This is a genomic window from Halocatena halophila (assembly GCA_027563145.1).
GTDB lineage: Archaea > Halobacteriota > Halobacteria > Halobacteriales > Haloarculaceae > Halocatena > Halocatena halophila.
In genome coordinates, this window is sequence record CP071306.1 from 1,469,217 (window position 1) to 1,524,938 (window position 55,722).

The window sequence follows — 55,722 nt, forward strand, 5'->3', positions numbered from 1 at the left end:
CAATTGATGTGCCCGATGGCGCACCCACAGCAACGTTTGACGTGGACAAACGAGCAGCGGTCGCCACCGCACTCTGGCGGACGATCACGAAGACAGGACTCGGTTATGCCAGTACCGTTTCTGTGAGTTGGTTCTGCTGGACAGTCTTTATTGTCGGTGAAATTCCACCCCGAAATATTTTGCTTATGAGTGTCATTGTTGCGGTAACGCTGTTCGGCGTGCTGTTCTGTGGTAATTTGATCGAGCGCGTGCTTGCAACCGGCTGGATGCGATATCAGCGTCTTGAGGACCGAATCGTTGCGATCGATCGACTGACAGGCGAGCCACAGTGGTGCGCCTCGATTGAGACGCTCCGGAACGCTGCGGCCGATAACTCCGCACTGGCGGATCGGCTGTTGGGAACACGAACGATCGACGTAACCGTGGGCTGGGACGATGAGAGCGAGCGGACGATCGGCCCGATCAATCAGCCGGAAGCCTTCGTTCGGGCATTTGACTTCTCCGACGACGTGACCGAACTCCAGGAGCTTAATCGCTGGATTGTCGGCGCGACGACCGTTTCGGTTATCGGTATTCTTGTGGCCATCGCCGGTGGAGTACGGATGGTGGAGTCACTTCGAGGCGTTGGATATCTAGCGTTTGGCGGACCAATGCTCTTTATCGTACCGAAGATTCTCTGGTATTTCGCTCATCGGTAGTTGAACTCACCCTGCGTTCTATTTGCAATCTCGGTGTCGTCATTCTAGAGCGGAGCAACAAAACCGCGTCTTCAGCAGCCATAGCTGAAAATATCACACCGTATCCGTTGCCAGCGTCTCGACGGTTCCCTGTGAGAGTCGGCGACCCCAGAGCACCACCACAGCTCCCACGAGGACTCCGAGCCCACCAGCGAGCGAAAACGTCGTGGCGTAGCCGAGCCGCTCGATCAGCGGTTGGCTCACCAGCGGCGTGCTGAACTGCCCCAGATACAGCGTCATTGTGACGCCACTCATTGCCCGTCCGCGAATTCGTTCGGGAGCCAGCCGGGCGATCCAGAGATTGGCCGTCGGGAGCATCAGCCCCCATCCAAGGCCGGCAACGACCAGTCCGGTGAGAATAACGGCGATGCTGGAGGACTCCCCGATGATGAGATAGCCAGTACCCATCAGTCCGAACACCGAGACAAATAATCCAGTCGGACCAACCCGGCGTTTGATCCAGCTCACCCTGAGCGCGACGACCATAGCGACGAGGTTGTACGATCCAATGAGGAGTCCCGACCCGGTGGCCGTCATCGCGCCAGCGCCCTGGAGATAGAACGGTAACTGCACCGTGAGCAAATAGAAAACGGTTGCACAGAGATACGTGAGCAGATACACCCCACTCAGCAGCCCCACCGGTGTGGACTCTAGCAGATCAAATGAGAGTGCATCCGAACTCGATGTCGTCTCCGGTTCGTCGATGATGACGAACACGAGTGGAACGAGCACGATAGCGGCCCCATACACCAAAAACGGAACCCGCCAGCCCAGCGCCGCAAGCGAGCCCCCACCCGCGAGCGAGAGAAAGCCGGTGATGTTGAACGTCGCTCCCTGCCAGCCGAGCACCGTATCGCGCCGGTCACCGCTGAAGTAATCCGCGATGAGCGTCGTCGTTGCCACCGTCAGCGCTCCAACACCGACGCCCTGAATCGCCCGAACAACCAGAAGATGCCACAGTTCCGTTCCCAGATAGCCAGCCGTTCCCCCAGCGGCGTACACCACGATTGCGCCACAGAGCACCGACCGCCGGCCAAGCCGATCGACCAGGGTTCCAGCAATCGGTGCAGAGACGACGATCAGCGCGGCCGGCAACGTCAGCACCAACCGCGACAACGTCGCCACGTTTGGCGTCGCATGAAACGTCGATTCGATCGCCGGCAACGCTGGCGACAGCAGCGTCGAACTGAGGACCGTGAGCGAACTGGCGAGCAACAACGACATCGTCACCCGACGAGTGGGCTGGTGGCTCATGCGTGGATCGCTCCCCCAATGTGTGACCGTAAGTGATAGTCCATACCAAACTGTCTTGCTGGAGAGCAGTATATAACAGCGTGTAGATGATTACACGTTTATCATATGGTGGAAATAGCGCTGCAGAATGGCACTAGCGAACAGCCGAGGATAAGCTAGTTGTGGCAGTGTCCTCGAAGAGGACCAATGGCTCGTGTGGAAATTCGTATCGACGGGCGTCCAGTCGAGGACTGGCTTGCCGGTCTCTCCGAGTCGATGGCGAACGCCCAGTTCACGCTGCTTGCCAGCCAGGATTCCGGCGATACGCTCAGGGAGATCATCGACGTTCGAACCGAGTCGCCGGCGACGATCGTCGAGCGACTCTGTGCAGATGCACACGTCACGTCGCATGATGTCCTTCACCGGGAGCGACGGCGGTTGCTAGTGCAGTTTCAGATTCCAATCTCGGAGACGTACGCCGTTCTCAGACGGGCCGGCATCCCACCACATTATCCAGTCCATCTTGAGGCCGGCTGGTACACCCACGAGTTCAGTGCTGACCAGGACCGGATCGACGAGTATGTAGCTGGCCTCAGGGAGGCGAACATTCCGTTTGAGGTGCTCTCGGTCAGGGATTCACCTGAACAGGCGACGGTGCTCACCGATCGACAGCAGGAGTTTCTCGCAGTAGCGATCGAGCACGGATTCTACGAAACGCCACGGGAGTGTACGCTCACTGAGCTCGCCGAGGCGTTGGAGATCAACGCCTCCGCGCTGAGTCGGCTGCGCCATCGGACCGAAAGCCGGCTCGTTCACGCGTTCATGGCGTCCGGTGGCGGCTCCTGAGCGAATCTAACTCGCGTGATTTATGCCTCTTCGATTTCGTCGTATCTCAGCGTCGCCGTCAGTTGCATTGTGTGGGTTCCATACACCAGCTTTGGAACCGGAACTTCGGCCGTAACATCGAGGAGCGGCGTTCGGGCGGTCACATCCGCTGGTCGTTCGAACGTGGTCGCGAAGGTGTAGGAGGTCGTGCTTTTCTGGCCAGACCGCAGACGCACACGCCAGAAGCTGGTCGTCTCCGTGTGGTCTTCATTCAACAGCGCCGTGTGGGAGTCTCTCTCGTCGGTGGGAACGACCGTCGAGCGCCGCGTTGGATTCGGTGGAACGCGATCCAGTTCGCCCAGCAGGGTGTGTTTCAGATCGACCCCTGCGTGTCCCTTTCCAGACGAACAGCCAGAACGACCGGTGATCACCCGCACTTCTGTGGTGCACGCCAGTAATCGTTGGTCGCCACGGTCATACTCCTGGACACGAGTTTCGACTCCCAGATTTCCGTAGGGACAGTCCTCGGACGATCGTCTGACGAATGCAGCCGTGGGCGCAACGCTTGCGGGCAGACGCTGGATGGAGCCTCCAAAATTCGCTGGCGTTCCAGCGCCGTTGCTCGTGAGTGCGCTCCCAACGAGTCCCCCAGCCGCGAAGCAGCCGAGCTGTAACACACGGCGACGCGTTGGCATACTCGTTCGGTGTGCTATCTCCTGAAGTGTTTTTTGGATATTAGCTTGGAAGCTGGTGGATCACCGCAGCGATAATCTGTAATCTGAACAGTCTTTCACAATTATTCCTACATAACTTTATAAGCAATCGGGAAGGCAATGCAACACGAGGGTACAGCTGCGCCACGGGGCGTTGCGCGTTCGTGTTGAATGTGCCGGGTGGTTAGGTCACCCGACGCTGGGCTCTCACGAGATGCGATTGCCCATGCCATGGGAGAACACACGCGACCGTAATTGTACCGACTCGATGAACGTCTATAGCCACAGCTGTGTCGTCTGTCGCCGCCAGCTTCGTGGCCACCGTGATCATCATCTTGGCTGTCCGCTGTGGGGGCGACGATGACGCTTCCCCTATTTTTGTTCAGAGACGAGGATCGTAACTGCGTGAACCCCTCGACGGTCGATTCACGATCTGAGCTCTCGGAGGCCGAGCTCTATCACGTGGTGGACATCGGCACCAGAACCTGGTGTCGGCCCTGTCAATCGACGGGCTGTCCACACGCCACCAGAATCGAACAGATCCTCACAATGGCCGATCTCGCAAGCGAGCGGACTAGCTACGAGCACTGCCCGGAATCGAGCGAATCACGCGCTATCACGCCACCGGCGAGATTCATCAGCTCACCTTCCCCACTGAAGATCCAAAATCACCACTCGAACGGATCGACCGGCCGGGCTGTGCGAGTGCGGCTGATGGACTGATCGAGCTTCTCGATTCCTATGGGCGCTATCGCAGCCTTGGTTGCCCAACCGGGCTCGAGGATCAACATCCCGCCGTTGGGCGGATTACGACCGACAACTAGGACGGAAAGACCGACAGCAGCCTACGGACGATACATAACCGTCCCCTCCCAGCGACCGTAGAGATCGTCCGATTTCTTGTCCGGATCGAACAGCAACACGGTCACCGCCAGCTGGCCGGATTCGAACTGCTTGAGCGCCCCGGTTGGAATGTCGATATTGTAGGTGACGTCTGGGATGTCATCGAGTTCTCTGGTACGAGCGACGAGCACGCCATCGAGCTTCACCGCGAACGTTGGCTCACCCGGCTCGTCCGGCGAGGGATCGACATCCTCCATTACAGTGTTTCCATGCACGCGAATGTCGAAATCTGCGTAGCCGTCGCCGTTCTCGACCGTGTTGATGAACTCCACATCATCGATCCGGTCGTCGTATTTCGGATCGGGATTGTTGATCGGCTCTGGCGCTTCCCACGATTCGTCCGGTACAGATGGTCCATCAGATTGTGTCGACGACGGCATGTCCGTGGCCGTGTCAGTTGCCGTCGCATCTTCGGGCGTCGTCACATCTGCAGGCGTCGTTGAGTCTGCAGGCGTCGATGTCGGCGTCGGTTTCTCGCCACCACCGGATGAACCACCACTGTCTGAATCACCATCACCCGAGCCGCCACCACCTGACGACTGTCCACCACCGCTCGAACCGTCATCACCGGAGTGTTGACCACCACTCCCACCAGTATCGCTCGATGCACCGATCTCCCGATAGAGATCCGTACATCCCGCAAATACGCTCACTACACCTGCTGAAACCACACCAAGCAACGTCCGTCGAGAACAATATTGGTCTGTCATACACTGATCGCTCAATCGCGAAAATCGAACGGAGCGATTCCCGTTCGTTACCAGTTACATGTGATACTGATAGTATTATAATCCGATCGCTTTCGATCCCCGCAGGCAGTGCTCCAGGAGAGACTCCAGGTATTGCGTATTCAGCGGTTTGTTTGATAAAAACGTTGGGCGCTCAGGGCTGATAGGTGACGGTTCCAGTCCATCTGCCGAACAGATCGTCACGCGATTTATCCGCCTCTAGCAGTAGGATTTTGACCTCTAGCTCGCCAGCATCAAACTGCTCAAGCGCCCCCGTGGGGATGTCGAGTTCCCAGGAGCCCTGTTTTCGATAGGCCACAGTGTCCGACCGCGTCACGAGAACGTCATTGATCTTCACGGCGAAATACGGCTCGCCCGGTTCATCCGGTTCGGGATCAACATCCTTCATCCAGCTGTTGGCACCAACCTGTACGTCGAAATCTGCGTAGCCATCGCCATTTTCGATCGTGTTGATGATGTCAACGTCGTTAATCCGATCGTCGAAATCACCCTCATCGATCGGACCGTTGATCGGTTCGGGCTCTTCCCATGGCTCATCCGGTACCGATGGGTCTGAGCCGCCATTGCCACCATCATTGGAGCCATCACCACCGCCGTTGTTGGAACCACCACCATCATTTCCACCGGAACCACCATTGTCACCCTGGCCCTCCCCTCCTGAGGAAGCGTCGTCCGAGTCGCCCGTGCTTGCACCGATATCGCGGTAGATGTCCGTGCAGCCGGCAAGCGAACTCCCGATTCCAATGGACGCAATACCAACAACCGCCCGTCGTGTGTATTGTTTGTCAGTCATAGAACGTTCGGTGTGTCGATGTATCGAACGAGTAGTGCGACACGCTCGTCCGTTAGGAAAACATCTCCGGAGATAAGTTATACGAAATCAAGGAGAAGACCTGCCCCTTCGCCAGAAATGCTTTGCATTTCTGGCTGATCAGCAGAACTTCGTTCAGCCACTTCGCCAGAAACGCTTCGTGTTTCTGGTTAGTAGCCAGACGTAGTCTGGCGACACAGTCCAGAGTTTACCTTCATGACTTGTTCTGTGGATTCTCACCGAGGGAACAAGTGGTAGACTGCAAACCCTAATATCCCAACGCTGAGCAAACCGAAGGTTTGCGAGGTTCACAAATCCTCAATTCGCTTGACTCGAGTTTCCCGCACCAGAATGCGCAGGGTAATATCAACACACCCATCATATTCATTTCTCCAAAGAGACATAACGTTCTATTGGTAGCCACTCGAGTCACAGTTTGTATCGTGTACGGCTACTTTCGTGGGCCCTCATTCCATCTGTATCTATCCCAGTAATATTTATTTTTTAATATATTGTACTAATTTTAGCCTTGGTAATCGATATTAATTAGTCGTGGATTTTAGTACAATAATGCAGGTGTTGGGACTATCGAGTCGATCGAGTCGGCGATCGTTTATGAAAGCAATCAGTACAGGCGTTATCGGGCTCTGTACCGCTGGGAAGGGAGCTGCTACGCGGACAAAGCCTAGCGTGGTGCTCCGAAAAGGAACAAAACAGGCGACACCAATTTTTCAAAACTCCGCGAGGGAACCAGGACCGACCGCGTTGATCATCGGTGGTGTCCACGGCAATGAACGCGCCGGGTATCTCGCAGCCGAACGACTCGCTCGCTGGAAGCCGACTCGGGGCGAGACGATCGTTGTCCCCCGAGCTAACACAGTTGCGGTCGCAAACGAGACACGAGAGGCAAACGGCGATCTGAACCGCCAATTTCCAATCGGCGAACGCCCGACAACGCCGTTAGCACGAGCACTCTGGGGGCTCATCGAGCGATCACAGCCCGACGTGATCATCGATCTCCACGAATCGTCCGGACGCTATATCGACGGCAAGCTCGGCCAGTCGATCGCATATCCGCCATTCGAAGGGGTTCGATCGAGAGTCAGTCAACTCGTCAGTCGCCAGAACCGATCGATCGATCGGGCCGAAAATCGGTTCCATCCACGGTCACTCCCCAGACCGAGCGAGCGCCCATCCGGTGTGCTTGTAAAACGGGCCGCCTTCGAGCAGCGGATTCCCGCGTTTCTCATCGAAACGTACAGCGAACTCGAGCTCACAGACCGGCAGCGATACCACGAATCGCTCACGAAAGGGGTGATTCAGGAACTGTCCACCAGACGAGGGCCACACGATGGCATCCCCACGAACAACGGGTGGTCGCCGTACGATAGCCGACGGATGAGCACGCTGATCGACCAGCTCCCCTAATCCATCGGCGGAAAAACAGCGCAACCACCTTGTACGAGCACCGTGAGATCCGACTATGAGCGATCGGAACGCAGCAATTTCGCGGTCTACTTCAGAAACCGAGATCGACCTGACGCTCGATCTCGACGGGAACGGTGATGCGACCGTCGATACGGGAATCGGATTTTTCGATCACATGCTCGCGTCGTTCGCCAAACACGGACTGTTCGATCTCACTGTCCGTGTAGAGGGCGATCTGGAGGTCGACGACCACCACACGATCGAGGATGTTGGAATCGCCCTTGGTTCGGCTATCGATACGGCGCTCGACGACCGACGTGGAATCAACCGGTTTGCAGACCGACGAATTCCCCTGGACGAAGCCGTCGCATCGGTCGTGGTCGATCTGAGCGGGCGTCCACTGTGTGCGTTCGAGGGAACGTTCTCCCAGGAGCAGGTTGGTGAGATGACGAGCCAGCTGGCTGCCCACTGGCTGCGGTCGGTCGCAATGAATGGCGGGTTCACGGTCCACGCAGACGTTACAGGCGAGAACGCCCACCACGAGATCGAAGCGCTGTTCAAGTGCGTTGCCCGCACGCTCGACGACGCCACGCGGATCGATGACCGTCGGTCTGATACGCCATCGACGAAGGGAGCGCTCTGAGATGTTCGACGAGATCATGCAGAAATTCGAGAACAGTCCGAGCCAGCAGGCCGTCGTGCGGCTGTTGCTCGAACGAGGATTTTCTGTCAACGACGACGGGCGTGTTGTTTCGGGCGGAATCGAAATCCCAAACACCGGGATCGCCCGTGAAATCGACGTTGACCGGCGGGTTGTCGATGCAACAACCGACGAGCTGTTGGATGATGAAACGCTGCGACGGATTTTTCAGAACATCTCTGCCGTGCCGTCGCTCAAAGATCTCGCACCCGTGCTGGATCTGACGGTCCTCACTGTCTACGTCGATGATGCCAGCGAGTCGGGGATCGCAGCTGACATGATCGACCACATTGCGAGCCACGACATCTCGATCAGACAGCTGTTTACCGAAGATCCGGAGTTTGCCGACATGCCCTCGTTGACCGTAATCATCGACACGCAGCTGCCAGGAGAGCTGCTCAACGAGTTACAGTCGCTCGAATTCGTCCGTCGAATCGAGATCGAGTAGCTCAATCGAGATCCATCCCTTCGACGATTTCGAACTCTTCGTCGCCGTCGAACCGCGTCGGTGAAAACGGTCCAGACGGTGTGCCATCACAGATGGCCTCGGCGAGACGTTCACCCATCGCTGGCGCGCGCATAAAGCCATGTCCCTGCCAGCCAGCGCCAACGTAGACAGTGTCGGTGAGCGCACCAACGAGCGGATCGCCGTCAGGGGTGGCCGTACACAGCCCAGCCCATGACCGTTCTACAGGGAGCGTTCGATCGATCGCCGTTTCGAGATACCCATCGACGGCCGACAAAAACCAGTCGTCGGCCGCTCGGTCGTACGTCTCCGGATCGCGCTCGATCGGTTCGGTGCCATCACCAACGAATAACCCATCGCCGTTTGGACGGAGATAGTAGCCACCCGTTGCATCGAACAGCATCGGAACGTCGCCGTCGATTGCGTCGGTGGTGAGCGCCTGGACGCGGTAGGGCTTGATCGGAACTGGCAGGCCGGCATCAGCCAGTAGCGAGGGCGTGTGTGCACCGGCCGTTACCAGTACCACATCGAATGATTCTCGGCCGGCCGGCGTGCTGACCGTCCCGTTGGGATCGATACCCACAGGCGTCTTCTCGAAAATCGTCGCACCACGGTCGGCCGCCAGCGACCCCATCGCACGCGTGTATGCACCCGGATCGGTGTAGCCGGCGTTTTCCACCCAGGCTGTGAGTGCAACGTCCTCAACGGCCAGCGTGTCAAAGCGCTCGCCCAGTGTTTCACCGTCGATCGTTGATACGGCCAGCCCGTTCGAACGCATCCGATCGACGCCATCACGAAGGGCATCACGCCCCTCGGTATCTCCCGCACGGACGAGCCAGACATACGGACAGTCGGTGAATTCGATTCTGCCAGCTCCGTCGAGCTCTCGAAACCGCTCCATCGACCGGCTACCGAGACGGGCATCGAGCGGGTCAGTGTAGGCGTCATAACAGAGCCCAGCTGCCCGACCGCTGCTTGCAGCGTCGTCTCCGATCTCGGTCCGGTCGTACAGCGTCACTGAAACGCCGCGGTCGGCGAGTGCTGCAGCCGTGGTCGTGCCTACCGCACCGGCACCAACGATTGCAACTCTCACGGTCGTTTTCTCGAAAGTTCGCTCCCACAGATGGGACAGCGACCGGGGTTCTCATCGAACTCACGCCCACAGCCGACACACATGAACTGCCAGTCGCGCTCTTCGGTAATTCCCTCCTGGTCGATCCCATCGATGGCGATCGAGAGCCGTTCTGCGACGTTTTGCATGGCGTAATCGTCGGTAACAAGGGTACCATCAAGCTCGACAGCAGCGGCCAACAGCCGAATGTCGGTCTCCGAAAGCGTGCCGAAATCACCCGTCTGGCGCGCCGTCCGCTCGACGTGCTCAATAGCAGCCTGTTCGGGCACGTGGACGTGCATCCCGCTGCCCTCCAGGGCATCGAACCGATAGCCGTTTTCGTCGGTAAGCTCTTCACGGACACGTGGAACAGTCGCTGTCCTGTCAGTCGTGTCGTACCCTTTAATGAACGCAGAAGCGTCGAGAACGTGCATTTCGTTATCGTCGGACGATGACATGATCTTTCACAGCAGTGACGCGATCGACCGGAATGAGATAGTGGCCGTAATCGTTCGTCGCGAAGTTCTCATTCCCCCCGTCTTTTGGATCGACGATGAGGTTCTCGAGTTTCCCATTATCGACGTTCATCGTGATGTTGTGCAGAATGCCGATGTACGTGCCGTCAGAACCCGTAATTGCCTTCTCCGAAAGGTTCTCGGCGAGGATCGTGGGCATATATTCGACATACCAGAGGGTAGTATATAAAGGCGGGGGAACGTCCGGAGGAACCACGTAGACGCTGGTGTCTTAAGACTTAACCCGGCAGGCGGCTACTGGCCTGTAAGGAGTTTCTCTCCGGGTGAGTTATGTCTGATACGGATACCAATACCGACGCCCAGGGTGGCGACCTCCGCACGCCAATCGTCGCCGTTCTGGGACACGTCGATCACGGAAAAACGAGTTTGTTAGACGAAATACGTGGGTCTGCGGTGACACAGGGTGAATCCGGTGCGATCACCCAGCACATCGGTGCGACGGCGGTGCCCCTTGACATCATCTCCGACATCGCCGGTCAGCTCGTCAATCCGGACGATTTCGATCTCCCAGGCCTATTGTTCATCGACACGCCGGGGCATCACTCGTTTTCGACACTACGCTCTCGTGGTGGTGCACTGGCCGATATCGCAATTCTCGTCGTCGACGTAAACGACGGCTTTCAACCACAGACGATCGAGGCGCTCGACATTCTAAAGCGCACACAGACGCCCTTCGTCGTCGCAGCCAACAAGATCGACACCACACCTGGCTGGAACACACAGGAGCCCGGCCCCGTACAGGAGAGTCTCGAGGCCCAGTCCGACCGAACGAGCCAGCGGCTCAACGAATCGCTCTATGAGTTGATCGGCGAGCTCAGCGATCACGACATCTCGGCCGACATGTACTGGCAGGTCAGGGATTTCCAGCAGAACGCAGGACTCGTTCCCCTGAGCGCGCTCACTGGCGAAGGGATTCCGGATCTGCTCACGGTGTTGATGGGACTCTCCCAGCGCTATATGAAAAACGAGATGGCGATAGACACCACCGGACCGGGATCGGGAACCGTCCTTGAGGTGACCGACGAACGCGGCTTTGGCACGACGCTCGATGTGGTCCTCTACGACGGAACGATCCGGACCGATGATACGATCGTCGTTGGGGGATCACACAAACCGATCGTCACCGACGTTCGAGCGCTGTTGCAACCGCGCGAGCTCAGCGAAATCCGGACGGAAAAGCAATTTGAGAAAACTGATGAAGTCACGGCCGCCGCGGGTGTGAAGATCGCTGCCCCAGACCTTGGGGACGCGATTGCAGGTGCACCGGTGCGTGTCGTTCGCGATCAGTCACAGGCGGCCGTCCTTGAGGCAGTCGAAGCCGAACTCGCCGAGTTTGCCGTTTCGACAGACGAAAGCGGTGTCGTCGTCAAAGCCGACACACTCGGTAGTCTCGAGGCAATAGCCAACACGCTCCAGGAGGTGGAGATTCCCATCGTTCGCGCGGAGGTCGGCGACGTGGCTTCACGCGACGTAGCCGTCGCATCAACCGCCGAAGAGCCCACCAATCGGGCAATTCTGGCGTTCAACGTCGACATCCTCGACGATGCGCTGGACCGCGCCGACGAACAGGAGATCCGTCTGTTTTCTGACGACGTGATCTACCAGCTCGTCGAGGAGTATGAGGAGTTCGTCGATGAGATCGAGCGGGCACAACAAGACACCGTTCTCGAGAACATTTTGCATCCCTGTACGTTCCGAATCCTCGACGATCACACGTTCAGACAATCCGATCCGGCCGTCGTTGGCGTCGAAATCATGTCTGGTACGCTCTATCGAAACTCACCTGTCGTTCGCTTCGATGGCAATGAGCCCACCCGGGTTGGCATTCTCAAAGGGATTCAATCACAGGGCGAAGACATCGACTCCGCACGCGCTGGAGAACGCGTCAGCGTCTCCATCGATGGCCCGACTGTCGGCAGGCAGATCGAAGAGGGCGACGATCTGTGGACGGAGATTCCGGAGAAACACGCCAAAATCCTCGAACAGGAGCTCAAAGACGAGATTCCAGCCGACGAACGCGAGGCACTCGGGCGCTATCTCGACAACCGGCGGACCGTCGACCCGTTCTGGGGGAAGTGAACTCGCGGACCACAACAGTTTGAGGTAATAACTATTAATTAGGTGGGTGCCGTCGTTTCATCCAGATGATCAGCGCCTTCGTGAGTTCCTACGATGTGGTGCTTGCCGCGATGGCGTTGCCAGTGGTGATAGGACTACTGATAAGTGCGATAACAGGTGTATCAGCGACGGTAGGGCTCGTAATTGGTGGGATTCCGTCATTGCTGGTGCTGGGATACGCGTTGTTCGTCGCGCCGCCGCCGAAAGGATAGGTCAGACTAACAGGCTGTCGGCTCGACATCCGAGAGCGCGCGTTTGACCTGGAGTGCAGCACCGGCCGCAAGTTCGTGTGCGAGCGTGTCGTGTTCCTGTTCGCTGGCGTCGATCGGAATTCCCGTGGAGATTGCCTGTCCAACGGGAGGCTGGACGCTCACAGCCCCGTGCGTACCGTCGGGATTCGCTCTGAGTTCCGAGCCGACGACGAACTCATCGGGCAACAGCGCGCGCGTCCGTTCGCTTACCGTTGCCACATCTTCGCGCAGTGTGGTGATCTGCTCCGAAGAAAGTTCCTCCTCGTCGGCAAAATCTGCATAGGGTGCATTGCCGTGCATTCGACCGGTAAATGGGAACGAGACATATAAATGATGCTGATTCGCCAGGTTGTCAACCACGTTTCAATAGTTCAGAGAATCGGTCGAGCGTTGCCATAGACCGCACAAACGACGGTAGTGGTGTAGGTGTCACCCGGTTGTGCTGGTGCGCCAACGATTTTCTGTCCGGTATCGGAAAAATCCCAGTCCCGGAGTTCGCGACCGGCCGCTATGCCATCGGCAAGTTTCGTGGTGACGGCATCTGGATCAGTGCCGCTCGCTTCATAGAAGATACCGCGGCCGTTGCCTTCGGTCGCCCAGCTGAGACCGGCGACCGCATCACCAGTTGTGACGGTTTCACGCGCCTGCACGACGGTGAGCTGTGTTCCGGTTGGGCCAAGATCGGGTGCAGCGCCGACAACTTCGAGTGTGCCACTCCGTGGGATGACCGATGATAGCTGAACGAGATTGTAGTTGTGGATATTCGCCTCCGCAAGCGCCCCATCGTAGGAGGCCTTTTCTGTCGGGGCCGTCGCTGTTCCCCAGACGATTCTAATCAGACCCATTGACTGAACAGAGGTGATCAGCCCGCTAAGGGGTTTGGTTTTGCCGAGAGAGCAGAACGTGGAAAAACTTCGACAGCAGATGGACACGCATGGACAGCTTCTGGTCGCTTGAATACACACACGACAGCGAGCTTCCGGTGGACGAATACGATCTCCGGACGCCACACGAGCTGGCTCGTCGCGCCCTCGATCGGTGGAGTGAGCCGGGAGATCGCGTGCTCGATCCGTTCGCTGGCTATGGCACGACGCTGTCGGTAGCCGAATCGATGGATCGCGTACCCTTCGGTGTCGAGTACGAGCCCAAACGGGTGGCCTACGCCCGTAACCATCTCGACGATCCGACACGGATCCGACAGGGTGATCTCCGAACGATTGATCCGAGCTCGCTCGGACGAATTGATTGTTGTTTCACATCGCCGCCATTTATGGAGAAAACAGACAGTCGGAACCCGTTCGAGAACTATGGAGGTACGAGCAGTTATGCTTCGTATCTCGACGACATCGAGAACATCTTCGAACGGCTTCGATCAGTGTTCGTTCCCGGAGCACGGGTGATTCTCGACATCGTGAATATGAAACACGAAGGGCGGGTGACGACGCTCGCCTGGGACGTGGCTGATCGGTTGTCGAATCAGTACTCGTTCGATGGCGAGCAGGTGATCGTCTGGGAAGACACCGAGGACGCGACCGATGGACGGTACGGCTATGGGTTTGATCACTCCTACTGTCTGGTGTTTTCCGTTCCGGAGTGAGCAGTCCGTTCGAGAATCACACCGATTGAGCCGCCATGAATCGACACGATCAGTCCACTGCCAACGGGCCCAACCAGTGGAACGCTCAACAGTAGGTGGTGGCACAATCCAAGAACGATAAAAATGGCCAGAATCGTCCGGCCATATCCTCGTGTTCGACGCCAGCTCTTCTGAATCGCTTCCACAATCGTCGCTCCATCCACGATCAATCCAGAAACGAGAAACAGCCGAACGAACACGAACATCCCGATAACAAACAGAGGGATTACGATCCACACACTCCTGATTTCGAACAGCACGGACAGCAACGACACAAGGAAGGCAAACACCACGTAGCGACCGGCAGTTCGATTCGTGAGTGGCCGCGCTCGAACCCTGGACAGTACAAACAGGCCAGCACCAACGCTGGCGAGAAAGCCAGCGAGCTGGAGAACGAACAGCCACGCAACCCACTGCGCTCGCAAGCCACCGACCGCATTCAGCTGTGTCGTCGTGGTTCCGGTGATGGTCACCGGAACATCAAGTGAAATCGCAAATCGGAGCTCCCGAACGCCGACGTAGTCGGTCACCGGGATCGGATCGCCACGCCTGAGATGATCGACAGCGGCGACGACCGCCCCAGCAGCCATCGGAACGAGGACTGCCATTTTGTCGTCCCTGAGTCCGTGAATGGCCTGCATGAGTACTCGAAGAAAGCCGATTCGTGATCGTTCGGCGGACTGCTCGCTCATGAAACCTCCAGGACGTAGAAATGGCCGTTTCAAGCGGTGAACAGCGTCGAACCGGCGATTGCGACGGCGGAGAATGACCCCAATCCCGTTCGAGGTGAGAACGACCACCGGCGCGTCCCTGTTTGGGCGTCAAGTGCCACAATGCCACGGTGGAGCGTGTCGCTCTCAGACACCGGAACATAAACAGTGTCGTTCGCAACAGCTGGCTGGGAAAGTGCGCTTCCCATCGGATTCGTCACGACAGCCGTAAGCAGTCCACCGACACCAGCACAGAAATCGAGAAACTGCCGTCGAGTCGAACGATCAGACACAATTGTCTGTTGTTGGACTGATAGATGATAAGCGTGCCCCTGCCAACAGATCCGACCGAACAGTATCCATGACCGAACTGTTTATTCCGCCACCCAGCCACTACCGGACGGCGACCGACTACTACACGAAGAACAAATAGTCTAGTATAAACAAATTAGACTGTCATATCTGCAGTGTAATCGTATTCAACTCCAACGCAACGGTCTTCTGGCTTTATCTGTTCAGTTGCTGTCAAAAGAGGATATGGCAGAGACAGTCATGCGACGGCGGGCCGTACTACGAGCAATCGCAGGGACGGGCCTTGGAGCGGTCTCTGTCAGCGCTTCACACCCTGCAAGGGCACACACTCCCGGGCAGATGGCAACGCGGGAGTTGTCCGTTCCGGGCTCAGAGTACACGCTAGAAGTGATGACGACCGAAGCTAGGACGAGTGGGCTGACAGCGCTGGTTGTTGGGGGAGTCCACGGTGACGAGATCGCTGGCTATCAAGCGGCAGAATCGTTCGTCAACTGGACGCCAGAAGCCGGAAAGCTGGTGTTGCTTCCGCGGGCGAATCCGGGCGCAATCGCAGACGACAGTCGGTCGACGGACACTGGCGACCTGAATCGGAAATTCGTTCCAGACGACACACCAACGACGCCACTCGCACGAACGATCTGGAATTTCGTCCAGAGGATCGATCCAGACGCCCTGGTGAGTTTACACGAATCGCGTGGCATCTACGGTGGAGAGCCATCTGGTGTGGGCCAGACCGTGTTTTGTTCGCCACGAAAAGAAGGGTACGATGCAGCACGAATGGCGGTACGGCGTGCGAATAGATTGGTATCCCAGCCCAAACTTGCATTTAAAAGCGGGACGATCGGTCCACCCGATGATGAACCAATCGGCCTCCTGACGGAAAAGGCGACATACGACGCGAACATTCCGTCGTTCATCGTCGAGACGTACTGGAACAATCCCCTCGAGAAGCGAATCGACTGGCATCAGGCTACGGTGCGTGGGGTACTCGATTACTTCGATCTCATCGACTGAGTCGTCGTGAAAAAGGCGATCCAACGATCGCATTCGCGAGATCAGTGGACTGGTTCGGACGTGAGAACCGCGAACGTATCGAACCGTGTTAGCAATACGAACGCCCCAGTGAGCACCACAACTGTAGCGAACACGAATGGAACGGTTTCGCCGTACGTCTGGCCAAGCAAGCCTGCCGTGATCGGCGCGAACGCACCACCGATGAATCGCAAGCTGTTGAACGCGCCTGACCCAACGGATCGGCCGTGGTCGGAAACGCCCATCGCGAGCGTCGTGAGATTTGCGTTTAGCATCCCACAGAGAAGACCACCAAGGACGACAAGCACCGAGAGGGCCATACTGTTGGTCGAAGCCCCCATGAGCGCCAACAGGGCACCAAACAGCACGAGCGAGAAGCTGGTGACCTTCGTAATTCCGTACCGCGGATTAAGTCTCGGTGAGACGGTGGTCGAGCCGACAACCAACAGCAGACCCCACAAGAAGAACACAAGACCGATTTTGACCGTTCCAATTCCCAGAATCAGTGGGGTGTAGGCAAACAGCGTGAAATATCCGAACGTGTACAGCATTCCAACGATTGCGGCCGTGCGCACGCCGGGATGGCGGTAGGTCACAACGACATCACGAATGCCCTGTTTCCGTTCTGTGGCTGGCTCGCGAACAGTCATCCCCACGAAAGCGATTGCGAGGATCATGATGACACTGGCACCGACAAACGGGAGTCGCCACGAGTTTGCACCCAGAACCCCACCGAGCAGTGGCCCACAGGCAATGCCAAACCCGAGCGACGCTTCGTAGAATCCAATTGCCCGCTCTGTGTTTTTGCCGGCCACACCAACGATGATCGAAAGCGCCGTTGTCGTGAACAACGCGTTGCCGAGCCCCCAGAACCCTCGAAGCACGGTCAGCGACTCGACCGTCGAAACGAGTGCACACGCACCAGAAAACACGGCAACGATGGCGAGTCCGAGTATCAATGTCTGTTTGTTACCAATCCGCGTGGCAAGCGCGCCCGCCACCAGATTAGCAAGTCCCATAATCAGCAGATAGCTCGTGAACAAGAACATCACCATGAAATGTGACGCGCCCAGCTCGCGGGCAATACTTGGCAAAATCGGATCGACAATTCCGATACCGAGAAAGGAACCAAACGTTGCAACCGCCGTTGCCAAAACCGCTGGGTGAGTCCCCCTAATTCTCATACAGTAACAAATTCTGAGTCGCTCAAATATGTGTTGATTATGAGACAGTATGTCGAAGTGATACCATGGTATATAATTCACAACCAATGCAAAATTCGTTCGCACTCAGTCATTTTCGGCGCTCGAACCAACCGAATGAGATCATTATATAATAATTCAAACAATTATGATCGAATGTGAACATGCCAAAAGATAGCTGTTTTGAGACATAAAATGTTGAACAGTATTGAGAAACCGTTCAGAGGTCGATATTGAAGTCACCACTGCCGATCGAGAGCGCATCCTCCATCGATTCGGTAAACCTGTCGAGACCCCTGATCGTGAACTCGTTCGTGATGGCAGATTCACCACCAACCACCGATTTGGCGGCGTCCAGAAGACTCTCACCGCTCGTTCGCGTGTCGATCGTCACAGCGGTGAGTGATGTCGAACTGCATGCATTGTTGATGTCGTGACTCTGGCCATACCCATTTCCCAAATTGCCTCTGATGGTTCCATAGCAACAATTGCTTGCCCGCTTCGAAGCACACCCAAACACCCTTGCCATCACCCGATCGATCACATACAGAGAGTGACACCATCGATCTTCGATCCAGGCCTGACTGCGACGGCAATCGCAGAGACGAGCTGTAGCGATATCGACGCCGACGGCGGGACGTTCCACGTTCGGGGCTATCCGATCGAAGCGATCGCTACAAAAGCCAGCTACGAGGAGGCCACGTGGCTACTCCGCAACGGTCGGCTCCCAACGACCGACGCACTCGAATCGTTTCGGACAGAGCTAGCGAATCGGCGGTCGATTTCTGAGCCAGTGCACTCAGTGCTCGAAACGGCTGCTCAAGAGAACCGGTCGGTGATGGAGGCACTCCGAATGGGACTCGCCACAGCGACCGTGAACAGTGACGATACGCTGATCGCAACCAGCCGCGTCGTTGCGATCTGTCCGACGATCGTTACAGCGTACTGGCAATATCGCGAGGGAGGCACACCCATTCAACCACACGCTGCGTTCTCACACACCGCAAATATCTGGTATATGCTCACCGGGATGGAACCGGATGACGCTACCGTCGCCGGCCTTGAGACGTATCTAACGACGATCATCGAGCACGGCGTTACACCCTCGACATTCGCCGCTCGAATCGTTGGATCGACGGGCGCAGATCCGTTCTCCGCGGCGACCGCGGCGGTCGGTGCGCTCACGGGACCACGCCACGGTGGCGCACTCACGCGAATTCACGCGATGTTCCAGCACGTGGGTGCTGTGGAATCTCCGACAACGTTCGTCGAACGGCGACTAACAGCTGGTGAGTCGATCCCCGGCTTCGGACACAGCGTCTACACCGGTTGCGATCAACGGACGGAGATACTGAAACAATGCGCCAAAACGGTACTCGAGGGACACAGCGACACGTCGCTTCTCGAAGCCGCCACAGCACTCGAAACGGCCGTTCACAACCAGGTGGGTGCGGGAGCCGAGCATCCGCGGACTCCCAACGTGGATTTCTACGCCGTCGTCTTGCTCGATGCGCTTGCGGTGTCACCACCGCTGTTTCCAGCCATGTTCGCAATCGGACGGACGGCCGGCTGGATGGCACACTATCTCGAACAGCTCGAAAGCGAGACCCTGCTCAGGCCACGGTCGCAATACGATGGTCCTAAACCCCGATCCTGGGTGTCTCGAGCCGATCGTGATGCTGCCATTTCGGATGAGGAGCTCAATCCCGACACGCTCGCCGAGCTTGCAAACGCCTTCGAACTGCTTTCCGAACCCAGCCGTCTCGAACTGCTCGCAATTCTCGATCAGGCAAGCAAACCGCTCTCGTATTCGGCGTTTCGCGAACGGAGCTCAATCCAGGACAAGGGGCGGTTCAACTACCATCTCAGACGGCTTCGGGGAACGCTCATCGCAAACGTTGGGGCAACGTACACCTTGCGGGCTCCTGGCCAACGGATCGTCGAACGATTGCTGGATGGCGATATCACATCGTCAGTCGGGCAGACGACCGACTGTGATGGGGAAGCGTGATTCTCCTCACGTTGTGAGCGTTTCGAGAAGATTACCACCGAGAGGAGCCCTCTGAACTGATTTCACGATGTAGCCTCAAAGCGTGCAATGTGCCTAGAGAATCTACGTTCTCCAAACCATTATTTCTCGCCTCCCCGTCCGCCAAATAGATATAGATGGTTGACAACTCACTGCATCGTGGAGTCGAAGACATTGCGGTCACAGAGACTGAGTTGAGCGATATCGATGGTGAGAACGGGTCGCTCATCATCAGGGGCATTCCGATCAAGGTGCTGGCGAACAATGCGACCTTCGAAGAGTGCTGTTATCTGCTGTTCAACGATCGCCTGCCGACTGAAACCCAGCTTGCGACGTTTCAGAAGAGGCTTTCCGAGCATCGACAACTTCCGGACCGAGTATCGACATTGCTGTCTCGGGCAGCCGCCGAGGCGGTCCATCCGATGGATGCCGTCCGTATGGGCGTGGCCGCACTCGATCTTGATGGCAAACCACCAGCCGAACAGGCCGTTCGACTGGTGGCGGTGTTACCGACGATCGTCGCAGCGTACTGGCGATATCGAGCGGGAGAGGCTCCTGTCGAGCCGCGGACGGAGCTTCGCCACGCCGAGAACTATCTATACATGCACACCGGAACGGAACCCGAACCGGCGGTCGTCGACGCGCTTGAGGCGTATCTGATCGCAGTGATCGACCACGGGCTCAACGCCTCAACCTTTGTCGCCAGGTCGATCGTCTCGACGGAGTCGGATCTGGTGTCGGCGATAACGGGGGCCGTTGGCGCGCTCAAAGGACCGCGTCACGGTGGTGCGCCTGGTCCAGTCCTTGAAACCCTACGGACGGTGGCAACAACAGGGTCGCCCACAGCGTCTGTCGAGTCCGTCCTCGAGTCTGGAAATCGGCTGATGGGCTTTGGCCACCGGGTGTATCGAACCCGCGATCCGCGTGCGGCCGTGCTCGCCAGCGTGGCAGAACGGCTGGATACACACACCGACGGCTCGACGCTGTTCGAAACCGCCAGTTCGTTCGAGGCGGTCGCCCGCGAGAAACTTGCCGCACACCATCCGGATCGGCGACTGGAAACGAACGTGGAGTTTTACACGGCGGTCGTGCTGGACGGGATCGACATTCCGCCGGCGCTGTTTACCCCCACGTTCGCTGTCTCCCGCGTTGTCGGCTGGACGACACACTGTCTGGAGGAACTCGAAGATCCAAAGCTCGTCCGTCCCACTGCACGGTACACTGGAAAACGAGATCGAGGGTGGACCCCACGATCGGATCGATAGCGAGCGCCTCTGGACCCAGTGACGGCGACAGACCGGCGGGTTCCGAACTAGCGTCGTGATCGACGACGAGAGAATCGGTAGCGTCGAACTGCTACGGTACCCGTATAGCGTGGCTTTCGCCTCTGATTTGAGTAATAACTGTTGGGACGCGTTCAGTCCTGATGGCCAAACCGAGATAGGAGAGCAATCCCATCAACTGGTAACACGGAATCGAAGATGGGTTGCCGAGGCTGATTCGGTCACGTCGAGGAGATCCATATCGATCCGCTCACCATCCAGATTCTCAAACAACGGCGTTCCACCACCCAACAGCACCGGCGCGAGATGGATCATAATCTCATCGATCAGCCAGCAGCGAGAAATTGCTGGCAGATACTCGCGCCGCCCATCACACTGACCGTCTCCGCACCCGCGGTTGCCGTTGCCTGATCGAGCGCGCTTTCGATGCCATCGGTTACGAACGTGTACACGCCATCAGCAGGCGGATCCGACGGTTGTTCGTGCGTGACGACGAACACCGGACAGCGGGCAGGACCAGTCGGGCCATCTGCCCCCCACCACGGGAGCGAACTATCGTACGTCGTGCGGCCAGCGATGGCCGCTCCCAGGTTGGCTGTCGCCTCCGCAAGGAGTTGGCTGCCAATTTCATCGTCTATCCAGTCGTGTAGTTGAGCGCCACCTTCCCCGAGGGGTTGCTCCGGGCTCTGGGTATCCGCGGTGATGTATCCGTCCAGAGAGATGCTGATATCGAGGACCACCGTACTCATGGGGATGACCCTTTGGTATTCGTTGGCTGGTATGTGAGAATCACGGCGTCTGCACTCGTTCTCTCCACATCGATCAGCTCCAGCTGCGTCGGCTCGATCGTATCGGTGAACAGCTGCGTCCCACTCCCGTGAATAATTGGATGCAGCCAGATCCGATACTCATCCACGAGCTGGTGCGCTATGAGCGTCTCCAACAGCTCGCCACTTCCAACCAGCAGGATGTCCCCACCGGACTGCGCTTTCAACTCGGTGACTGCCTCGACGACGTTTCCCGAAAGCAACTGCGCGTTCCACGAGAGGTCGTCTTCGGAAAGAGTGGTTGAGACGACATGCTTTGGAACGTCGTTGATCCAGTCGGCGAATCCGATGTCATCCGTCGATTGAGGCCAGACCGCAGAGAGCCCTTGGTAGGTTACCCGACCCAGCAACAGCGCATCGAACTCGTCGATGTACCCTTTCGCCTGCCGCGACAGGTCGTCTGGGTCGTCCCAACAATCCATGAGCCACTCCGCCTGGTTGTCGAAAACGCCATCGAGCGTGATCTTGTTGTCAACAATGAGTTTCCTCATGGTGAAGTTACTCGACGATCCGTGCGAGGTTATCGAGGGAATCGTTCCACCCTTCGGCGGCGTCTTCGGGCGGAATTGCTTCGGGAATCCCGGCCTGCGTCACGACGAGCTCGGTTCCACCGGAAACCGCCTCGAAGGTGATCGTCGTCGTCATCTCGCCAGCCATCCCGGTTTCATCGCCTTCGAACTGTTCGGTGTAGACGATTCGCTCACCCGGAATCAACTCCTCGAACGTTCCGTAGAACGTGCTGGCGTACGGTTCTAATTCCTCGCTTTCGGCGTTGAACGTCATCCGGAAGGTCCCGCCTTCGGTGGCGTCGAACTCGTGGATCTCACCAGAGAATCCCTCTGGCGGGAGCCACGCAGCGTATTCGTCGGGATCGACGAACGCCTCATACACTCGCTCGGGGGAGGCCTCGATCACGCGGTTAATCGTCACGCTTCGGTCAGCACTGCTCTGTGCGTCGTTCGCTGGTGTGTCGTCAGCAGGGTCGTTGTCGGTCATGTTGTATCTTCCTCCAGATGGTCTTCCAGCGCGTCGAGTCGATCCTCCCAGAAGACGCGGTAGCGAGTGAGCCAGCCGAATGCCTCGCTCAGCGGCGCAGCCGCCAGGTGACACCGACGGACACGGCCATCCTGCTCCACTTCGAGCAGGCCCGCGTCCTCTAAGACTCGCAGGTGTTTCGAAACCGCAGCCAGGGAAACGTCGTGGGGCGCAGCCAACTCGCTGACGCTCTTTGGACCGTCGGCTACCTGTTCTAAGGCTGCCCGGCGGATCGGGTGGGCCAATGCCTGGAAGATGGCATCGAGGTCCAGATCGTCCGACTGATGTTCAACCATCCAGTTAAACATACAGCAGCAGGTATATTAAACACTTTGGTTAAATGAACTGCTGATTCCACCGGTGGAGAAATTGTCGACCGATGACCATTGCGTCAGCTTCCGTCTGCGGCGAAGGCTGTATTTTGCGTGGATCGCTGGCAGCTACACTACGTGATCACGGAATAGGCCAGTTCGTAACGGAAATCTCGATCAACCCACCCAAAACCTAAACCCTCGTGCCAACAGTTGTTATCGTGTAAATATGTCCTTGCCGACGCGGCGGTCGCTCCTCTACGCCACCGGTAGTCTTCTCGCCGGAACAGCCCTTGCAGGCTGTCTGAGTGGTCAACAATCGAAGAATCATGATACGGAGGAGAATAGCCAACAAACTGACAACAACACACAACAAAATCCAGCAGGCATGAACATTCTCCAATCGGATAGCAACGCAATCGATACTGCGGTCGATTCGTCCACCCGCAATCGGCTGGTTCGTGGAAATACGGCGTTCGCACTGACGCTCCACAAAAAACTCGCCGAAGCGGACAATCGAACGAATTTCCTCCTCTCGCCACACAGCATTTCGGTCGCCCTGGCAATGACCTACGCCGGCAGCAACGCGAAAACCCGCTCGCAGATCCGAGAGACGCTCCAGTTCAGGGTCAATGACGACCGGCTTCACCACTCGTTTGCGACGCTTTCTGGCGCGGTAGACCCACCAGCATCGACCGCAACGCCCGCACAAACACCCACAACGGAGACCACAAGCAACGACGGGGATGGAACACCGTTCACGCTTGAGACGGTGAATTCCGTCTGGGGCCAGCGTGGATTTCCGTGGCGCGACACCTATCTCGATACGTTGGCAAAATTCTACGGGGCGGGGCTCAACGTTGTTGATTTCGAGAACGATTATGAAGCAGCTCGTACGCAGATCAACGAGTGGGTGAGCGAACAGACAGCAGGGAAGATTCAGGAGCTGTTTCCGCGTGGATCGCTGCATCAGTACACCCGGCTCGTGCTTACAAACGCGGTCTATTTCCACGCAAACTGGGAGCATGCGTTCGCGAACGACCGAACGGAGAACAAGCCATTCACCGCACTTGATGACCAGACGAGCACCGTCCCGATGATGGTGCAATCTGCCAACGAGTTGCCCTACGCCGAGGAAAACGGCGTCCAGGCCGTGGAGCTGCCCTATGTGGGGGATGCTGTGGGGATGGTGATTCTTCTGCCAGAGGCGGGCCAGTTCAGATCGTTCGAGCAGAAGCTCGATGCCGACCGCCTGCAGTCGATATTCGATTCGTTGACCCCGACGGGTGGGACGCTTTCGCTCCCAAAATTCAGCTTTGAGACGTCCGTTGGCCTCACTGAGACCCTGTCGTCACTCGGAATGGCGAACGCGTTCGATCGATCGAACGCAGATTTCACAGGGATGTATCAATCTGAAACGAGCGATGGGAATCTCTTTATCGATGACATCAAGCACAAAACGCACATTGCAGTTGATGAGAGCGGAACCGAAGCAGCCGCTGCCACTGGTGTATCGATAGGTACTACCTCGGCACCCGTCGATCCGTACGAGATGACTGTCGATCGGCCGTTTCTGTTCTGTATTCGACACCAACCGACGAACGCCATCCTGTTTGTCGGTCGGGTTGGGGATGCAGGCGATATTGCTCCCGATAAGTAATAGAATGGTATGGAAAGCCGAGTTGGCCGGTCGCTATTCGGTGATGTTGTTGCAGATGGCCCTTTCCCGAAAATTCTCTCCGAAATCACCCACAGTAACGCCCACGAAGCTGTGTTTATCGCAGTCACCGGGGCGAAACTGACGTGACGGACGATACAAAGCGAGGTGGCACTCAACGCCTCGGATTCGTACACTTGAGCGGTGAGATGAGTGCGTTCTGGTCGATGCTGCTATGGGACGTTCGACTCCAGTTCCGCTATGGCTTCTATGCTGTCTACGCACTCCTCACGGTTGCGTTCGTCGGTGGGCTCCGAGCAATAGGGCCAGCACTGCGAACCGACATCGCCGTGCTGTTGATCGCTACTGATACGACACTTCTGGGTTTTTACTTCATCGCCGCAGTGGTGTTGTTTGAGAAGGAAACAGGCGTGCTGGCGGCCCTGGTGACCTCACCGCTTGGCGACCGTGGCTATCTCGCCGCGAAAGTGGCCTCTCTTTCGTTGCTTGCGGTCGTCGCCTCGGTTGTGGTCGCCGCCTTCGGACATGGACTGACGGCGGGACTGATAGTGTTAGTCGGCGGCGTCGGCCTTTCCGCGTCGCTTTTCATACTTATCGGGTTCGTGGCGGTCGCACGCTTCGATTCTATCAACGAATATTTCATAAGTGCCGTTGGCTGGGGTGTCATCCTCTTTCTGCCGTTGTTTGGCTACGTTGGATTCGTTGAGACATGGCTCTTCTATCTCCTCCCTGCTCAACCAGTGTTGCTCCTCATTGAGGCAGGATTCCGTCCAGTGGTTCCGTGGAAAGTGGCCTATAGCGTCAGCTACCTGGTTGTTGCCAATGCCATCGCCTACTTGTGGGCACAAAAATCCTTCCGACGGCATATCGTTCGGGGTGGCGACACCGGCGATCAACTCGGACGGACGGACGTTCCAGAAGCCCAGCAAAGAACCGACGGGAGCTGGTATCGGTCCCAATCGCCCGTTGTTGGGTTGATACTGGCAGACATCCGCAACTGGGTGCGAGATCCGATGCTGGCTATTGGGGCCGTTGGTCCGTTCGTGCTCGCGGTGATCATTCGATCTGGGACCCCAACGATTTCGACTATGCTGGCTCCTGTAATTGTGTTACGGCAGTACTATCCAGTGATCGCTGGATCGATGGTGGTGTTCGGTCCGTCGATCTACGGATTCATTGTTGGGATGTTCATCCTCGAGGACCGCGAACAAGGTATGCTCGCCGCATACCGTACGAGCCCGCTGTCGTCTCGTGGGTATCTCCTGTACCGAGGGGCGACAGCGTACGCCCTGAGTCTGGCGGCAACCCTTCCCGCGGTAGTTGTCATTAATCTCGTGGATATCCCACCATTGGTACTGCTCGGAACGACTGCAGTCGGTGCTCTCGGAGGCCCGATCATCGCGTTTGCGTTCGGGACATTGACCTCGAACACTATCGAGGGAATCGCTCTCAGCAAACTCGTCAATCTGGTCATTCTCGGACCAGCACTGGTGATTGCTGTGGTGCCAGCACCACTTCAGTACGTAGCAGGGCTGATTCCTGCCTACTGGCCCATCAAAGCGTTCGTAGCGAGCGCCAACGGTGATCCTATGTGGGCGTTGTATCTGGGAGGCGGGGTTGTCGTCCACCTGATAGCAGGGATTGGACTCACTCGGTCCAATTCATTTCCGTAGCGTAGAGACCCCTAACGTCGGAGTGTAAACGTGCTCTGACCCTCAAATACGTTAATTCATAGTAAATGAGTGAGAGTATATCTATAGAAGGATCCTTTGGGAATATAGTTACTATTCAATTAGTATGTGGTAAAAATGGCTCTCTGCGATCGTGTTTGGAGAGAGCTGCCACTCAGCATCCGATCTCACACGACGGAAGAGGTCTGCTTAGCCCGTTCAAGTTGGAGATGAATCGCGCCCAGTCAGCGAGCTCGATCGTCTCGGACGGTCCTTCGCAGATCTCGCGGGCTTCGTCAAAGCGTTGTGAGAGCACGATGTCGATACCGATCTTGTGAACCAACCGATTGGGACGGTCGCTCACGAGCAACTGGCTGCCCACCATCCCGATCGACGACTCGAAACGAACGTGGAGGTTTACACGGCGGTCGTGCTGGACGGGATCGAACGCGTCGAGAGGGCCGTACTACCGATCGTCACACTGGAAGAAGAAATTGTGGTTGTCGGGTCAGCCGGAATCTCTTCGATACACAGGATAATCGCGGATGTCTTCAGTGTCAAACAGAGTTCAAGCTTCGTTCTAGCCCGAACAATGTAGATACCGGGTTATCCTATGTGCTCAGTTGCGGTCTGTAGATCGCCACAGTTTTTGTCAATCCATGGTTTATTTGTCATATGGAGCCATCGAATTTCGGTGCCAGAGAGACGAATATGGCACGTGTTAGATTCGATTTGGTTCCAATAGAGATACTGAACGGTAGGACGTTGTATCTGAGCTTTCTCTCCATCTTCTCCAAATTTCTGGTAGGTCCTTTGTTGTAAATCGTCAAGTGGCTGTGGACTTTTAATCGAAGGGATTCCTGCGATGACGCCACCAGACAGCACCAGTATTAGATTTACAACAATACAAATGGAGACTACCCCAGCAATGACTGCTCGACCATGTTTCCAACTAAATTTATCATATATGATACCAACACCAATAGCCACTATGACAAGGCCGGGAATCAGGTCCGGATACGAATCATAGTCAACAAAAAAGACAATGAAGCCGAACCATACTGCAGCAACGGTAATCCACCACGTGTCCCGCCAATTGTAATCAGAAATCGAAAATAGGATTCCAATACCGCCGAGCAACACCGCTGGGGCAGCTACCCCAAAATACCTTCCTCCGCTTACCAACGCATCAATTAAACTGACATGTCCAGTATCAATAATAAATAACGTCAAAATCGCTTCCGTAATCATAGCGCTTGTGGCTCCCGATAAAACGATTGGAGCGACCATTATCGCAGTTAGTACCACACCTCCAGCAACAGCACGTGCCGCCCCACGAACCTTATCATGCTGATAGCTCAATACGACAGCGAGTATGGGAACGATTGCAGCCGCCTGATAGAAACCAACACAGGCTGCTGCTGCTCCACCACTTAGCATTGGGCGCTCTGTTCGAGCGCTATAAATCGACAGGAGTGCCGTGATCGTAACAAAGAACTTCGCCTTGAATCCATATGCAGGGAGATAGAAGAACCCCGGAAGGAGAAGAACGCTAACCCCCGAGATGAGGGCAGCACCTCGATCATTAGTGAGATCATGAACCAGAAGGGAAACGAGAAGACCTGAGCCAACGGCAGCAATGATCGTTATCATCACATTTAAGAGATGATGAACAAGAATATTCCCTCCCGAGAGAAGCGCAAGGAGAGCTGGTATCTCGTACGCCAGAGGCAATTTCACCTCCCAAATCTCGGTATACAACGTTCCTCCCTGTGCCATGTACCAGCCCGCGTATTGAAAAATTCCGCTGTCCGGACGGACCGGTAGACGACCCGGTTGCAGTACCACCATCACAAAAATAACTAAATGAAAAATAGTGAGCACAATTCCCACTGACAGCAGCCAGTGGCTAGCTATCCTATCTTTAATTTTTGATATTTTATTGGGAATATTTTCTAGAAAATGCAATTCTGATCACTTTTCGTATGTAGGAATTCGGTAGATTACTAATACATGTTGTGGTTGGTAGTGCTGCCCTACGTCTCTGTAATCGGGCAAGGCAGAATCTGGAGCCCCTTCGACGGATAGCAATCTAACGACAGTAGAGGCAATCGAGAGAGACAAGTTACAACCAGAACAATGGACCGCGGATTTTGTACCCACACAGCCCACAATCCATATAGCGACATACGATATATCTGTCCTGACGCGGGGAACTTTTTACCCATGACCGGGTAGCAGCCCCATGGTACGGAACGTCGCCGGGGAGATGCGCGATCTGGAGTCGGAGGATTTCTACTTGCTCTCGGGCGTCGAACACGGGATGCGGTTTAGCGAGTGGGTCGATCGGGAGACACTGACGGAGTACGCCAGATTGGACGACGAGGAGGTGACCCACCGGTTGGATCGATGCGAGCGTCGTGGGCTGATCGAACGCAAGACGATGCAGTATCAGGGCTTTCGGCTCACGTTCGAGGGATACGACATCCTCGCGTTGCACACGCTGGTCGAGCGTGGCACGATTGAGGGCTTTGGCGCGCCACTGGGCGTTGGCAAGGAAAGCGACGTGTACGAGGTCAAATCATACAAAGCACTGGCGTTGAAATACCACCGCGAAGGCTACACGAACTTCCGTGAAGTCCAGCGCGAGCGCGAGTACACCGCCGACCACGAGCACGTATCCTGGCTCTACACCGCCAGGAAAGCCGCAGAACGCGAGTACGAGGCGCTCGAAACCGTCTACCCGACTGTGAGCGTCCCCCGGCCGATTGATCACAACCGCCACGCCATCGTGATGGAGAAATTCGACGGCGTCGAGCTCTCACGGGCCACAATCGATGACAATCAGGCCGTGGGCGTCTGTGATCTGATACTCTCCGAGCTCGCCGACGCCTACCAGGAAGGATTCGTGCACGCGGATATGAGCGAGTACAACGTTGCTGTCGCCGAATCTGGTGTGCTGTTGTTCGACTGGCCACAGGCGGTGCCAACGACCCACGAAAACGCAGACGAGTTCCTCGAACGAGACGTTCGTAATCTCGTGGGCTATTTCAAGCGAAAACATCCAAGCGAGTTCGAGGAGACGCCGGCAGACGAGCTCGCAGCTGCGTTGCGAGCGGATTCGTTCGAATCGATCAAGACGTTCTGGTGAGGTCGGTTCAGACTGGCGTCGGGAGATCGCCACGAATCCAGGCCACAAGCTCTGTGGCCCGTTCCTGGGACGTAGCCTCCGCGTAGATCCGGATGAGCGGCTCCGTTCCGCTTGGTCTGACGAGGACCCAGCCATCGTCGAAATCCAGGCGGTAGCCGTCCGTGGTGTCGAGGCTCGCATCGGCATCGCGGGCGGTCTCTTCGACCGTTTCGAGCAAGCGCTCGCGTTCGACATCCGAATCGTAGTGGAGGTTCCGTCGAACGTTCTCGTAGCCGCTGTGCTCGGTGATAATTTCGCTTGCTGGCCGCTCTGCCACCAGCTCGCAAAAGCGCGCTGCCGTGTAGGCTCCATCGCGAGAGAGCCGATACTCCGGGAAGAGAATCCCGCCGTTGCCCTCACCAGCGATTGGGACGGTTTCGTCCTCGGCCGTGAGCGCCTGGATTCGCGTGACGATGTTGGTGCTCCCGATCGGCGTCCGTTCGAGCGTGCCATCAACGTCTTCGACCACATCGACGAGTCGCTGTGAGACGTTCACCGCAGAGACGCTCGTATCGCCCGATTCGAGTTCTGCGGCCGCCAGCGCCGCGAACGCTGCGTCGCCTTCGATGTGATTGCCCCGTTCGTCCACGAAAATCGCACGGTCTGCATCACCGTCGTGGGCGATCCCCAGGTCCGCATCAGAGGCCCCAACGAGCCGTCTGAGCGCGCTGAGATTCTCCGCGACTGGCTCGGGGTCGCGACCCGGGAACTGCCCGTCTGGCTGGGCGTTGACTGTCACGACCGAACAGCCGAGTTCGCGAAACAGCTCCGGAGAGGTCATCGAACCAGCGCCGTGGCCGGGATCGATCGCCACTGTCAGCCCCGCGTTGGCGATTTTCTCCCGATCGACGGCCCCAATCACGGCCTCAATATACTCTCTGTCTGCGCTTTCGATCCGGGTACGAGTGCCTGTGTGGTCCCACGACACGGCTTCAAAGCGCTCGGTCAGCAGTCGGTCCTCGATCTGCTCTAGCGTCTCGCGCACCAGCTCAACCCCGTCAGCGCCGATGAGCTTGATGCCGTTGTACTCCGGCGGGTTGTGACTCGCCGTCACGACGAGTGCTGGCACGCCATTTCGCTCGGCGTAGGCCTGGACCGCCGGCGTGGGCAAGATTCCGAGATCGTCAACGTCACAACCGACGCTTGCGAGCCCGCTTGCCGCACTATCACTGAACAGTTCCCCCGTTTTGCGTGTATCACGCCCCAGCGCGACCCGATCGTGTCCCATCGCCGTGAACACGGAGCCGGCTGCCATCGCGGCGCGACTGACGAACGCTGGGGTTAACTCCTCGTTGGCAACCCCCCGAACGCCACTCGATCCGAACACCTTCATCACTGGCCCCTAGGAGAGGGGTGCAAAAAACTCTCGCGAACTGGTCGTACACCCTATGTCGCTATATAGAGTTGGATCAAGCAGCCCCAGAGATCAGGCGTTTGGGTAGAGTTCTCATGTATGACTGAGATAGAAATCGCCATCACCAGTGCCACGGTGTCGGGTGTGGGTGGAAAACTCGTTCTGAAAATCACTCAAGGCCCAGTTCAAGCTTCAGCGCGCTATCGACCTCTCGCATGATCGACGCCGGAAGCCGTCCGGCGACGAACTGGATGCGTTCGGCAATATCGACCGTCCGAATCTGATCGAGCCGAATCGACGAATCCTCCTCAAAATCGCTCTCAGCAGCCGTGGCCAACACTTCAAACGGAAAGCCGTGGTGGGTAGTCGTCGCGGGTGCGACGACGGTCGTATGCGCGTTGCGGTTGCCGACATCATTCTGGACGACCACGCACGGGCGGGTCATTTGCATCTCGTGACCGCGTGTCGGTTCTAGCGCGACGATAACGATGTCTCCACGTCGGACCTCCGGCGCGTTATTACTCATCGTTTCCGCCGTCAGCGTCGTAGCCTTCGACGCCCGGTGCAGGACCAAGCGACTCCCACGCCTCGTCGGAAACTTGTTCGAACTCACGAGTGATCTCGCGGGCAGACTCGGCCGCATTGCGGTAGGCCGCCGCAAGTTCGTCCTCATTCGGTTGATCCTCCGCAACCTCGACGATGGCGACGGTAATGCGCTTGTTCGCGTACTCCGTGCCAAGGTACAACCGTCCCCGGTCGTCAGCCTCCTTCGTGCGAATGTCGTCGACTTCGACGTTCATCTTCCTATTACCCATTATGGCCCACACGCTCTTAAATCTCTCCCACTATTGCCCATTACATCTAGAGGGGCAGGTTCCGCTTGGTATCGGTTACACTGGCGGGGATACAGGCCGACGTGAATTAGCGTCGCGTCCCAGTTGGACGGTAGCGCCTCGCTCTTGGGGGCCACACTGCCGTTGGTTGCAGAACCCGAGCTGGCAGTGCGCTCTCGGTTCTCGACAGTCCATGGGAAGCAAGCGAAACTGTGGACAGGTGCTGAAAGCCGATCGTTTACCGTTATCACGCCACCCAAAATCGTATTGGCAGTCCATCCTGACACACAATCAGAGCGCTGTCCGATGACCCACTCATTCCCGTTCTGAGCCCACTGCTGGGGGCCAGCAATGCTTTCCAGTGACCACGCTCGCGTTTGCTCTGTGATTACAGACCATAGCAAAACAAGACAGATGTCAGGACCAACGTTCATCGACGGCGACCGTATCGACCTCCAACCAGTTGACGAAGACGACATCGAATTCCTGCTCAAGGGAGTGAATCACCCGAAGGTGCGCCAGTACATCGGGGTATTCAGACGACCGTACAGCGAAACGCGCTACCGAGAGGAGTTGTGGCCAATTGACACCGACGACACGGGGGTTACGCTGCTTGCAGCCCCGAAATCGGGAGCGTTCGAGGGCAAACCCGTTGGCTCGGTGCAGCTGTATCCGCTGAACGAAGCCGATGGCTCTGCGAACTTCGGGGTCTGGTTCCACCCATCCGTGTGGGGAGACGGATACGCGCTCGAAGCGAGCGCCCAACTCATCGAGTACGGCTTCGAGCAGCTTCGATTGCATCGGATCTCGGCAACCACGATGGCCCCCAACGACGATGCCCGAACGCTCTGTAAACGACTCGGCTTCGTCCACGAGGGAACCGCAAGAGATGCACAGTTCGCCAACGGCGGCTATGTTGATGCCGAACGGTTTGGGCTGCTTGCCGATGCGTGGGCCGGCGTTGGGTCAGTGGTCGATAACGAATGCGCAGTAACGGAGGAGTAGGACTACGAATCAGCCGTAATCAGCCGATACACCCAGTACACACCCGCCAGGGTGATCGCCAACATTAGCAGCTCATCCAGCGGTGCCCAGAGTGATTGAAACAGGTCCATAAGAAGCGGATCGCCCGTTAGAAAGACACCCCACGAGAGCGCGCCAACCAGCAACAACACGACGGCGATCCAGTCGATTGCTGACCGAGGACGCATGTCTCCACTATCCACAGGCAGGACCGAAGGCGTTTCGACGAGATAAATCGATCTACACTCGTCAATTACTCCGGAAACACCACTGGAGCGGACGCTGGCACGGAGAGTTCTACCGACACACCACGGTCGAGTTGGCCCTGTCGGCCGTGCACCACAACCGAAATCGGATCGGTCGCCACGCCGTCAGACACCACCGTCAGCGTCGTTCGATCGCCCTGGAAATATCGCTCGGTCACCGTCCCCGTGAACTGTCCGTCATCAACGATCGATAGCGCTTCTGGGCGAATTGAGACCGTTACCGATCCCGTCATCTCACGCTCTATCGGAAGCGATACCGACCCATCACCATCAAGGGTTACGATCGCCCCGTCATCGGTCGGTGCTGCTGTTCCCGATAGCAGATTCGTATCACCGACGAAATCCGCAACGAACGCGTTGGCTGGCTCGCGATAGATTTCCTCGGGAGTGCCAACCTGTTCGATCCGACCGTCGTTCATCACGGCGATCCGATCAGAAAGCGTCATCGCCACCGATTGATCGTGCGTCACGTAGAAAAATCCGCCCGCCGTCTGTTCGTGAAGCGATCGCAGTTCTACCTGCATCTGCTGGCGGAGCTTCCGATCGAGCGATGAGAGGGGTTCATCGAGCAACAACACGCTCGGCTCGTTCACCAGCGCGCGAGCAAGTGCAACCCGCTGTTGTTGGCCACCGGACAACGCCGATGGCCGTCGATCGCCAAAGCCCTCGAGATCGACGAGCGATAAATACTCCTTGACCCGGTCGTCGATCGTCGCCGGATCGATACCCGATTGCTGTAAGCCGTAGCTCACGTTCTCTGCGACCGTCATGTGAGGAAACAGGGCGAGCTGCTGGAACACGAGATTCGTGTCCCGATGCTCCGGTGGAACGTCAGCCATCGATTCGCCTGCGATCCGAACGGACCCGGATGAGGGCTGCTCGAAGCCGCTGATCAACCGCAGCGTCGTTGTCTTCCCACAGCCAGACGGTCCCACCAGAGAAAAGAACTCACCCTGTCGAATCGTTAGATCGATATCGTCCACTGCGGTTACGTCACCGTACGTTTTGGTTACCCCAACGAGCGAAACCAGGGGATCACCGGTCGATCTGGTGGTGTCGGTCATTCTCAAGGGATATCAACGAACCTACTTGAATGTGATGGTGAACACACATTCGACGGTTGCCCCATATTGAGTCCTGTTAATTGAAATTATATTAGCAATCAGCCACAGGAATTATGCCATTGAAATACTGATACATACAGACCATGGCGGGAGCTACCAGCGACGGAACACGAACCACGTCTCGACGCCGGCTGCTAGAAATCGGCGGGGCCACAGGAGCAATCGCGTTGAGCGGGTGTCTGGCATCCGATCTGTTCGGTGGAACGAGCAGCGGTGGGGACCCAACGATTCACGTGTTAACCTGGGAGGAGTACGCGAACGACGACATCAAACGACGGATCGAAGAGACGGTAGGCGTCACACTCGAGATCACGAAATCCACCTCCTCGGCAAAGATGTTCAACCAGTGGAATCAGGGCGAGTACAAACAGTACGACATTGCGATTCCAAACAATAACTACGTCCCGAAGATGCTGGCTGCCACAAAAGATGGCAACCCAATGATCGCCCCGGTTGACCGCGACGTTGTCTCGAACCTCGATGGGATCTACGAGACGTTCACAGGGTTTGCTGAGAATCAGTTCACCAAGGACGGCTCGATGTATGGGGTGCCGATTCGGTTTGGCTGGTATGGCTACTCGTATGACTCGCGTACAGTTCCAGACCACGAAGAGAGCTACGAGATCCTCTTTTCGCCAACGTTCGAGGGGGTGGACCTCTCAAACCAGATCGTCATGTACGATAACCACTTCAAGGCAATGAGCGCGGCGGCACTCTATCTCGGCTTTCGTGATGCGTTTTCCGGCCCAAAAGTGACGCTCTCAGCGTCGCAAATCGAGGATGTCAAAACGACGATGATCGAGCAAAAGCCAACGCTCCAGGGCTACATTGCGGAGGATCCCCGATACATCAAGCAGTTCAAACAGGGGAACTTCCTGGTTGGCCAGTCCGGGCGAAACGAGATCGTCGAACTGTGGGACCAGGGAGCCGACTGGGCGACGATGGCCACCCCAAAAGAGGGCGCACTCGCCTGGTTCGAATCCGCAGTCGTCTCAGAAGCATCAGATTCGAAAACGAAGGCCTGGGAGGTGATCAACGAATACATCGGCGCGAAAAACGGGGCAACGCTGGCCAAAACCGGCTTTTCACCGAGCGTAAATCCAGAGACGAAATCGGAGCTCTCAAGCGAGGAAAACGATCGCTTTGGGGCGATCGATCCGTCTCGACTGGAGGGGATGGTGCCGTTCAAAACCGTCGAAAACGAGGGCGCCTGGCAGACGGCCTGGGAAGCAATCAAGGCTGCGTGATCGTATGACAAAAGAGCGTTCGCGGACGAAGCTGTGGCGACTGTTGTACACACCTCGCCGGAATCGATGGCTCACCGCCGGGCCGGCGGCGGTGTGGCTTGGGCTGTTGTTGCTCGCGCCGCTGACGTACATGGTCGTTGTGAGCTTCCTTACGGTCAGCGAGGAGACCTACCAGCTGGTCTGGTCACCAACGCTTGCGGGATACAGTTCGCTGTTCAGCGCAGATCCAATCTGGACGGCACCGTTCGTCGATGCGCTGTTGATTTCGGTGTTCGTGGCTGTTGTGACGACACTACTCTGTCTGGTGACTGCCTTTCCGGTTGCCTATCTGCTCGCTCGCAGGGAGGGTCTATGGGTGCGTGTGATCTTCTTTCTGGTGTTATTGCCGTTTTTCACCATGTATCTGGTGCGAGCGTACTCGTGGATGCTGGTGTTCGGAAAATCCGGGGTGTTGAACACAACCCTCGAGGCGCTCGGTCTCGTTGATGGACCAGTTGGGCTCTTTACGTTCGGACTGCCGGCGATCATCGTGGGATTGACCCACGCGTATTTCCCGTACATGTTGCTCTCTCTGTACGCGAGTCTCGACGGAATTGACATGGATCTGGTTGCGGTGGCCAGGGATCTCGGAGCAACTCGGGTGGCTGTCGTTCGGGACGTACTCGTTCCGCTAACCCTTCCGGGGATGGTCAGCGGCGGGCTGTTCGTCTTCGTTCCGACGCTTGGCGCGTTCGTCACGCCAGACATTCTTGGAGCAGGAAAGATCCAGATGATTGGTAATTTCATCGAGGGGCGGATCCTGGGCGCTGCTGATCTTGCGGCCGGGAGCGCCGCCGCGATGTTCATCGTGGTTGCGATCGTTCTGGTGTTTGTAGTTGTTATCCAGGTCGTTGATCCCGAAGAGCTGGGGGCGGTCTGAGTGCGACGACGGCTTCATTCATTGTCGCAGTGGTGGCCCTCCCATGAACAGCGATCATCCAATGCGCTCTGGGCGGTCACGATCGTGATGATCGGATTTCTCTGGGTGCCCTTGCTGGTAATGATCATGCTGTCGGTTTCAGAGAATCCGAGCACGCTCATTCCGTTCGAGGGCGTCACCCTTGATCACATGCGCGCGGCGCTTGCCGATCGGTCGCTGCTGGTAGCGACGTTCCGGAGCGTTCAGATCGCCACGGTCGCCGCCGGGATTGCAACCGTTCTTGGCGTGCCCGCGAGCATTGCAATCGTTCGCCACCAGCTTCCGTTCGAAGGCACGTATCGCACTGGGCTCATTCTCCCGATGATCGTGCCGGGCATCGTGTTCGGCGTGGGGATGTTACTGTTCGTGCGCACGGTCGTTCCAGGCCTCGATACTGGTGTATTCGCCGTGATTTTGACCCACAGCGTCTACGGATTGCCGTTCGTAGTACTGATCGTAACGGCACGACTCTACGGCTTCGACGAAACGCTCGAAGAGAGTGCGCGGGATCTGGGTGCTGGGCCGCTTTCTGTCTTCCGGGAGATCACGCTGCCGATTATCGCCCCGGCCGTCGGCGCGGGGTTTCTGTTCGCGTGGATCCGGTCGTTCGAGGATTTCATTCGCGCGTTTTTCGTTCGCGGGACCACAGATCTGCTCACCACATCGATGTATTCGATGATTGAATACGGCGCTGCACCGAAGATGAACGCGATCTCTACCATCATTCTTCTCGTGGTGGCAGTTGCGCTGGCGATTGCGATGAATGTCGGAGCCGTTACCGACCTCGTTGCTGGGACCGAAACGGAGTGATCACCATCGATCTGCTCACCCCAATCGGTATGACTGGCCGGCGCGCAGTTCGATCACGTCCCCATGTCCAGATCAGCAGTTCGACTCGAACCAGTCGATAACGAGACAGTAGAGCACGCCACAGCGCTGCTTTCGGACGCCGGATTGCCCACCCAGGACATTCGTGGAGCTCCTGACTGGTTGTATATGGCACATAGCAATGGCCGCCGTATTGGTGTCGGGGGGATTCAGTCAGTCGATGGGTACGGACTGGTTCGCTCAGTGGTTATCGAGCCAGCCGTCCGTGGCCAGGGATACGGCAGTGCGCTCTGTCAGGCACTCGAACGCCGTGGGACAGAGCGGGGAATTGAGGAGTTGTATCTGCTCACCACCACGGCAGCGACGTTTTTCGAGGCGATCGGCTACGAAACCTGCGACAGATCAGCGGCCCCTCCTGCCATTCAGAAGACGGATCAGTTCGACGCACTCTGTCCGGCGACGGCGAGCTGTCTCCGGAAATCGATTGCCCACGGGAAATCATGAACAACAGTGCCCACTGCTCTCAGATCCGTTCGGCGTTGATTTTCACATCGTAGCTGTCAACGGCTGCTGGGTCGTCGCCGTTGAACAGTGTCTTGAACAGCCACTCTTCGCCAGCACCCAGATCGGTCGTGTTAGCCATTCCATCACCGATCAGCTCGTCATCGGCGTCTCGATAGTGGATTTTGATTTCGGCGTAGTCGATCATCGTATCGGCGTTGTTGACGATCGTTCCGCGAACGCCAGCGGAGTAGTCATTCGTGAAAAAGTTGTGTTCGAGCAGTTCCAGCTGGTTTGCGGGATGGGGCGTCTGTTGGTCGGTTGCCACCGGAGTAGAAGTGATGGAATCTGGTTGAGCGGTGTATTCTAGCGCTTCGTCGCTATCATAGCTAGCGTCATCAGTGGATTCATCCGTCGAAAACGACCGAAAATTATCCCACACCGACGCAAAGCTAGACTCCATCGAGCCAAGACAGCCGCTGAGTGACACGCTAAGACCCACTGGAACCGACACACGGAGGAACTGGCGTCTGTCCATTGTCACGTATGTGTTGTGTTGATTGGACAATAATGGTTTCTATGTAGATAGTTCGATGTTGCTAAAACGGGATCACCACCCCACTGAGATGGGTGACCCTTGCTCTAGCCACCGACCACATCGAGCTTTTCGGGTTACTCACTGGCGGTGATTCTGGCCAGTGCTGGGTGCTGGTCTTCGAGGCCGGTCGGACAGCCCAGACTGCGATAGCGCCCGTAGGAATCGAGCAGGTCAATCAGCCCATCGGCTGCGCTCGCACAGCCTGGTCGATCGATCGTTTCGAGCGGTGATTTTGGATCAGACGGGGGAAAGGTAAGCTGGTGGATTTCGCCAGTTCTCGTTTCGTGGTATCTAACTTTTGCACCCGTATCGAAGGTCACTGCGACGACGGTTTCCCCCGTTGCGCGATAGCGCGTGATTCGCTCGATCCCAGGCAGATGTTCGTAGGCAGTTCGTTCGCTCGCGAGATCGGCCATTGTGAGGATCTGTTCGATTCTGGTTGCGTGTGGGCAGCTGGTGGATTGGCATGGACGGCACCAGGTTCCCTGACCAATGTCCACCACGTGATAGAGCTCCGCCTCAGAGAGCTCATCGCGTGAATCGACGGTCGAGAGGTTCACGCAGTTGCGATCCTCGTCACGAAAGAGAAACAGCGGCAGCGTCATCGTTGCCCCCACAGCGGACAGCCCAGATGATGGTCGCGGTGGCCACGAAGGTGTCGGCGACAGACGACGCAGCTGTGGCTGTAGTAGTTCATCGAGCCGGTACAATTACGTTCGTTTGTGTTCTCCCATTGCATGGGTGATCTTCCGTTTGAGAGCCCAGCGTCGGGTGTCCTTACCACCCGGCGCATTCAACACGAACGCGCAACGCCTCCGCAGCGCACCTGTGCTCTCGTGTTGCAATGCCTTCCCGATTGCATATAAAGTTATTTTGGAATAAACGTGAAAGACTGTTAGAGCAACAGCTCTCAGCACACCATTTCTAAAACCACCCTACCGCTTTGAGCCTAGGTTGAAAGGAGCTCCGTAAACCGGTTCGTGTCCTCATCAGTGCCGGCAATGATGAGCGTATCGCCGGCCTGAATGCGAAAGTCCGGCGGGAGCGTCGTAATGACAGCATCGTTGCGCTCGACGGCGACGACGGTACAGCCGGTTCGGGTTCGCACGTTGGCGTCCGCCAGCGTGTAGCCGGCCAGCCGTGGTGCGCTCGTTCGGATGATCTCTACCTGCGTATCGAGCGAAACCACCTCTTCGTCTTCGAGAATGGTTGATGCGAGCATCCGACCGGTAACAGTTCCAAGCGAGAGCACATACTCCGCGCCGGCGCGATACATCTTCGCCATTGCTTCGGACTCCTCGGCGCGGGCAATCACCTCAACGGAGGGATCGAGATCTCGAATGACGAGCGTGACGTACTGTGCGACCGTGTCGTCCGGTAGTGCGAGAATCACCGACTGGGCATCGTCTACGTCTGCCCCAGTCAGCACGTCGGGATCGGTGGCATCACCCACAACATCAACGCCCGGTTTGTCCTCCGTATCGATGGTTGTATACGGCAATCCTGCACCAGCGAGCGCGCTGACCGCACTCTCACCGACCTCATCGTAGCCGACAACGACGGTTTTTCCGCGTTCATGGCGACGAACGTCGGATAGCGTCAACTCTTTGAGCTGTTCGAGCTGGTCGTGGCGTCCCGCCAGCAACAAAATTGTTCCTCGTCGCAACACCGTACTGGGTGCTGGTGGCGTCTCGAACTCGCCGTGATACCACGCGCCGATGACGTTTACGCCAACGCGTTCGCGAATCGTGCTTTCGGCGAGCGTCCGACCGATCAACTCGCTGTGTTGCTGGATCGGTAACTCGACGATGTCGAACGCCTCATCAAGGTCAACAGCGTCGTCGAGATTAGTCGACACGCCGGTCGTCACCTTTGTTGCCAGCGATTCGCCGAGCAGCTCTCTTGGTGAGAGCACCTCATCAGCCCCCGCCAGCCGGTGATACGTCTCGCGTTCTGGCTCATCAACGACGCTGATCACTCGTACCCCATCCGCCGCCTCCTTTGCGGTGAGAACGATGCTCACATCCACGGCATCGGAGGTGTCCGTGACGACCGCGCGGGCTGAGCGAACCCGCGCCGCCGAAAACGCCTCAATGGACTCTGGATCGGCGTGAATAACGCTGTGGTCTCCTTCGTACAGCGTCGTTGCGAGCTCTCGATCCGGCTCAATGATGACGTACTCGAGTCCCCACGAGGTCAGCTCCGCGATCAACGTCTCAATCCGTGGGGTGTAGCCACAGATGATGACGTGATCGTCGACAGCTGATTCAATTGCAGTCGGCACCGTCACCGAGAGCGCCTCCTCGAACCACGGCACAATCAACACCGGAAGTGCAATGAAAATCAGTGCAACGCCGGCAATATCGATCACGCTCACGAAGATGAGCATCAGTGGCGTCGTCCAAGGACCATCGTTACCGTAGCCGGTGGTCGTGAACGTCTGGACGATCATATGAATCGATTCAAATATCGTTTGCGAGCGATCGCCCTCAAAATAGATCATTCCATAATGATACAAAAGCGTGAACCCCACCATTAACGACAGAATCAACACCAGATATTTTGACACGCGTCTGCGCCAGGTGCCCATAGCGGGCTATTCAGAAGATTCGCTGAAAACCGTTCTGATCAGCCCCGCTGCTTGCCGTTGGGGAGACTACCCACGACTGAGCCACAGCAGAACGACCGCGCCACAGAACAGAGAGAGCACGGTCCCAATCGGATAGCCATTGCCGATCGAGCTGTAGATCACATAGCCAGTCGCCCCGAGTAGTGTGGCCACGAGCACGGTAATCGACAGATGGACGGCAAGCAATCGCCGTGTTGGCGTCGCACGGCCGAGGGTACGAGCAAGATCGATTGTGTACAGATGGGTATCCCACGCGGCGATCGACAAGACCATTCCCGCGAGGATGGGTACCGGCCCAGCGCCAGCAGTTCCTGCCGCGAGGAGCCCGAGGAGCTGACAGACCGCACCGACGCCAGCGAGCACTCGACGACGGGTATGCGTTGCAGCCACCAGCGCCAAACCACCAACGAGCGCCACAATCGCCCCAAACCCGGTCGTGAGCACGACGCCGAGCGAAAAGACGCCGGTGAGAACGACACCAGCACGTGGTGGCCGATCGTCGAACGCGCTCATCGAGACCACCGACGGATTGCACGTTCGACGCTCACCTGGATCGGTTCATTCCGCCAGTCGATACACCGAATGCCGTCATTACGAAGCGAGCGCACACGTTCAGCGCGCTCGAGGGCAGCAATTGCAACTCGTGGATCGTCCGTTCCATCATCGATCGACAGGGTCGGATCGGGGCTTACAATTGTCGTGGGATAGCCATGTGCCGTCAGTCGTCTCCCAGCCAGTGCCGGATACGAATCGGCCAGTGGCGTACAGAGGACGACCTGTGCATCCGATGGGAGTCGATGTCGAAGCTGCTTGAGCATCGTTAACGGCAGATACGGCTCCGTGGGTGCCGTCGGTGAGAGCGCGGGGTGGGTGCCAAACAGTTTCCGGAGCTGACTGCGGTGATCGTCACCCGTACTGGGTTCAAGCCAGCAATCCGTTGGAGAGAGTGCACTGACACCGACGCGATTGGTCGTCCGTAACAGTCCTTCCGTGATGGCGTAAGCACCGTCAATGGCTCGCTCGATAGCCGGTTGGCCGTGGGGATCAGCGTTACAGTACGCCGGTGCGCGGGCATCGACCACCACGACCACGGTGGCTGCTCGCTCGCGAACGTATTCGATCGTGGAGAGCTCGCCAGTTCTGGCCGCCCGGTTCCAGTCGATGCGGCTCGGCGGATCTCCACGGCGATACTCACGAACGGCGTGAAACTCGGTGCCGCTCCCGCCGGTTTGTGTTGCAATTCGACCGGTCGATCCAACCGCCTGTCCGTACAGGGCACACTCGACGGGCTGGGGCGCGGTGGGAACACAGCTGACCGACGACTGGCCGGTTGCCGGAACGCGAAGCTGTCTGACGAGCGTTCCTGTCGCATTACCAATAGAAACCCAGCAGTCATCGAACTCGTGAACACCACGCTCTGCTGTGATCGTATACTCCGTCGTGACAGTGCCACCCGGAGCGAGTGGCCGACCCAGCCGCGGCGATCCATCGCTGACGGTGAGGGCGGGTGGGACACCATCGATCGTCCGACAGTCATAACAGATCGAATCGCTACGATTTGTAATCTGCAGCGTGACCGTCAACTCCTCGCCTGCTGTTGGGGTGTCAGTTGCCAGTGAGCGGCTGATTTCGATCGCGTGGTTCGGTTCACTGTCGATCCGGTCGGCAAAGGCGAATCCGACCGCAACGACGCCGGCAAGCACGAGCACCGGAGCGCTAGCCAGCACACCAGCTCCAATGCAACACAACGACACCCCAGCAATCCCATACCAGCGATTCGTCCGCTGTACGACGCCAGCACTAGCCATCGGTTCTCCCCCGTTCGATGCGCGCAGAGAGCGCAGCGATCGCACGGTTCAACCGATGCCGGTAAACATCATCGGGGGCTCGAATCGATGCGAGTCGCTCGGAAAGTGGCATTTCGACCGCATCGGGAGCGAAAAATGCCTGCGCCTGTGGATCGCTGCTCCAGGTTCCCGAATCAAGTCGTTCCTTCGCGCGTGTGCGCGAGTCACCATCATAGCGCACGAGCACGTCGATCGCCAGCTCGCGAACAGCGTTTCGCCCCTGCTTTTGAGCACGCCGCCGTGCTCGATACGACAGGCGTGGCTGATCGAACGCATCGATCTCGGTTTCCGGTGCTGGAACCCTGGCAACCTGCCGATGTTCAACGTCAGGAGCGGCCGACCGATTGCGATTGCGACCGTAGCGGGCGTGGGCGAGCAACATCGAAGCGAACAGGGCCACCAGCCCGATTGCAACCACCAGTTCTCGTGGACCAGCAATCCCCCCGAGAAGGGCAGGATTGAGGAGACCAAGCAGGCCGCCAAGAGAAACGAGTATCCCGACTGTCAGTAATCCTCGATTCATCGATCAGTCACCGTTCCGTTCTGGATCGTCGCCGTCGATTCGTCTGTGTGCGTCAATCGCCCGCTGTTCACGGGCTGAGGTCGCCGATTCGGTTCCATAGCGTGTTGCTTCGAACAGGTCAGTGAGCGTTTCGACAGCCGCCGGATCCATTCCCGCCTCAATGGCTGCCTCGGCAAACTCGCGTGGCGTCGTCGTTTCGAGCGGCAACGAAAGTTGCGTTGCCATCGACCGCCAGGCCTCGGTGATCGCATTCTCCGATGGCGTCTCCGGACTGTATTCCGCGACCGGTTGTTCGTCGGGCGTGCCGGTGATCGTCGACTCCGTGGGAGCGGTCGCCGATTGACCCGATGGTGTCGGAATGGTAAGCGAACCGAATCGGTCAGTGCCATACAGGATGAAAACGAGTGCACCTACCACGACGGCGAGCACCACCCCCGCGACGAGTAATGGCTCAGGCAGGACAGTTGCGCTCCCAGACCCACCACCCACACCACCAGTGCCACCGGGCGTTGTCGCCGTGGAACCTGGTGCTGGAGTTGGTCTCGTGAGCGACGAAGAGCCGCCGAACAAAAGAAGCACACCCACCACGACGACGGCGACGATCGCAATGGCAACAGGACCGAGCAGTGAACGGAGTCCCTCGCGATACAGCGTAATCGCTAGCAAACAGAGCCCCACGATGAGAAGGAGTCCAAAGACAGCTCCCAGGAGCTCATCGAGCACGGTGTTCGAGACATCGAACGTGAGAGACTCGTTATTTTGGGCCATCACTTGCTCGCTCGACGTTCCGTCTCCCTCACCCGGTGATCCTGGTGTCGCTGGCTGTTGTACCGTCGCCCCTGCGGCCGCTATCGTGAGCGCAAGGAGTGCGGCCAGCCCAATAGCGCGGAGACGGTCGCGATTCACACTCACACTGATAACTGCACCACTATGGATGTAACGACATGTCAACACCCAACATTCAAGGATCGATGGCACGGAGGTGAGCCATGCAGATTGGAGTGATCGCTGACGTTCACGCCAATCGACCGGCGCTCGAAGCCGTGCTAGAGGCAATGGGCCCTGTCGACCGGCTCCTCTGTGCGGGCGATATCGTCGGTTACAATCCATATCCAGCCTGGTGTGTGGATCGTGTGCAGGAATCGATGATCTGCGTGCAGGGAAATCACGACCGGCTGGTTGACGCCCCCGAACCGTATCGGTCGAATCGGATGGCGTATGCGGGGTTGTGCTACGCCCAGGAACAACTGCGTGAAAAACAGCTCCGCTGGCTCGATTCGTTGCCAGAAGAACGGACGCTGTTTGACGGCGCAATCCGAATGGTACACAGCCATCCAGTCAACAGGGATCAGTACGTCCGACCGGCACAGTTTTCCTCGCTCGAACCACACCTGGGATCAGAAGCCGTGCTCATCCTCGGACACACTCACATGCAACACACCGAACGCGTCGGCGAGACGCTCATTTGCAATCCCGGGAGCGTTGGCCAGCCACGCGATAGCGATCCACGCGCTGGATTTGCCGTGATCAACACCGACGATTTCTCGGTCACCACCCACCGCGTGGCCTACGATATCGACCGGGTGCAGAATGCAATCAAGGCTGCTGGGCTTCCTTCAGAAACTGGCGATCGACTCGAATCCGGGCGATAAACGCGGAGATATCACAGTTCATAACTGTTTACGATCGTTTCACATCGTTTCTCTCGGAGACTGATACGGCCACTGTACTCGGATGAACAAAAAAAGGTCTATGTGTACGGACCGAATCGATTATGATATTGGTAGAAGAATGTCGAGATATCAGTCTCCCGGGCGCGTGATCAGCCTGGTGATATTTTTAGGGCTATTCCTGCTCGGATCGGCTGTGGGTGTCGTGAGCAGTGCGCCATCAGCCGCCATCGATGACGTGTCGGTCGCGTCGGACTCGAGCGTCGAAACCGAGGCAAATGGAGCACACATTGCAGCCTGGAAAGGCCTGGGGGTGAACTCGACAGTGAACGGCGAGACGGGTGAGTACTACGTCTGTCTCAGCATTGGAAACGAGCTGCAAAAACAATCGATTAGCTGTAAGTCTATCCAGCAGTCAGGAGAAACCGAGTCAATCCGGTTTACTGAGCAGACACTTCCGAAAAATGTGAGCGAGAGCGAAACGCTCCGAATCGAACTCTACGCGAACGGGAGTTCCTCGACACCGATCGATACTGCCACACAGCAGGTGACAGTGCTCAAGAAGGGAAGTGACCCGGACGACGACGGGATAATCACTGGTGACGAACTGTCAAACGACGCTGATCCAATGCGGAAAGACACTGACAGCGATGGGCTCTCGGATTTTAAAGAGATTCGGGAATACAAGTCGAATCCAACCAAGAAGGACACTGACGGCGATGGGTTAAGCGACGGTGTCGAAGTCGAAGAGCCGTTTTCGGATCCGACAAAAAACGACACTGATGGAGACGGATTGAATGATACCGTCGAGATCAACAAACACCAGACGCATCCGAACAAGGTCGATACTGACGGTGACAACCTCACCGATTTCGCAGAGCTCAACGACCACCAGACGAATCCGACGAAACCCGACACCGATGATGATGGACTGGCCGACGACAAAGAGATCAGGATTGGTTCGAATCCGAAAGAAGCTGATTCCGACAACGACGGGCTCTCTGATGGGGAGGAGATGGATCACAGCACGAATCCGACAAAGCCCGACACCGATGGTGATGGTCTGAAGGACGGACCCGAAGTTCATAAACACAACACGGACCCAACCGAGGAGGACACCGATGGCGACGGGGTTGATGATCTCACCGAGCTCGAACGTGGCACGGATCCGAATCCACAGCCGTTCTATCTGTTTGCTCCGCTAGAAAATCCGGTGAAAACGGCGGTCACAGCACTCGCCGTACTCGTGATTGGGGTTGGCGGGCTCGTTTACAGACGCCGTGCCACAGAGAATACAGATCCCGTCGAACCAGCGCCACGCCCGAACGAGCCACTGAGCGAACCACCCGAACAACAGCCTGCCGAGCCACTAACCGATGCAGACCACATCCAGCAGCTGCTTGGCACACACGACGGGCGGATGCACCAGTCTGACATCGTCGAATCGACCGGCTGGTCGAAATCGAAAGTGAGCCGGCTACTCTCTCGGATGGAAGACAACGGCGAAATCAGCAAAATCAGCGTTGGGCGGGAGAACCTCATCACCCGGCCAGGTGATGAACCCACACACGCCGGCTCGACGTTCGAAGAGTGATTTTAGACGGTTGGAACTGCAACCCGGTCGAAAACGCCGTCGATGACCGCTGATCGTGAGACCTCATCGACCATTGCGTCGGTCGTGAGCACCAGTCGGTGTGAAAGCACCGGCTCGGCAAGCCTCCGCACGTCGTCGGGAGTGACGTACGACCGACCAACCACAACCGCTCGCGCCCTGAGTAACTCAAGGAGTCGCTGTGTTCCACGCGGGCTCACCCCGACTTCAACCCGCGAATCCTCACGAGTCCCACGGCAGATTGAGGCCACATACTCCAGGAGATCAGGATCGACCGTCACCGATTCCGGAACCGTCCGGATCGATTGAACCGTCGGTTCTGCAAGCACCTGCTCTACGGCCGGCGTCCGATCAGCACGGTGTAGCCGCCGGGAGAGCAGTTCAACTTCACCGTCGAAATCTGGATAGCCAAGGCTCGTTTTGACCGCGAATCGATCCAGCTGGGCCTCGGGAAGCCCGAAGGTCCCATCCATCTCGATCGGATTCTGCGTGGCGATGACGAAAAATGGCTCCGGGAGCTGGTGGGTCGTCCCCTCAACGGTGACCTGTCCCTCGGCCATCGCCTCAAGCAGGGCACTCTGCGTTTTCGGTGGCGCTCGATTGATTTCATCTGCGAGAACGACGTTTGCAAACAGCGGCCCGTTGCGAAATTCGAACTCATTGGTCCGTTCGTTGTACAGTTCAGTCCCGGTGATGTCGGTTGGCAACAGATCTGGTGTGAACTGAATGCGAGAGAACGAAAGCCCAAGCGCGGTTCCGAACGAGCGAGCGGTGAGCGTTTTTCCGGTACCTGGCACATCCTCTAAAAGCACGTGCCCACGGCCGAGAAATCCAACGAGTAGCTCTTCGAGAAACCGGCGTTCACAGATCACTGCCGACTGAATTGATTCGAGAACTGTCGTGGCATGCTCAGTCGCCGTCTCGAGTGCCATCGTTTCCGTCTCGGAATCCGAGGGCGAATTTGTCGCCTGATCCATACTGTGGGACAGTGACACAATGGCTTCGGTGTTGTGATTGCCCCTCAGGTTGCAGATAGGTCCGGATCACAGAGCTCGATCGCCTCTCGGACGGATTCCTTGCGGCCGATAATGGTGAGATGGTCGCCGTATTCGAGCTCGAAATCGCCGGTTGGAACGACGTTTTCGCCCTCACGGCTCACCAGGCCGATGATACAGCCACCGGGGAAATCCGACCCCAGATCCGCAATCCGAACGCCAGAGAGCTTCTGTGATTTGATTTCGACTTCCTGAACGTCACCACTGCGTCCGAGCTCGTTCATCCAATCTGAAAGCGCAGGGCGTTCGATCGCATTGTCCATCGCCCACGCCACCGACAGCCCCGAGGAGATGGTCTGCACGCCGAGTTCTTCGAAGGCGTTGACGTTCGAGCGATTGTTCGCACGCGCAATCACATCTTCAACGTCGAACGAGGTTCGTGCGAGCTGTGCAACCAGGAGGTTGGCATCGTCATCACCAGTGGCTGCGGCCACGATTTTTGCGTGTTCCGCGCCGGCCTCGCGTAACGTATCGAGGTCGGTTGCATCGCCCTGTTGTGCGGAAAAGCCCGCGGCCTGCAACTGATCGACAACCTCGGGGTTTTCCTCGACGATGATAACGTTCTCTCCACGATCCTCCAGCCGTTCTGCAAGCGCGCGACCAACTCGGCCGCCGCCAACGATGAGTACACGCATTGGTATCACATTCAGATACTCCGCAAGGTGTCGTGCGAGACCACCCTCAAACACGACGGTTAACAGAATGACCAGGAACACCGTCCCAACGAGCAGTGTCGCAGCCGTCCCCAGTCCCTGTGCTTCGAGTTCGATCGCGAACAACGTGGCGACGCTGGCCGGAATAATCCCACGCGGTGCGACCGATGCCATCCAGAGCCGTTCGTTTCTGGTGATCGAGGTGCCGTAGGTGGAGATGCCAATAATCAGCGGTCGGATCACCACGGCCACGGCGAACACCACGGCGAGTCCACCGAGACCGGGTGCAAACAGTTCCTCGAACTCGATCAGTGCACCAAGCGTAATGAAGACAAACGAGAGCACCAACAGCGAGAGATCACCGTTGAATGCCTCGATATCCTCCTCGAATGAGAGATTCGCGTTGCCGAGCACGAACCCGATCGTCACGGCCGCTGCGATGCCAGCCTCTTCGGCGATCGTATTGGCGACGGTAAACGCGACGAGTGCGCTCGCGATTGCGAGCATTCGAGCGAGCTGGGAGCCACCATCCGACGCAATTTCGATGTGTTCGAGTACATACCAGACGATGGCAGCGAGCACAAGCCCGACGAGTAGGCCTGCACCAAGCCGCTCGAAAAACGTCCTGATGATCGCTGATGTTGGCTCGCCTTCACTCACGATGAAGTGAAAGACGGCGACGGCAAGGATCGCTGCTGTCACGTCGTTGATGACGCCCTCGGTTTCGAGCGCTGCTGCCACTCGATCGTGGAGTTTGACGGTCTGAAGCAACGGCGTGATCACCGTCGGACCGGTCGCCACGAGCAACGCCCCGATGAGAAACGCCGTCGTCCATTCGGCCTCGAGAAAGATCCTGACCGCCGCTGCAGTGCCAAGCAACGCGATCACACCACCGACGGTGATCAGCCGAATGGTCGTTTTCGGTGCCTCTCGGAACTTTTGAATCTTCAGATGGAACGCCGCCTCGAACATGATGATCCCGACGCTGAGCCCGACAATCGTGCTCAGAGTGTTCACACCGAACAGCTCCAACGGGCGGATGCCGAGGCCCTCTGGCCCGATTCCCAGTCCCATCAGTAACAAAAACAAAACACTCGGCACTTCGAATCGATCCGCAAGCAGCTGTGCGATGACGCCCAGCGCAATAATCGCCACGATGAGCGGACCCATCGGATCACCGGCTGCGCTCATCCGTATCCCCTCCACGTTCGCTGATAGTCCGACATATCGATTGGAGTCCTCTAGGCCCTGTTGGAGTTCTGGATTGAAAAGCTGCCGATACTCCGTGTCACCATCACGAACGTTGATTCATGACATATCAATTATATCACGCGGATAGAGGATGGAAACCGAAACCGACTAAGTGGTGGCTACTGTACTGGGAACTGTGCCGGAGTAGCCTAGCCTGGCCAAGGCGGCAGATTCGAAATCTGCTGTCCTCACGGACTCGAGAGTTCAAATCTCTCCTCCGGCGTCATCTTCTTATGCCAGTCCCGATCGAAACGCGATCCATCCTAACGCCGTTACGAACAGAATCGGCGGCATGATCATCACTCCCCAGAGTGGATCGAGCCCCCACTGGAGCAAAAACGACACGCTCAACAGTCCGAGAACGAGAAACGGAGCGATAGCGAGCGCAGCGCGACCCCGCGACAGTCCTTGCTCTGATTCGGTCACATCGTAGCTCTGCGAGCGGCCACAAAAAGCGTCGCGTTATCACTGATCGTCGATTTGTGAATTAAATGGCCGTCTATTAATAATCATTAATTCAAAATCCGGGGTTTGTAACAGCCGGATTAATAATACTGTGACGAGTACCGATTCGTAATGAGTGATCGAGCGTCGTGTTGTTCGCAGACGGACTGTGATGCGACATCGCCGGTGGCGTCTGACGGAGCGACCGGCGAGCGACACAGATTGTCCGTGCCACAGATGGACTGTCCGTCGTGTGCTGAGACCGTGGGTCGGTCGTTAGAGGGAGTTTCTGTGGTCGAATCGTACGATTTGCAGCCGACAACTGGGACGGCGATGGTAGAAACGACTGCTGGGGACACTGCGGCTCCAGTCGTCGAGGCAATCGAGAACGCCGGCTATGAGGTGATGAGTGATGGCGGCGAAGAGACGACGCCAACACCGTTGCACAGACGACCGCGAGCGATCAAGACCGGCGTAAGCGCGCTGTTTGCGACGATCGCACTCGTTGTCACCGTGCTCGGGCCGTCGGTCGACCTGTTACTTCTGACGGTTGGGCAGACTCCGATCTCGGTAGCCGATCTGTTCTTTCTTGGCGCGGTCGCCGTCGGTGGAGAGGTAATTCTCACCCAGGGATATCGGTCGTTACGGGTGGGATCGCTGGATATGGATCTGTTGATGAGCAGCGCCATCCTCGGTGCGCTGGCGATCACCGCACTGACAACAAGAGAGCTCTATTTCGAGGCGGCATCACTGGCGGTGTTGTTCAACGTGGCCGAACTCCTTGAGAGCTACTCGGTCGGACGCGCCCGCCGGTCGCTTTCAGAACTGCTGGAACTCTCGCCTGAAACGGCGATCGTAGCGCGTGATGGCACTGAACAGGAGGTGCCAGTCGAGCAGGTCACAGTGGGTGAAACCGTCCACGTCGAACCCGGTGAGAAAATCCCGCTTGATGGGGTAGTGATTGATGGTGAGAGCGCGGTCGATCAGTCGCCCGTCACCGGAGAGAGCGTTCCGGTCGAGAAAGCCTCGGGTGACACCGTCTACGCCGGAACGGTGACGACCGACGGCTTTCTGTCGATCGAAACGACCGCAGAGAGCAATGATACCACCATTGCACGCGTGATCGATCTCGTTGCATCCGCACAGGAGCGCCAGACCGACCACGAGCAGTTCGTCGATCGCTTTGCCGGCTACTACACGCCGGTGGTGGTGGCGTTTGCACTCATCATCAGCGTCGGCCCGCCGCTGGTGTTTGGACTGGGCTGGGTCGAGTGGCTCATTCGAGGAATCGAACTGCTGGTAATCGCCTGTCCGTGTGCGTTCGTGATCTCAACGCCGGTGACGGTTGTTTCAGGGCTCACCAGCGCGGCCAACGAGGGAGTACTGATCAAAGGCGGCGACCACCTCGAAGCGATGGGTGCAATCGACACCGTTGCGTTCGACAAAACGGGAACGCTTACTCGCGGTGATCTGGCGGTCACCGACGTGGTTACGCTGAATGGCCACTCAGAAGCGTCGCTGTTGCGCTGTGCTCGCAGCGTCGAACGGCGGAGTGAACACCCCATCGCGACGGCGATTACCGACCGAGCAACTGACGAAGCATCCGGAACGACACACGGCGGTGGAATCGACGGATTCGAAGCGCTCACGGGACAGGGTGTGCGAGCAGAGCTTGGTGGAGTCACCCACTACGCTGGCTCGCCAGCACTGTTTGACGAACTCGGCGTCGATCTCGACCGGTCCGTCCCGGTTGCCGGGGTCACACAATCGATCACAGAACGGATCGAATCGCTGCAAGACGAGGGGAAAACCGTCGTCCTCATTGGGACCGACGAGGAGCTCGAAGGACTGATCGCCGTGGCCGATACGGTTCGACAATCGGCACGCGATACGATCGGCGCGCTCTCGAAACAGGGGCTCACGACAGTGATGCTCACCGGCGACAACGAACGGACCGCTCGTGCGGTCGCCGAGAGTGTTGGTGTTGATGAATACCGGGCCGAGCTGCTACCAGAAGAGAAAGTGGCCGCGATCGAACGACTCGGAGAAAACGGTGCCGTGGCAATGGTCGGCGATGGAATCAACGATGCGCCCGCGCTTGCGACAGCCGATGTCGGCATTGCCATGGGAGCAGCTGGCTCAGACACCGCGATCGAAGCCGCAGACATTGCGCTGTTGAGCGACGCAATCGATCGGCTTCCGTATCTGACGCGTCTCTCTCAACGCGCAACCGGAGCGATCAGACAGAACGTCTTCGGGAGCCTCGCGGTCAAGGGGGCGCTTGCGCTGTTGATCCCCATCTTCATCATCCCGGTGTATCTGGTCATTCTCATCGGCGACGTTGGAATGACGTTGCTGGTGACGGCCAACGCGCTTCGTCTCGGCCGAATTTCCGCGATGTAGCCTAGATGTCGTCGACCAGCTGTCCGAACTCCGCAACTGGAACGATCTCCATCGTCTGGACGTCAAGCCCTCGTCGCTCAATGAGCAACGCCACCTGGAACGCATGATTTCTGTCTCTGGCCTCGAATAGCACCAGAAAGTCGTACTCACCGAGTATGGCATACGACTCCGTGACCGTCCCGCCGTTCTCTGCGATCTCGGCACGGAGATCCGCCCAGATCGTCGTCAGCTCCTGGACGTTCTGAATCCGCGCTTCGTTCACTGTCACCAGCGCCATATACACGCCCATACTGTGTGTATTGGTAACAAATCCTAAAACGGTTTTGGCAGCTCACACCCCAGATCTGTGTCTTGTGCATCATTCACCGGGTTAGCTTTTCATACTTCCTTGCTGAATGTATGGTATGGTACAGACCGCCACCGTTCACGGGGTCGGTGTGAGCATGTCCGAAGAGGGCCAGGAGGTCCCAGTGGTGCTGCTGGACGCAACTGAGAAGGTAGTGCCCATCTACATCAGTCCGGACCAGGCCCGCTCGATACAGCTCGCACTGAACGGCGAATCGTTCGACCGACCGCTGACGCAGGATTTGCTCGTCGAGATGGTAACTGAGTTTGGGGCGGCGATCGACACCATCTGCATCGACGATCTCTCCGGACAGACGTTTTACGCGAAGATCCACACCGAGCAGTACCGTGACGGTGAGCGACGAACCAGAACGTTCGACGCTAGACCAAGCGACGGCATCGCAATCGCGCTGCGCGTAGACTGTCCGATCGAACTCGAAGAGACTGTTGTCGACGAAGCCGGACAGCCCCCCTCTTCGTACGACGAATCGTCGATCTAGGTCCGGACGGTTATCTCACGGCGGTTGTCGATCGCCCGCTCGAGTTCTTCGGCGATCGCGCTGCCCCGAGACACCTGGACCTCGCCACCGCGACTCACCGTTGCCGTGAACAGATACTCCCCATCAGCAGCGATTTCGACGGTCTCACCCGCATACTCCTCTAGCGGGATGATGACGTGGCGGGCCGTGATTTCGGGGGTCACCAGTGCTCCACTTTCGTTTGTGTGGTCGTTCGAGTGGGAATTCGCTCCAGCGGACGGTGTGTGGTCTTCCAGCGAGCGCACGTCGATGTCGATCCCGAGATTGTTTTCGATCTGGGCGATTCGCCCGCCGCCTTTCCCGATCACAGCCGAGATGTCATCGTCTTCGACGTAGACGATCGCCCGGTTGTTCCCCTGGAGTTCGACCTGCACGTGGCCGCGAGCCACCGATCGAATCTCGCGTTCGATCTCCTGTTTGGCGATTTTGCCCACGCCAGATTCCGATTCGCTCGTTTCGTCGATCGGAACCGTCACGACCTGCCGGTTGAATGTGTACATCTCATACACCGGCCGTTCGGTCTCCACGTCTTTGATGACGATCACTGGCCGGGCCAGGTCTTCTTCCATCAGCCCTTCGGGAACCTTCACGCGCGTAGAAACGTCGTACATCGTGTCGATGTCACCGGCATCGATGTAGGCGACGGTGTCGACGACCTGTGGGATCAATCCAAGCTCGACGCGTCCAACGAGTCGCTGGAGGGCATCGATCGCCCGGGTGGCGTGGACCACACCAACCATGCCGACGCCCGCCAGGCGCATGTCGGCAAAGGTGCTGAAGTCGCTCGTTTTTCTGACCTCGTCGTAGATCGTATAATCCGGACGGACCATCAACAACGAGTCGGCCGTGGCGTCCATCTGGCCGCCAAGCTCGGTGTACTGCGTGATTTCCGGGCCAACCTGGAGGTCGCGCGGTTTCTCCATCGTTTTGACCGAATTGCCGCTTTCGGAGAGGAAATTGGCGACTGCCTGGGCCAGCGTGGATTTACCAGCACCCGGCGCGCCGGCGATCAACACGCCGCGCTGGCGGTCAAGCAGCCGCGTTTCGAGCTCCTCGTCGTGGCTGTAATCCGTGAGCTCCGTCTGGACGAGCGGCCGAACGGCCGTGATTTCGAGTGCATCGGAAAACGGTGGTTCGGCCATCGCAATCCGGTACTCCCGGAACTGCACGATTATCATTCCTGGCTCGGTGAGTTCGATGAAGCCGTCTTCTGCACTCTGGGCTGCGTTGCGAATCTCACTCGAGTGCTCTCTGAGCGTCTCATCGTCGAGAATCTCCTCGCCAATCGGGCCGTAGGTAACCTCGGACACGTCGCCTCGTTTTGCCATTGGGCGGACGCCGGATTTGAGATGGACGCTCATCGTTTCGTCATCGAAGTACGATTCAATCTCTAGCGCACCAATCTCTGTCTGATACGGCTCGAGATAGATCGTTGCCACGTCTTGGGCGCTTGCGACTTCGCTCTGGGCCAGATCGCTGGTCAACAGCGTGGCATCATATTCGCGCGCAATGTCGCGAATGATGGCATCAATTTCCCCTTGTGCTGCTCGCTCGATCTGTTCGTTCGTCGCCCGTGATCCGACGTAGGACACCTGGATCTGTCCGTCGTGTTCGAGCTCGACGAGTCGTTGTAACTCTTCGATACCCCGCCATCCGATCGCTCGCCCGGCGTTCGCCTGGGACTCCAGTTCGCCGATGACCACTTCGGGGATGTAGATATGGGCATCGGTGAAGTCGGTTTCCGTGGCGTCCGGGTCGACGCGCTCGGACACGCGGCCATCAATCACTACGCTCGTGTCCGGAACGACGTTCATACTCTGGCTACGGCCCCCCGGCGCTATAAGAGTGTCCACCAGCCGAGACACCCGTTGGCCAGGGGATAGTCTCTGATACTGTCATGATCGTCCAGCCTTACAATCAAGCACAGCCAATTAGAACTGTGTCACTCACCGCGCTTGCACAGCAGCTCGTTGCGATTCCGAGTCACGACGATCCGAACCCAGTTGAAACCGTGATCGTTGAGCAGCTAGCTGCACAACGTGGCGTCGAAATCGAGCGAAGCGACGCCGGAATCATCGCCCGGCGCGGTGGTGGCGGAGCCCTCGCGCTGGTCTGTCATCACGACGTGGTGGCTCCCGACGAAAGCCAGCTCGATGGCGAGGACTACACCACTGCCATTCGGGATGGTCGGCTCTACGGTCGCGGCAGTGCAGACATGAAAGGAGCACTCGCTGCTGCCATTCGAGCGTTCTGTGACGCTGACGGGCCGTGTACGCTCGCCAGCTTCCGCGGCGAAGAGCAGGGGGGACTCGGCGTGCGACGTGCCATCGACGATGGATTCGATCCGGCGTTCGCCGTCGTCTGTGAGGGATCGACCGGCTACTCCCAACCAGGAGTCACTGATATCGCCGTTGCACATCTCGGCCGGCGCGCCAGCACCATCACCACCCACGGCACGGCCGCACACGCGAGCGAACCCACAGCCGGATCGAACGCCATCTACCGCGCGAGCACCATTGTCGA

At 57.5% G+C, this 55,722-nt stretch carries 63 protein-coding genes and 1 tRNA gene (2 of these 64 running past the window's edge); 28 read left to right on the plus strand and 36 right to left on the minus strand.

Annotated elements, in window-relative coordinates:
- Positions 1–698 carry the 3' end of a DUF6498-containing protein gene (locus tag JXQ78_RS07820; protein ID WP_330630214.1) on the plus strand. Its footprint begins 721 nt before the window's first position, so the window shows 698 of its 1,419 coding nt (coding positions 722–1,419); the start codon falls outside the window, past its left edge; it ends in the stop codon at positions 696–698.
- Between the two features lie 93 nt (positions 699–791).
- Here JXQ78_RS07820 and JXQ78_RS07825 read toward each other — a convergent pair whose 3' ends face one another.
- Positions 792–1,991 (minus strand): MFS transporter, encoded by a 1,200-nt coding sequence (locus JXQ78_RS07825; RefSeq protein ID WP_330630215.1) that lies wholly within the window; start codon positions 1,989–1,991, stop codon positions 792–794.
- Between the two features lie 186 nt (positions 1,992–2,177).
- Between JXQ78_RS07825 and JXQ78_RS07830 the strand changes: the two genes are divergently transcribed.
- On the plus strand, positions 2,178–2,816 hold the full coding sequence (locus tag JXQ78_RS07830; protein ID WP_330630216.1) for a helix-turn-helix domain-containing protein: 639 nt from the start codon (positions 2,178–2,180) through the stop codon (positions 2,814–2,816).
- A gap of 20 nt (positions 2,817–2,836) precedes the next feature.
- Here the strand turns inward: JXQ78_RS07830 and JXQ78_RS07835 are convergent, their stop codons facing one another.
- Complete coding sequence (locus JXQ78_RS07835; protein ID WP_330630217.1) at positions 2,837–3,490, minus strand: hypothetical protein; 654 nt, start codon at positions 3,488–3,490, stop codon at positions 2,837–2,839.
- A 378-nt stretch (positions 3,491–3,868) separates the two neighbouring features.
- On the opposite strand from JXQ78_RS07835, the gene JXQ78_RS07840 reads away from it, so the two are divergent.
- Positions 3,869–4,231, plus strand: coding sequence for a hypothetical protein (locus JXQ78_RS07840; RefSeq protein WP_330630218.1), 363 nt, complete (start codon positions 3,869–3,871; stop codon positions 4,229–4,231).
- A 122-nt stretch (positions 4,232–4,353) separates the two neighbouring features.
- On the opposite strand, the gene JXQ78_RS07845 is transcribed toward JXQ78_RS07840, so the two are convergent.
- On the minus strand, positions 4,354–5,121 hold the full coding sequence (locus tag JXQ78_RS07845) for a hypothetical protein (protein ID WP_330630219.1): 768 nt from the start codon (positions 5,119–5,121) through the stop codon (positions 4,354–4,356).
- Positions 5,122–5,293: 172 nt separating this feature from the next.
- Positions 5,294–5,953: a hypothetical protein gene (locus JXQ78_RS07850; protein WP_330630220.1), complete on the minus strand. Its 660-nt coding sequence runs from the start codon at positions 5,951–5,953 to the stop codon at positions 5,294–5,296.
- A gap of 588 nt (positions 5,954–6,541) precedes the next feature.
- Here JXQ78_RS07850 and JXQ78_RS07855 point away from each other — a divergent pair.
- Genes JXQ78_RS07855 through JXQ78_RS07865 form a run of 3 tightly spaced genes read left to right on the plus strand, consistent with a single transcriptional unit; the run spans position 6,542 to position 8,547 of the window.
- Positions 6,542–7,399 carry a M99 family carboxypeptidase catalytic domain-containing protein gene (locus JXQ78_RS07855; RefSeq protein WP_330630221.1) on the plus strand — a complete coding sequence of 286 codons (858 nt, stop codon included), beginning with the start codon at positions 6,542–6,544 and terminating at the stop codon, positions 7,397–7,399.
- Between the two features lie 55 nt (positions 7,400–7,454).
- A complete protein-coding gene (hisB, locus tag JXQ78_RS07860) occupies positions 7,455–8,042 on the plus strand; it encodes an imidazoleglycerol-phosphate dehydratase HisB (RefSeq protein ID WP_330630222.1) in 588 nt (195 codons plus the stop codon).
- A 1-nt stretch (position 8,043) separates the two neighbouring features.
- The gene (locus tag JXQ78_RS07865) at positions 8,044–8,547 is read left to right on the plus strand and encodes an amino acid-binding protein (RefSeq protein ID WP_330630223.1); all 504 of its coding nucleotides are present in this window, start codon (positions 8,044–8,046) and stop codon (positions 8,545–8,547) included.
- Between the two features lies 1 nt (position 8,548).
- Here JXQ78_RS07865 and JXQ78_RS07870 read toward each other — a convergent pair whose 3' ends face one another.
- The 3 genes from JXQ78_RS07870 to JXQ78_RS07880 are packed head-to-tail and all read right to left on the minus strand — an operon-like array spanning position 8,549 to position 10,351.
- Positions 8,549–9,658: an NAD(P)/FAD-dependent oxidoreductase gene (locus JXQ78_RS07870; RefSeq protein ID WP_330630224.1), complete on the minus strand. Its 1,110-nt coding sequence runs from the start codon at positions 9,656–9,658 to the stop codon at positions 8,549–8,551.
- Entirely contained in the window at positions 9,655–10,110 is a 456-nt protein-coding gene (locus JXQ78_RS07875) for an NOB1 family endonuclease (protein WP_330632806.1), read from the minus strand. The genes JXQ78_RS07870 and JXQ78_RS07875 overlap by 4 nt, the downstream gene beginning before the upstream one ends.
- A gap of 4 nt (positions 10,111–10,114) precedes the next feature.
- Entirely contained in the window at positions 10,115–10,351 is a 237-nt protein-coding gene (locus JXQ78_RS07880) for a PRC-barrel domain-containing protein (RefSeq protein ID WP_330630225.1), read from the minus strand.
- Positions 10,352–10,482: 131 nt separating this feature from the next.
- On the opposite strand from JXQ78_RS07880, the gene infB reads away from it, so the two are divergent.
- Both infB and JXQ78_RS07890 read left to right on the plus strand, forming a co-directional pair.
- On the plus strand, positions 10,483–12,291 hold the full coding sequence (gene infB, locus JXQ78_RS07885) for a translation initiation factor IF-2 (protein ID WP_330630226.1): 1,809 nt from the start codon (positions 10,483–10,485) through the stop codon (positions 12,289–12,291).
- 65 nt (positions 12,292–12,356) lie between these two features.
- On the plus strand, positions 12,357–12,542 hold the full coding sequence (locus tag JXQ78_RS07890; protein WP_330630227.1) for a hypothetical protein: 186 nt from the start codon (positions 12,357–12,359) through the stop codon (positions 12,540–12,542).
- 6 nt (positions 12,543–12,548) lie between these two features.
- Here the strand turns inward: JXQ78_RS07890 and JXQ78_RS07895 are convergent, their stop codons facing one another.
- Both JXQ78_RS07895 and JXQ78_RS07900 read right to left on the minus strand, forming a co-directional pair.
- Positions 12,549–12,881 carry a DUF5811 family protein gene (locus JXQ78_RS07895; protein ID WP_330630228.1) on the minus strand — a complete coding sequence of 111 codons (333 nt, stop codon included), beginning with the start codon at positions 12,879–12,881 and terminating at the stop codon, positions 12,549–12,551.
- A gap of 71 nt (positions 12,882–12,952) precedes the next feature.
- Positions 12,953–13,426, minus strand: a complete 474-nt coding sequence (locus JXQ78_RS07900) for a pyruvoyl-dependent arginine decarboxylase (protein WP_330630229.1) — start codon at positions 13,424–13,426, stop codon at positions 12,953–12,955.
- Between the two features lie 89 nt (positions 13,427–13,515).
- Here JXQ78_RS07900 and JXQ78_RS07905 point away from each other — a divergent pair, with 89 nt between their 5' ends.
- The gene (locus JXQ78_RS07905; protein ID WP_330630230.1) at positions 13,516–14,178 is read left to right on the plus strand and encodes a DNA methyltransferase; all 663 of its coding nucleotides are present in this window, start codon (positions 13,516–13,518) and stop codon (positions 14,176–14,178) included.
- Here the strand turns inward: JXQ78_RS07905 and JXQ78_RS07910 are convergent.
- Entirely contained in the window at positions 14,148–14,909 is a 762-nt protein-coding gene (locus JXQ78_RS07910; RefSeq protein ID WP_330630231.1) for a hypothetical protein, read from the minus strand. The two genes, JXQ78_RS07905 and JXQ78_RS07910, sit on opposite strands and share 31 nt — an antisense overlap.
- Positions 14,910–14,938: 29 nt before the next feature.
- Entirely contained in the window at positions 14,939–15,220 is a 282-nt protein-coding gene (locus JXQ78_RS07915) for a twin-arginine translocation signal domain-containing protein (protein ID WP_330630232.1), read from the minus strand.
- Between the two features lie 244 nt (positions 15,221–15,464).
- Here JXQ78_RS07915 and JXQ78_RS07920 point away from each other — a divergent pair, with 244 nt between their 5' ends.
- A complete protein-coding gene (locus JXQ78_RS07920; protein ID WP_330630233.1) occupies positions 15,465–16,253 on the plus strand; it encodes a M14 family metallopeptidase in 789 nt (262 codons plus the stop codon).
- A 41-nt stretch (positions 16,254–16,294) separates the two neighbouring features.
- On the opposite strand, the gene JXQ78_RS07925 is transcribed toward JXQ78_RS07920, so the two are convergent.
- A complete protein-coding gene (locus JXQ78_RS07925; protein WP_330630234.1) occupies positions 16,295–17,455 on the minus strand; it encodes an MFS transporter in 1,161 nt (386 codons plus the stop codon).
- A 238-nt stretch (positions 17,456–17,693) separates the two neighbouring features.
- Positions 17,694–17,867: a hypothetical protein gene (locus JXQ78_RS07930; RefSeq protein ID WP_330630235.1), complete on the minus strand. Its 174-nt coding sequence runs from the start codon at positions 17,865–17,867 to the stop codon at positions 17,694–17,696.
- 159 nt (positions 17,868–18,026) lie between these two features.
- Between JXQ78_RS07930 and JXQ78_RS07935 the strand changes: the two genes are divergently transcribed.
- Both JXQ78_RS07935 and JXQ78_RS07940 read left to right on the plus strand, forming a co-directional pair.
- Positions 18,027–19,484: a citrate/2-methylcitrate synthase gene (locus JXQ78_RS07935; protein ID WP_330630236.1), complete on the plus strand. Its 1,458-nt coding sequence runs from the start codon at positions 18,027–18,029 to the stop codon at positions 19,482–19,484.
- A gap of 155 nt (positions 19,485–19,639) precedes the next feature.
- On the plus strand, positions 19,640–20,767 hold the full coding sequence (locus JXQ78_RS07940; RefSeq protein ID WP_330630237.1) for a citrate synthase: 1,128 nt from the start codon (positions 19,640–19,642) through the stop codon (positions 20,765–20,767).
- Between the two features lie 192 nt (positions 20,768–20,959).
- Here the strand turns inward: JXQ78_RS07940 and JXQ78_RS07945 are convergent, their stop codons facing one another.
- The 5 genes from JXQ78_RS07945 to JXQ78_RS07965 are packed head-to-tail and all read right to left on the minus strand — an operon-like array spanning position 20,960 to position 22,943.
- A complete protein-coding gene (locus JXQ78_RS07945; RefSeq protein WP_330630238.1) occupies positions 20,960–21,100 on the minus strand; it encodes a hypothetical protein in 141 nt (46 codons plus the stop codon).
- Between the two features lie 11 nt (positions 21,101–21,111).
- Positions 21,112–21,534: a dihydrofolate reductase family protein gene (locus JXQ78_RS07950; RefSeq protein ID WP_330630239.1), complete on the minus strand. Its 423-nt coding sequence runs from the start codon at positions 21,532–21,534 to the stop codon at positions 21,112–21,114.
- Complete coding sequence (locus JXQ78_RS07955; protein ID WP_330630240.1) at positions 21,531–22,103, minus strand: dihydrofolate reductase family protein; 573 nt, start codon at positions 22,101–22,103, stop codon at positions 21,531–21,533. Before JXQ78_RS07955 ends, JXQ78_RS07950 begins: the two co-directional genes overlap by 4 nt.
- Positions 22,104–22,110: 7 nt before the next feature.
- On the minus strand, positions 22,111–22,608 hold the full coding sequence (locus tag JXQ78_RS07960) for an SRPBCC domain-containing protein (protein ID WP_330630241.1): 498 nt from the start codon (positions 22,606–22,608) through the stop codon (positions 22,111–22,113).
- Positions 22,605–22,943, minus strand: a complete 339-nt coding sequence (locus JXQ78_RS07965) for an ArsR/SmtB family transcription factor (RefSeq protein WP_330630242.1) — start codon at positions 22,941–22,943, stop codon at positions 22,605–22,607. The genes JXQ78_RS07960 and JXQ78_RS07965 overlap by 4 nt, the downstream gene beginning before the upstream one ends.
- A 244-nt stretch (positions 22,944–23,187) precedes the next feature.
- Between JXQ78_RS07965 and JXQ78_RS07970 the strand changes: the two genes are divergently transcribed.
- The 4 genes from JXQ78_RS07970 (at position 23,188) to JXQ78_RS07985 (ending at position 26,904) form a co-directional block, all read left to right on the plus strand.
- Positions 23,188–24,618 carry a serpin family protein gene (locus JXQ78_RS07970; protein WP_330630243.1) on the plus strand — a complete coding sequence of 477 codons (1,431 nt, stop codon included), beginning with the start codon at positions 23,188–23,190 and terminating at the stop codon, positions 24,616–24,618.
- A gap of 9 nt (positions 24,619–24,627) precedes the next feature.
- Positions 24,628–24,765: a hypothetical protein gene (locus JXQ78_RS07975; RefSeq protein ID WP_330630244.1), complete on the plus strand. Its 138-nt coding sequence runs from the start codon at positions 24,628–24,630 to the stop codon at positions 24,763–24,765.
- Positions 24,762–26,309 (plus strand): ABC transporter permease, encoded by a 1,548-nt coding sequence (locus JXQ78_RS07980; protein WP_330630245.1) that lies wholly within the window; start codon positions 24,762–24,764, stop codon positions 26,307–26,309. Before JXQ78_RS07975 ends, JXQ78_RS07980 begins: the two co-directional genes overlap by 4 nt.
- 331 nt (positions 26,310–26,640) lie before the next feature.
- Positions 26,641–26,904, plus strand: coding sequence for a hypothetical protein (locus JXQ78_RS07985; RefSeq protein ID WP_330630246.1), 264 nt, complete (start codon positions 26,641–26,643; stop codon positions 26,902–26,904).
- A gap of 8 nt (positions 26,905–26,912) precedes the next feature.
- Here the strand turns inward: JXQ78_RS07985 and JXQ78_RS07990 are convergent, their stop codons facing one another.
- Complete coding sequence (locus JXQ78_RS07990) at positions 26,913–28,274, minus strand: DolP-mannose mannosyltransferase (protein ID WP_330630247.1); 1,362 nt, start codon at positions 28,272–28,274, stop codon at positions 26,913–26,915.
- 277 nt (positions 28,275–28,551) lie between these two features.
- Here JXQ78_RS07990 and JXQ78_RS07995 point away from each other — a divergent pair, with 277 nt between their 5' ends.
- Complete coding sequence (locus JXQ78_RS07995; RefSeq protein ID WP_330630248.1) at positions 28,552–29,457, plus strand: serine/threonine-protein kinase RIO2; 906 nt, start codon at positions 28,552–28,554, stop codon at positions 29,455–29,457.
- Between the two features lie 7 nt (positions 29,458–29,464).
- Here JXQ78_RS07995 and glmM read toward each other — a convergent pair whose 3' ends face one another.
- From glmM to JXQ78_RS08010, 3 genes are all read right to left on the minus strand, one after another.
- The gene (gene glmM / locus JXQ78_RS08000; RefSeq protein ID WP_330630249.1) at positions 29,465–30,829 is read right to left on the minus strand and encodes a phosphoglucosamine mutase; all 1,365 of its coding nucleotides are present in this window, start codon (positions 30,827–30,829) and stop codon (positions 29,465–29,467) included.
- Between the two features lie 190 nt (positions 30,830–31,019).
- Complete coding sequence (locus JXQ78_RS08005) at positions 31,020–31,376, minus strand: type II toxin-antitoxin system PemK/MazF family toxin (RefSeq protein ID WP_330630250.1); 357 nt, start codon at positions 31,374–31,376, stop codon at positions 31,020–31,022.
- The gene (locus tag JXQ78_RS08010; protein WP_330630251.1) at positions 31,369–31,650 is read right to left on the minus strand and encodes a hypothetical protein; all 282 of its coding nucleotides are present in this window, start codon (positions 31,648–31,650) and stop codon (positions 31,369–31,371) included. Before JXQ78_RS08010 ends, JXQ78_RS08005 begins: the two co-directional genes overlap by 8 nt.
- A gap of 447 nt (positions 31,651–32,097) precedes the next feature.
- Here JXQ78_RS08010 and JXQ78_RS08015 point away from each other — a divergent pair, with 447 nt between their 5' ends.
- Positions 32,098–32,688 (plus strand): GNAT family N-acetyltransferase, encoded by a 591-nt coding sequence (locus tag JXQ78_RS08015; RefSeq protein ID WP_330630252.1) that lies wholly within the window; start codon positions 32,098–32,100, stop codon positions 32,686–32,688.
- Between the two features lie 2 nt (positions 32,689–32,690).
- Here JXQ78_RS08015 and JXQ78_RS08020 read toward each other — a convergent pair whose 3' ends face one another.
- Both JXQ78_RS08020 and JXQ78_RS08025 read right to left on the minus strand, forming a co-directional pair.
- Positions 32,691–32,894, minus strand: coding sequence for a hypothetical protein (locus tag JXQ78_RS08020; protein WP_330630253.1), 204 nt, complete (start codon positions 32,892–32,894; stop codon positions 32,691–32,693).
- Positions 32,895–32,959: 65 nt separating this feature from the next.
- Positions 32,960–34,036, minus strand: a complete 1,077-nt coding sequence (locus tag JXQ78_RS08025) for an ABC transporter ATP-binding protein (protein WP_330630254.1) — start codon at positions 34,034–34,036, stop codon at positions 32,960–32,962.
- A 143-nt stretch (positions 34,037–34,179) separates the two neighbouring features.
- Between JXQ78_RS08025 and JXQ78_RS08030 the strand changes: the two genes are divergently transcribed.
- The 4 genes from JXQ78_RS08030 (at position 34,180) to arsN2 (ending at position 37,633) form a co-directional block, all read left to right on the plus strand.
- Positions 34,180–35,343 (plus strand): ABC transporter substrate-binding protein, encoded by a 1,164-nt coding sequence (locus tag JXQ78_RS08030; protein WP_330630255.1) that lies wholly within the window; start codon positions 34,180–34,182, stop codon positions 35,341–35,343.
- A 4-nt stretch (positions 35,344–35,347) separates the two neighbouring features.
- Entirely contained in the window at positions 35,348–36,262 is a 915-nt protein-coding gene (locus tag JXQ78_RS08035) for an ABC transporter permease (RefSeq protein WP_330630256.1), read from the plus strand.
- On the plus strand, positions 36,263–37,111 hold the full coding sequence (locus JXQ78_RS08040; protein ID WP_330630257.1) for an ABC transporter permease: 849 nt from the start codon (positions 36,263–36,265) through the stop codon (positions 37,109–37,111).
- A gap of 63 nt (positions 37,112–37,174) precedes the next feature.
- Entirely contained in the window at positions 37,175–37,633 is a 459-nt protein-coding gene (gene arsN2 / locus JXQ78_RS08045) for an arsenic resistance N-acetyltransferase ArsN2 (protein ID WP_330630258.1), read from the plus strand.
- Positions 37,634–37,652: 19 nt separating this feature from the next.
- On the opposite strand, the gene JXQ78_RS08050 is transcribed toward arsN2, so the two are convergent.
- The 7 genes from JXQ78_RS08050 to JXQ78_RS08080 all read right to left on the minus strand — a co-directional run bounded on the left by JXQ78_RS08050 (position 37,653) and on the right by JXQ78_RS08080 (position 44,139).
- Entirely contained in the window at positions 37,653–38,168 is a 516-nt protein-coding gene (locus tag JXQ78_RS08050; RefSeq protein WP_330630259.1) for an FxLYD domain-containing protein, read from the minus strand.
- A gap of 134 nt (positions 38,169–38,302) precedes the next feature.
- A complete protein-coding gene (locus JXQ78_RS08055; RefSeq protein WP_330630260.1) occupies positions 38,303–38,833 on the minus strand; it encodes a hypothetical protein in 531 nt (176 codons plus the stop codon).
- Between the two features lie 344 nt (positions 38,834–39,177).
- Positions 39,178–40,818, minus strand: a complete 1,641-nt coding sequence (locus JXQ78_RS08060) for a potassium channel family protein (protein WP_330630261.1) — start codon at positions 40,816–40,818, stop codon at positions 39,178–39,180.
- 66 nt (positions 40,819–40,884) lie between these two features.
- Positions 40,885–41,370, minus strand: a complete 486-nt coding sequence (locus JXQ78_RS08065) for a DUF7519 family protein (RefSeq protein ID WP_330630262.1) — start codon at positions 41,368–41,370, stop codon at positions 40,885–40,887.
- Entirely contained in the window at positions 41,367–42,665 is a 1,299-nt protein-coding gene (locus JXQ78_RS08070; protein ID WP_330630263.1) for a DUF58 domain-containing protein, read from the minus strand. The genes JXQ78_RS08065 and JXQ78_RS08070 overlap by 4 nt, the downstream gene beginning before the upstream one ends.
- Positions 42,658–43,227 (minus strand): DUF7269 family protein, encoded by a 570-nt coding sequence (locus JXQ78_RS08075; RefSeq protein ID WP_330630264.1) that lies wholly within the window; start codon positions 43,225–43,227, stop codon positions 42,658–42,660. The genes JXQ78_RS08070 and JXQ78_RS08075 overlap by 8 nt, the downstream gene beginning before the upstream one ends.
- A 3-nt stretch (positions 43,228–43,230) precedes the next feature.
- Positions 43,231–44,139, minus strand: coding sequence for a DUF4129 domain-containing protein (locus JXQ78_RS08080; RefSeq protein WP_330630265.1), 909 nt, complete (start codon positions 44,137–44,139; stop codon positions 43,231–43,233).
- A 77-nt stretch (positions 44,140–44,216) separates the two neighbouring features.
- Here JXQ78_RS08080 and JXQ78_RS08085 point away from each other — a divergent pair, with 77 nt between their 5' ends.
- Positions 44,217–44,879, plus strand: a complete 663-nt coding sequence (locus tag JXQ78_RS08085) for a metallophosphoesterase family protein (RefSeq protein WP_330630266.1) — start codon at positions 44,217–44,219, stop codon at positions 44,877–44,879.
- A gap of 214 nt (positions 44,880–45,093) precedes the next feature.
- Entirely contained in the window at positions 45,094–46,491 is a 1,398-nt protein-coding gene (locus tag JXQ78_RS08090) for a helix-turn-helix transcriptional regulator (protein ID WP_330630267.1), read from the plus strand.
- Positions 46,492–46,493: 2 nt separating this feature from the next.
- Here JXQ78_RS08090 and JXQ78_RS08095 read toward each other — a convergent pair whose 3' ends face one another.
- Together JXQ78_RS08095 and JXQ78_RS08100 are read right to left on the minus strand one after the other, a co-directional pair.
- Complete coding sequence (locus tag JXQ78_RS08095) at positions 46,494–47,441, minus strand: AAA family ATPase (protein WP_330632807.1); 948 nt, start codon at positions 47,439–47,441, stop codon at positions 46,494–46,496.
- Positions 47,442–47,530: 89 nt separating this feature from the next.
- Positions 47,531–49,408, minus strand: a complete 1,878-nt coding sequence (locus tag JXQ78_RS08100) for a cation:proton antiporter domain-containing protein (protein WP_330630268.1) — start codon at positions 49,406–49,408, stop codon at positions 47,531–47,533.
- Between the two features lie 198 nt (positions 49,409–49,606).
- Here JXQ78_RS08100 and JXQ78_RS08105 point away from each other — a divergent pair.
- Positions 49,607–49,691 (plus strand) — tRNA-Ser (locus tag JXQ78_RS08105).
- Between the two features lie 8 nt (positions 49,692–49,699).
- Here JXQ78_RS08105 and JXQ78_RS08110 read toward each other — a convergent pair.
- Positions 49,700–49,894 carry a hypothetical protein gene (locus JXQ78_RS08110; protein ID WP_330630269.1) on the minus strand — a complete coding sequence of 65 codons (195 nt, stop codon included), beginning with the start codon at positions 49,892–49,894 and terminating at the stop codon, positions 49,700–49,702.
- A gap of 150 nt (positions 49,895–50,044) precedes the next feature.
- Here JXQ78_RS08110 and JXQ78_RS08115 point away from each other — a divergent pair, with 150 nt between their 5' ends.
- On the plus strand, positions 50,045–52,315 hold the full coding sequence (locus JXQ78_RS08115; protein WP_330630270.1) for a heavy metal translocating P-type ATPase: 2,271 nt from the start codon (positions 50,045–50,047) through the stop codon (positions 52,313–52,315).
- 1 nt (position 52,316) lies between these two features.
- Here the strand turns inward: JXQ78_RS08115 and JXQ78_RS08120 are convergent, their stop codons facing one another.
- Positions 52,317–52,604: a GYD domain-containing protein gene (locus JXQ78_RS08120; protein ID WP_330630271.1), complete on the minus strand. Its 288-nt coding sequence runs from the start codon at positions 52,602–52,604 to the stop codon at positions 52,317–52,319.
- Between the two features lie 115 nt (positions 52,605–52,719).
- Here JXQ78_RS08120 and JXQ78_RS08125 point away from each other — a divergent pair, with 115 nt between their 5' ends.
- Positions 52,720–53,160 (plus strand): bifunctional nuclease family protein, encoded by a 441-nt coding sequence (locus JXQ78_RS08125; protein WP_330630272.1) that lies wholly within the window; start codon positions 52,720–52,722, stop codon positions 53,158–53,160.
- Here JXQ78_RS08125 and JXQ78_RS08130 read toward each other — a convergent pair.
- Positions 53,157–55,013, minus strand: a complete 1,857-nt coding sequence (locus JXQ78_RS08130; RefSeq protein WP_330630273.1) for a PINc/VapC family ATPase — start codon at positions 55,011–55,013, stop codon at positions 53,157–53,159. The two genes, JXQ78_RS08125 and JXQ78_RS08130, sit on opposite strands and share 4 nt — an antisense overlap.
- A gap of 83 nt (positions 55,014–55,096) precedes the next feature.
- Here JXQ78_RS08130 and JXQ78_RS08135 point away from each other — a divergent pair, with 83 nt between their 5' ends.
- Positions 55,097–55,722, plus strand: partial view of a M20 family metallopeptidase gene (locus JXQ78_RS08135; RefSeq protein ID WP_407934011.1) — the 5' portion only. Its footprint extends 484 nt past the window's final position; only the first 626 of its 1,110 coding nucleotides appear in the window; the start codon lies at positions 55,097–55,099; its stop codon lies off the right edge, out of view.

Bases quoted from the DNA above. Each gene is read 5' to 3' on its own strand.
- JXQ78_RS08095 (WP_330632807.1), bottom strand. From the start codon at position 47,441: ATGGCACTCGAGACGGCGACTGAGCATGCCACGACAGTTCTCGAATCA.
- arsN2 (WP_330630258.1), top strand. From the start codon at position 37,175: ATGTCCAGATCAGCAGTTCGACTCGAACCAGTCGATAACGAGACAGTA.
- JXQ78_RS07925 (WP_330630234.1), bottom strand. From the start codon at position 17,455: ATGAGAATTAGGGGGACTCACCCAGCGGTTTTGGCAACGGCGGTTGCA.
- JXQ78_RS08020 (WP_330630253.1), bottom strand. From the start codon at position 32,894: ATGCGTCCTCGGTCAGCAATCGACTGGATCGCCGTCGTGTTGTTGCTG.
- JXQ78_RS08100 (WP_330630268.1), bottom strand. From the start codon at position 49,408: ATGAGCGCAGCCGGTGATCCGATGGGTCCGCTCATCGTGGCGATTATT.
- JXQ78_RS08055 (WP_330630260.1), bottom strand. From the start codon at position 38,833: ATGACGCTGCCGCTGTTTCTCTTTCGTGACGAGGATCGCAACTGCGTG.
- JXQ78_RS07825 (WP_330630215.1), bottom strand. From the start codon at position 1,991: ATGAGCCACCAGCCCACTCGTCGGGTGACGATGTCGTTGTTGCTCGCC.
- glmM (WP_330630249.1), bottom strand. From the start codon at position 30,829: ATGAAGGTGTTCGGATCGAGTGGCGTTCGGGGGGTTGCCAACGAGGAG.
- JXQ78_RS07940 (WP_330630237.1), top strand. From the start codon at position 19,640: ATGGTTGACAACTCACTGCATCGTGGAGTCGAAGACATTGCGGTCACA.
- JXQ78_RS07955 (WP_330630240.1), bottom strand. From the start codon at position 22,103: ATGAGGAAACTCATTGTTGACAACAAGATCACGCTCGATGGCGTTTTC.
- JXQ78_RS08060 (WP_330630261.1), bottom strand. From the start codon at position 40,818: ATGGGCACCTGGCGCAGACGCGTGTCAAAATATCTGGTGTTGATTCTG.
- JXQ78_RS07995 (WP_330630248.1), top strand. From the start codon at position 28,552: ATGGTACGGAACGTCGCCGGGGAGATGCGCGATCTGGAGTCGGAGGAT.
- JXQ78_RS07960 (WP_330630241.1), bottom strand. From the start codon at position 22,608: ATGACCGACAACGACCCTGCTGACGACACACCAGCGAACGACGCACAG.
- JXQ78_RS07830 (WP_330630216.1), top strand. From the start codon at position 2,178: ATGGCTCGTGTGGAAATTCGTATCGACGGGCGTCCAGTCGAGGACTGG.
- JXQ78_RS07905 (WP_330630230.1), top strand. From the start codon at position 13,516: ATGGACAGCTTCTGGTCGCTTGAATACACACACGACAGCGAGCTTCCG.
- JXQ78_RS08075 (WP_330630264.1), bottom strand. From the start codon at position 43,227: ATGAATCGAGGATTACTGACAGTCGGGATACTCGTTTCTCTTGGCGGC.
- JXQ78_RS07900 (WP_330630229.1), bottom strand. From the start codon at position 13,426: ATGGGTCTGATTAGAATCGTCTGGGGAACAGCGACGGCCCCGACAGAA.
- JXQ78_RS08130 (WP_330630273.1), bottom strand. From the start codon at position 55,013: ATGAACGTCGTTCCGGACACGAGCGTAGTGATTGATGGCCGCGTGTCC.
- JXQ78_RS07970 (WP_330630243.1), top strand. From the start codon at position 23,188: ATGTCCTTGCCGACGCGGCGGTCGCTCCTCTACGCCACCGGTAGTCTT.
- JXQ78_RS07975 (WP_330630244.1), top strand. From the start codon at position 24,628: ATGGAAAGCCGAGTTGGCCGGTCGCTATTCGGTGATGTTGTTGCAGAT.
- JXQ78_RS08050 (WP_330630259.1), bottom strand. From the start codon at position 38,168: ATGGACAGACGCCAGTTCCTCCGTGTGTCGGTTCCAGTGGGTCTTAGC.
- JXQ78_RS07880 (WP_330630225.1), bottom strand. From the start codon at position 10,351: ATGCCCACGATCCTCGCCGAGAACCTTTCGGAGAAGGCAATTACGGGT.
- JXQ78_RS08125 (WP_330630272.1), top strand. From the start codon at position 52,720: ATGGTACAGACCGCCACCGTTCACGGGGTCGGTGTGAGCATGTCCGAA.
- JXQ78_RS07875 (WP_330632806.1), bottom strand. From the start codon at position 10,110: ATGCACGTTCTCGACGCTTCTGCGTTCATTAAAGGGTACGACACGACT.
- JXQ78_RS07920 (WP_330630233.1), top strand. From the start codon at position 15,465: ATGGCAGAGACAGTCATGCGACGGCGGGCCGTACTACGAGCAATCGCA.
- JXQ78_RS08030 (WP_330630255.1), top strand. From the start codon at position 34,180: ATGGCGGGAGCTACCAGCGACGGAACACGAACCACGTCTCGACGCCGG.
- JXQ78_RS07865 (WP_330630223.1), top strand. From the start codon at position 8,044: ATGTTCGACGAGATCATGCAGAAATTCGAGAACAGTCCGAGCCAGCAG.
- hisB (WP_330630222.1), top strand. From the start codon at position 7,455: ATGAGCGATCGGAACGCAGCAATTTCGCGGTCTACTTCAGAAACCGAG.
- JXQ78_RS08070 (WP_330630263.1), bottom strand. From the start codon at position 42,665: ATGGCTAGTGCTGGCGTCGTACAGCGGACGAATCGCTGGTATGGGATT.
- infB (WP_330630226.1), top strand. From the start codon at position 10,483: ATGTCTGATACGGATACCAATACCGACGCCCAGGGTGGCGACCTCCGC.
- JXQ78_RS08085 (WP_330630266.1), top strand. From the start codon at position 44,217: ATGCAGATTGGAGTGATCGCTGACGTTCACGCCAATCGACCGGCGCTC.
- JXQ78_RS08065 (WP_330630262.1), bottom strand. From the start codon at position 41,370: ATGAGCGCGTTCGACGATCGGCCACCACGTGCTGGTGTCGTTCTCACC.
- JXQ78_RS07910 (WP_330630231.1), bottom strand. From the start codon at position 14,909: ATGAGCGAGCAGTCCGCCGAACGATCACGAATCGGCTTTCTTCGAGTA.
- JXQ78_RS08035 (WP_330630256.1), top strand. From the start codon at position 35,348: ATGACAAAAGAGCGTTCGCGGACGAAGCTGTGGCGACTGTTGTACACA.
- JXQ78_RS07890 (WP_330630227.1), top strand. From the start codon at position 12,357: ATGATCAGCGCCTTCGTGAGTTCCTACGATGTGGTGCTTGCCGCGATG.
- JXQ78_RS07850 (WP_330630220.1), bottom strand. From the start codon at position 5,953: ATGACTGACAAACAATACACACGACGGGCGGTTGTTGGTATTGCGTCC.
- JXQ78_RS07845 (WP_330630219.1), bottom strand. From the start codon at position 5,121: ATGACAGACCAATATTGTTCTCGACGGACGTTGCTTGGTGTGGTTTCA.
- JXQ78_RS07965 (WP_330630242.1), bottom strand. From the start codon at position 22,943: ATGGTTGAACATCAGTCGGACGATCTGGACCTCGATGCCATCTTCCAG.
- JXQ78_RS07840 (WP_330630218.1), top strand. From the start codon at position 3,869: ATGACGCTTCCCCTATTTTTGTTCAGAGACGAGGATCGTAACTGCGTG.
- JXQ78_RS07855 (WP_330630221.1), top strand. From the start codon at position 6,542: ATGCAGGTGTTGGGACTATCGAGTCGATCGAGTCGGCGATCGTTTATG.
- JXQ78_RS08005 (WP_330630250.1), bottom strand. From the start codon at position 31,376: ATGAGTAATAACGCGCCGGAGGTCCGACGTGGAGACATCGTTATCGTC.
- JXQ78_RS08115 (WP_330630270.1), top strand. From the start codon at position 50,045: ATGAGTGATCGAGCGTCGTGTTGTTCGCAGACGGACTGTGATGCGACA.
- JXQ78_RS08010 (WP_330630251.1), bottom strand. From the start codon at position 31,650: ATGAACGTCGAAGTCGACGACATTCGCACGAAGGAGGCTGACGACCGG.
- JXQ78_RS08015 (WP_330630252.1), top strand. From the start codon at position 32,098: ATGTCAGGACCAACGTTCATCGACGGCGACCGTATCGACCTCCAACCA.
- JXQ78_RS07895 (WP_330630228.1), bottom strand. From the start codon at position 12,881: ATGCACGGCAATGCACCCTATGCAGATTTTGCCGACGAGGAGGAACTT.
- JXQ78_RS07945 (WP_330630238.1), bottom strand. From the start codon at position 21,100: ATGATCCATCTCGCGCCGGTGCTGTTGGGTGGTGGAACGCCGTTGTTT.
- JXQ78_RS07950 (WP_330630239.1), bottom strand. From the start codon at position 21,534: ATGAGTACGGTGGTCCTCGATATCAGCATCTCTCTGGACGGATACATC.
- JXQ78_RS08025 (WP_330630254.1), bottom strand. From the start codon at position 34,036: ATGACCGACACCACCAGATCGACCGGTGATCCCCTGGTTTCGCTCGTT.
- JXQ78_RS08120 (WP_330630271.1), bottom strand. From the start codon at position 52,604: ATGGGCGTGTATATGGCGCTGGTGACAGTGAACGAAGCGCGGATTCAG.
- JXQ78_RS07835 (WP_330630217.1), bottom strand. From the start codon at position 3,490: ATGCCAACGCGTCGCCGTGTGTTACAGCTCGGCTGCTTCGCGGCTGGG.